Here is a 44,561-nt window from a genome sequence, read left to right on the forward strand (position 1 = left end):
TTATATATAAGTTTACAGCTTTTAGTTTAAGTTCTTTGCTATATTTTTTGTATTTTTTAGACATAGAAAACCCCCTTAGAGTATACGCTTTTTAGACCTATTATAATGGCCTTTTATTTGAATGTCTACTATAAGGGGATTATACTAATTTTGAGATAGCCTAGTTTTTGATATAAATAAGTTTTATTATTTTATAAAAAATTTATATAAAAATAAAAAATTATAATTATATATAAAGTTTGATAAAGTAAAGATGAATTACTATAGATTTAAATTATATTATTTTTTATTATTTTTATACCTTTCTTAGTTATAGATGAACCCTTTCTTCCTTTACCAGAAATTAAGTATCCGTTGTGTGTCAAATATTCGAGCATATTTCTTACTTCGTATTCTGTGACATTATATTCCATAAATTTCATTAGTTTTGTCCTCCCCATTGGCTTCATGTACAATGATTTTAGAATAGAAATACATATGTTTTTGTCATATTGACTCAAATCATTGAATATAGACACATTACTTGACATATAATTATTATTTAATTTTGAAGATATGTTTTGAGGTAAATCATTTATTGTAAGATAATTGGAACCCATGTAGGCCATATATTCAATACAATTTCTCAATTCCCTAATATTACCCATCCAAGTATATGAATTTAAAGCTTCTAAAAGACTTTTATCTAGTTTGATATTTTTATAGGGAAATTCTTTTAAAAATGATTCTAAAAGAATAGGTATATCTTCTAATCTATATCTAAGTGGAGGCAAATCTAAGGTGAACATGCTTATTCTGTAAAATAAATCCATCCTAAATTTGTTTTCTGTAATTAATTTTTCTAAATCTTTATTTGTAGCAGCTAATATTCTCACATCAATTGGAATGATACTTGTACCACCAATTTTTCTGATTTCTTTTTCTTGTAAGACTCTCAAAAGTTTAACCTGTAAATTATGTGGCATATCTCCTATCTCATCTAGAAATATAGTGCCAGTATGAGCCAATTCAAATAATCCTTTTTTTCCACCCTTTTTTGCACCAGTAAAGGAGCCATCTTCATATCCAAATAGTTCACTTTCAAGTAGTTCACTTGGTAGTGAAGCGCAATTTATTGCTACAAAAGGTTTATTTTTTCTATTTGAATGATTATGTATTGATTGAGTAAAGGCTTCTTTACCTGTACCTGTTTCACCTGTTATTAATATAGGATTATCTGTAAGAGCCATCTTTTTTGCTTTTTTAATACAGTCTTTTATAACAACAGTATTTCCAATAATATTATTAAATTTATATTTAGCTACGTAACCTCTTTTAACAGAATCACTTCTTATTTTTTGTTCTAATATTTCTATATTGTTTACATCTTTTAATGTAATTAAGCAACCCTCTATATTTTTATAAAGATAAAACGGTTTTTTAGAAAGTATGAATTTTTTATCTATTTCATCTATGTATATAATCATATTATCTATATTTAAATTCTTTGTAATTTTATCTAAGAAACTCCTTGGTAGATATTCCATTAAGGATGGTGATTTTATAAGTTTTTCATCTAGTTCTAACATACTAAGTAAAGATTTATTTACAAAAGTAACTTTGTTAAAGGTATTGAAAAATATTAGACCATCACCTATTTCATCAATGGTCATGTATAGTATAGTTTTTAATTTAGATATATTATCTAAGGATGTATTCAAGAAGTCATGGCTTAATGTCTCTTTGGACAATCTGTATAGTTTTTCTATAAATTTTTCATTTTTTAGCTTTAGTACTACTAGTAATGACATATATGTATCTAATGAAATTTTTCTCCAACCTAGGTCGACTATATTTTTTATGTATTTTGGTATGAATCTAATTTGTCCTGGTGTTATAGCTGTATCTAAGTCATATACTTCATCACAATCTGGATATGTTGGTACAAAATCTATATGATTTATTCCAATTTTATATAGATAAGTGGCCATCTCAAATGCTGAAGTTTTATTGGTGGTCATAAGTAATGATTTTGTACCTGGAGGGAGTTGCATCATTTTTTCATATCCAAGTTTTGAAAGTGCTTTCGTTCCGTGAATAATTTCAATGTCTTCTTTAAAATGTTTTATTAAAAAATTACTAGTTAAAGGTGACAAAGAAAGTACTACATCTCCTTCTAAATTTTCTTTTATGCCATCAAGTATATTTTGTGTTTCTATGATTATTTCATCTCCAAAAAAGCTTATTAACTCCTCTTTGTAGTGGTCACTATTTAATTTATCATATGTTATAAGGATTAATTTTTTTTTGTCCATTTTATTTCTCCCAACAAAGTAATATTTATTTTTAAAGTATAAGATTAGTTATATTATACAACAAATAATAGAATAAATTTAGATATTTGATTAAATAATAGGTTTTTTTAGGTTTTTATCCTATAAAAACCTATTTAAAAATGAATTTTGTTAGATAACAAAAATCAGTTTTTTATATTGTGAAGTTTGTTTTAAATAAGTAATAAAAAAAGAATGTATTTATAAACTTGAGAAGTTAGTAATTATAAGTAATTTAATTATTGGAATAAATTTACAACAATAAATTAAACACAAAAACCTTATCATTAAAGTATTGGCATAAGTTTTGCTTATTAAATAGATATACTAATAAAATTCATTTAAACAGGAGGGAGAATTTATATGAAAAAATTGGAATCAACAACAGAAAAAGTAGAGGTAAAATGGTATGGGTATGTATCATTGATATTGGGTGCATTATTCTTTTCAGGAATATTTAAAGATGCACCAGGTGCATTAAAAGTTTTGGACTTTAATAATGTATTGGGTTCTTTTGGAACACTAGGAACAATCAATGATGGTGTAGGTACATTAGCTGCAAACTTTAGAGGAGATGGAGGTACTGGTCCTCGAGATGGGTGGTTATACGCATTGACACTAATACCATCAGTTATGTTTGCTCTTGGAATAGTTAGAGTTATAGACCATTTAGATGGAATGAAGGCAGCTCAAAAACTTCTTAGCCCACTATTAAAACCATTATTAGGATTACCTGGATTTGCAGGGTTAACTTTAATAGCTAGCTTACAATCTACAGATGCTGCGGCATCTATGACTAAAGAACTTAAAGATGATGGATATATAGATGAAAAACAAAAGGCAGTATTTTGTGCATTTCAATTTTCAGGTGCGTCTGCAATAACAAATTTCTTTGCTTCTGGAGCAGCACTATTTCCATTTATAGGAGATGTACCAATATTTATACCACTTGCTTTAATCTTAATTATGAAATTTGTTGGGGCAAACTTACTTAGATTATATTTAAACAAATTTGACAAGGGGGAAGCTTAATATGAATGAGGTAGCAAAAAAAGAAGAAAAAGTTAAAAAAGGAAATGTGATAGATGCATTTATTGGAGGGGCTAGAAATGGATTTCAAATAAGTACAAATTCAATGGCTCCAAATGTTATATTTGGTTTTGCTATAATTTCTGTATTCAATTTAACTGGTCTTTTGGATATAATAGGGACAATATTCACACCTGTAATGAGTTTATTTGGACTTCCAGGTGTTGCAGCAACGGCTATAATGACAATATTTATATCAATGGGAGGAGCATCTGGGGTAATAGCAGGTTTGTTTACAGCAGGTCAGATAAGCCAAGCACATGTTGCAATTCTCTTACCAATGTTATTGCTTTCAGGAGCTCAGATACAATTTATGGGCAGACTTTTAGGAACGGCTGAATTAAAGACAAAGTACTATCCGCACATGTTTGTGATAGCAACGTTAAATGGTTGCATTGCAATGCTTATAATGAATTATTTCATAGTATAGGTAATTATAATAAAAATTTAATATAAATTGAAGGTTTAAATTTTAAGGAGGAATTATATTATGCAGACTAACAAAGGTTATATTGAGTATGTACATAAAGTGTATGATTATCTACACACTATACCAGAAAAAGGATTTGAAGAATACAAGACATCAGAATTTGTTTTAAAAGAGCTTGAAAAAATGGGATTTGAAAATATTAATAAAGGTATTGCAGGAACTGGTATTATAGTAACTATAGATTCTAAAGAAGAAGGACCTGTATTTGCTATAAGAGCAGATATGGATGCGTTGGAATTTATAATAGATGGAAAAAAGAAAATGATACATGCTTGTGGTCATGATGGTCACACTTCTATGCTTTTAACAGCTGCAAAGTTAATAAAAGATAGAAACCTAGTAAAGAGAGGAAAATTAAAAATACTTTTTCAACCAGGGGAAGAAAAGTTATATGGAGCATTAAGAGTAATTGATTCTGGGTTATTAGATGATGTAGAAGAAATGGTAGGTATGCATTTAAGACCTGGACAAGATTGTAGGCTGGGAAAGGCTATACCTGCAATGTATCATTGTGCTAGTTGTATAATGGAATTTGCGATTAAAGGTACTACTTGTCATGGTTCTAAACCGCATTTGGGAGTAAATGCAGTAGATGCTGTTTGTTTAGCAGTAAATTCGATAAATGCAATAAGAGTAAATCCAGCTGTGCCAAATTCTATAAAAGTAACAAATATATCCGTTAAAGGAGAAACATATAATAATATACCAGATGAAGCATTTATGGCTTTAGATATAAGAGCTGAAAGTAATGATATAATAGAAGAATTAAAAGAAAAAGCCATCCATGCTGTAAAAACTGCTGTAAGTTCTATAAATGCAGAAGCTATATTGCTTTCAAAGGATGGAGTACCAGCAGCAGAGTTTGATGAAGGGCTTGTGAAATTGGCTGAAGAAACTATAAAAGATGTATTGGGAACAGATGCGTCGATAGGTATATTTAAAAATTCTGGAGGAGAAGATTTCCACTATTATACACAAAAATTAAAATGTAAAACTACATATATTGGATTGGGAGCTGATGCTACACCAGGATTCCATAACCCAAATGTAACATTTGATACAAAGGCATTAGAATATGGAGTAGATATATGGTGTAGATTGGTTGAAAAGAGATTAGGATAATGTCCAAACGATTAGCTTCACATTTAAAATTTTAGAAACTATAGAAAAAGATTGCCCATGTTAGTTGAAATATAATTAATATGAGCAATCTTGTTTTGATATAATGAAGTTATTTTTACAATATTGAAAAAAACTACAACAATAAAAACAAATATATTTTAAATCTATTGGACAAAAAAGTGCTATTATTATAGTATGTAGAGTTGTAAAATAATACTAAATTATACATAGCTATAGATTTAATAATTATAAAATCTATATTTTTAGGAGGGGAAAAATGAGTAAATATAATTTTGACAGAGTGATAGATAGAGTGGGAACAGATTGTGTTAAATGGGATTTTAGAACTAATTGTTCACCAAAAGCACAAAAATATGGTTTACCTTTTTGGATTGCAGATATGGATTTTGAATGTGCAGAACCAATAATAGAAGCGTTACATAAAAAAGTTAATCACAAAATATTTGGGTATAGTTCCAATGATAGTGAGAAATACTTTGATTCAGTTTGTGGTTGGTATAAAAGGAGATTTAACTGGGAAATAAATAGAGAAGATATTGTTTTTAGTCCAGGGGTCGTACCAGCGGTGGCTATTTTAGTAAGAATATTAACTGATTCTAATGAAGGTGTAATAGTTCAAAAACCAGTATATTACCCATTTGAAGCTAAGATAAAAAGTAATAATAGAGAAGTTGTAAACAATCCTCTAATATATGAAAATGGGACTTATAGAATGGATTATGATGATTTGGAAGAAAAGGCTAAGTGTAGTAACAATAAAGTACTTATACTTTGTAGCCCTCACAATCCTGTTGGGAGAGTTTGGAGAGAAGAAGAATTAAAAAAGGTTGTAGAAATATGTAAAAAATACAATTTATGGATAATAGCTGATGAGATACATTCTGATTTAATTAGAAAAGGATTTAAACATACTCCTTTGCAAGCCTTATGTCCAGAGTATAAAGATAAAATAATTACATGTATAGCCCCAAGTAAAACGTTTAATTTGGCTGGAATGCAATTGTCTAATATAATAGTTAATAATAATGAATTAAGAAATAAATATCAAGAAGAAGTTACAGCTGTTGGAGTTGGAACCTCACCAAATCCTTTTGCTATTGTATCTACAATAGCAGCATATAATGAGAGTGAAGATTGGCTTAATGAATTGAATGAATATTTAGATAACAACATAAAATTTATTGATGAATACTTAAAAGAAAATTTACCAAAAGTAAAACTTGTTTATCCAGAAGGAACATATCTAGCATGGTTAGATTTTACTGCTTATGGATTAAATGAAGTAGAACTTGAAGATTTAATGTTTAAAAAAGCTAATGTATTGTTTGATGAGGGTTATATATTTGGAAAAGAAGGAATAGGATTTGAAAGAATAAATGTAGCATGTCCACAGTCTTTATTAAAAGAATGTATGGATAGATTAAAGGCTACGTTTGAAAATTTATAAAGTATAGGTAAAAGTTCTAAAGTGTGTAAAAATAAAAAAATAATAAACTTGACAAATTTTAACTAATCACTTATCATACTATTATGAATAAATAGAAAACATAAGAGAGCTAAATTTTATTGAATTAAACTCTTAAAGACTTTGAAAGGAAGAGTAGTTATAGAATGTAATTAAAGCGAGTTGGTGATGGTGTGAGACCAATATGAAGTCTATAATGAAGAACATCCTGGAGTTGCTAACCGAAATTTTAAAAGAGTAGGCTTAGTCGGAACCAAACCGTTATCATATTGGGATGTATCGAGTAATATCTGTACATTATGAGCTGGGTTTGAATTTATTTCAGACTAATCAGGGTGGTACCGCGGAAAAGCAACCTTTCGTCCCTTTTATATAGGGATGAAGGGTTTTTTTTATGGAAAAATATATAAATATAGGGAGTGAATAATATGAGCACAATAATACCAAAGGATTATAAAAGTAGTTTGAATGTAATTGATACACAAATAGCTATAAAAAAATTAAAAGATTTTTTTGAAATGAGACTAAGTAATGAATTAAATCTTATAAGAGTTTCTTCTCCGTTATTTGTATTACCAGAAACAGGTGCAAATGATAATTTAAATGGAGAAAAGGCTGTAAGTTTTGATATACCATTTATGAATAAAAATGCAGAAATTGTTCAATCACTTGCAAAATGGAAACGATTAGCTCTTAAAAAATACGGCTTTAAAGTTGGCAGTGGTTTATATACAGATATGAATGCAATAAGAAAAAATGAAGAATTGGATAATATACATTCCCTTTATGTAGACCAGTGGGATTGGGAATTGGTTATAGATAAAAGTAGCAGAAATGAAAAGACTTTAAAAGATATTGTAAAAAGGCTATATGGAGTATTTAAAGATACTGAAATTTTTGTATGTAGTATGTATAAAGGTATAAAAGAAATCTTACCAGAAGAAATAACTTTTATAACATCACAAGAGTTAGAAGATATGTATCCTGAATTATCGCCAAAGGAAAGAGAAGACAAAGTTGTAAAAGACAAGAAGGCAGTATTTATAACTCAAATAGGAAAGACACTAATATCAGGAGAAAAACATGATGGAAGAAGCCCTGATTATGATGACTGGGAATTGAATGGAGATATATTATTTTATAATCCTGTTTTAGATTCAGCGTTAGAATTATCTTCAATGGGAATTAGAGTTGATGAAGAATCTCTTGATAGACAATTGAAACTTGCTGGATGTGAAGAGAGAAAAGAGTTTGACTATCATAAGATGCTTTTAAATGGTGAGCTTCCATATACAATTGGTGGAGGAATTGGTCAATCAAGAATATGTATGTATTTCTTGCAAAAGGCTCATATAGGAGAAGTACAGGTTGGAGTATGGCCACAAGATATGATTAAAAATTGTAGCAGTGCAGGAATTGAATTATTATAATTTAAATGTAAACTAATTAATAAAATTTATATCTAATATATTCATCAAATTAATTATATCGGTTATAATGTAGAATAACCTATAATTATAAGAGGTGATAAATATGGAATTTCTAAAAAGAGTCATTAATATAATTTTAGATTTTTTAAAAAAAATTTTGGTGAGATTTAAAAATGCTAAATTTGGTTTGCTTTTTATATTTGATTTACTTAAACTACCTGATTTTATGACAGATAAACGAATCAATATAGTCGATAAAATAAAAGTAGTTTCCGTATTAATTTTTACTATATCGTACTTTGTATCTGGAGTTGATATAGTACCTGAAATGATTGCTGGTGCATTTGGTTTTGTAGATGATGCTATAGTATTAATTTGGAGTATAGGTACTGTGAATGAAGAAATTAATAAGTATAGAATTATTGCAAAAAAGGATAAACATTCAAATATAATTGAAAATGTAGAATTTTCTATAAAAGATGAAGAAGAATAACAATTTATATGTGTTATTCTTTTTTTTATTAACAAAAAATGGTTAAATTGTTGACGGAGAGGTAAAACTCTATTATCATAATAAGTGGATATCCAATATTTAGCTAAGTATTCAATGTACAAGGATGCTTAATTTAAAAAAGTTATGGAGGGTAAATGTTATGAAGAAAAAAATAGGTTTAGTGCCCAAGCTAATCATCGGTATCATAGTCGGTATTTTAATCGGAAGTTATGCACCAGAAATAATTGTACAAATATTAGTAACAGTTAGTACTCTATTCTCAGCATTCCTAAAATTTGTTATACCATTTATAATTATAGGTTTTGTAACAGCAGGTATAGCTGATTTAGCAACAGGCGCAGGAAAGTTATTGGGAATAACTACAGGAATCGCATATGGTTCTACTTTAATAGCAGGATTATTGTCATTTGTAGTATCTACATTAATCTTCCCAAATTTTATTGATGCAAGTGTTGCAAGTCAAATTGGAGACCCAGAAGCAGGAATGTTAGCTCCAATCTTCACAATTCCATTAGAGCCTATGGTAGATGTAACAGCAGCAATCGTATTTGCATTTGTAATGGGACTTGGAATATCAGCTTTAAGAAATCATGGTAAAGGAGAAACTTTATTTAATTTCTTCCAAGAATTCCAAGAAATCGTAACGAAAACGTTGTCAACAGTAATTATACCTTTATTACCTTTATATATAGCAGGAACTTTTGCAAATATAACTATAGCAGGGGAAGTATGGACAATATTAGGGGTATTCTGGAAAGTATATTTAGTAGTAATCCCTTTACATTTTGTATATATGGCATGTCAATTTACAGCAGCAGGAATGTTTTCAGGAAAAAATCCAGTAAGAATGTTAAAAAATCAAGTACCTGGATATTTAACAGCTATAGGTACTCAATCTTCAGCAGCAACTATACCAGTTAATGTTGGTTGTGCAGAAAAAAACGGAGTAAGTAAGCAAATAAGAGAATTTGTTGTACCTCTTTGTGCAACAATACATTTATCAGGTAGTATGATATCAATAACAGGATTTACAACAGCAGTTTTAATGATGAATGGTATGCCACATGGAATAGGCGTATTATTCCCTTATATTGCAATGTTAGGTATAGCAATGGTTGCAGCACCAGGAGCACCAGGTGGAGCTATAATGAGTGCACTTCCTTTCTTACCAATGGTTGGAATACCATCAGATGGTGGTCTTGCAAGTTTAATGATAGCTTTATACTTAACTCAAGACAGTTTTGGTACAGCATGTAACGTATCAGGAGATAATGCAATAGCAGTAGTTGTAGATAAAATAAATGATGGAATTAGTAAAAAAGGAAACAAAGAAAAGCAAAGTGCTTAGTCTGTAAATATATGAAAATGAGGCCGTCTTAAAATACAGATAGGCCTCTTTTTCATTATTGAAATAATGATGAAAATATATTTGATTTCATACAAAAAAGAGTGCCTTAGAACTAAAAAGTTCATTTTGAGACACTCCCATTTTTTATATTGTACAAATTACAAAATAAAGTAATTTTTTTATTTAAAAATTGATTTAAGAGATGATATTAATAATTTATTTTCATTAGGTTTTAATATACATACCCTAAAAAAATATTCATCTAGACCTTCAAAAGAATAACAATCTCTTATTATTCTTCTTTGAGGAATTAGTTTCTCACGAAGAGATTTAGCAGTCAATTCCTTTGTCTTAATTTTGCACAATATAAAATTACCTTTAGTATCATACACATTTAAACTTTTTATATTTTTAAGTTCTTTAAGTAAATAGTTTCTTTCAGTATTCATTAAAGAAATAGTGCTTGATATGAAATTTAAATCACTAAACATGATTTCACCCATCTTAGAAGCAATTATATTTATATTCCATAAATCCAGATTTTTATTTATTTCATTTTTAACATTAGTATCAGATATAATACCATATCCAAGTCTTATACCAGGTGTTGAAAAAAACTTTGATGTACCCCTTATAACGAATAAATTAGAATAATCATCGACTACTTGAGTACAGGAGTACGTATCTGTATCAGTAAACTCTACATAAGTTTCATCAATCATCAAAAATGAGTTTGTATTTTTTAAAATTTCTCTCATTTCTGCGTTAGTAAATGCAAATCCAGTTGGATTACTAGGATTACAGATTATTACCAAATCATAATCTTTAGCGTTGATAGTTTCTATAAGATTTTCTAAATTTATATGAAAATTATCTTCTTCTTTGGCAAAGTATTTGTCGATAGAACAATTAATTTTAGATAGTTCTTTTTCATACTCTGAATAAACTGGAGAAAGTAAAAGAGCCTGTTTAGGGTTAATTGTATGTATAAATGATGAAATTAATTCTGTAGCTCCACTGCCAAGGACTATATTATCTATAGAACATTTGCAGTAATTGGATATAGAAGTTTTTAAGTCTATGTAATCGGGGTCGGGATACATAGATATCATATCTATATTGTTTACAATGTATTGTTTGGCTAAATTTGATGTACCAAAAGGATTTATATTTGAGCTAAAATCCATAAATTCCTCTTTTGAAAAGCCATACTTACTAGATAAACTATATAAATTAGCTCCATGATTCGTGCTCATAAAAGTACCTCCAAAAATAAAATTATATAATTGATAAAAATAACTGATTAATATATGTACATATAGATTATAATACAAAGGAATCTTTAATCCAAATTTTTAATGGAAAAACAAAAAAGTATGGATAAGCTGTTAATTTAGGTTTAAAAATGATGAAAAAGATTTTAATTGACATTTTGGTATGCTATAATATATAGGTTAATAGAAGGAAAGCAGGAGGATACAAAATGTACAAAGTTACAGGAAAAATGTTGACAGAAGAACAAATAAAAGAAAAAGTTTATGAATTAGGCAAAAAAATAGAAGAAGACTTTAAAGGTGAAGATTTACTAGTGGTAGGTATACTTAAAGGAGCTAGTGTATTTGTTTCAGATTTAATAAGATGTATAGATTTGGATGTAAATATAGATTTTATGAGTGTTACAAGTTATGGAAATTCAACAGAGTCTTCTGGTACAGTTAAAATATTAAAAGATTTAGATGTAGATATTGAAGGAAAAAATGTGTTGATTGTAGAGGACATAATAGATTCTGGTTTAACATTAAGTAATCTAGTTGCAGCTTTAAAAACTAGAAATCCAAAATCTTTAAAACTATGTACTCTACTTGACAAACCTCAAAGAAGAAAGGCTAATATACCTGTAGACTATGTTGGATTTGTTATTGAAGATAAATTTATTGTTGGTTATGGAATAGATTATGCTGAGAAGTATAGAAATTTACCTTATATAGGTATAGTTGAAGATGTAGAATAGACTTAAATGTGAATTAAAAGCGCTAATCTCTAAGAGAGTTAGTGCTTTTTAATTAAGTATATAAAATCTTAGTAAAGGAGACATCTATATGGATATTCAATTAAGTATATTATTATTTTTCCAAAATTTAAGAAATCCAATTTTGAACTTTATATTTCTTGTATTCACAATAAGCACAGAAGCACCATTATTAATATTAATTACAACAATCATTTATTGGTGTATAAATAAAAAATGTGGACAAAAAATACTGTTTGCTATAATTGGAAATTTTGTTGTAAATTTAGGCATCAAAGAATTTGTAAAAGCTCCTAGACCAATAGGAATAAAAGGTCTTGAGTCATTGAGAGTTTCTACTGCTGGTGGCTACTCTTTTCCAAGTGCTCATACTCAAACTGCAACTACATTTTGGGTTAGTATCATGACTATATTTAAAAAGAGATATATCCATTTAATAGGAGCAGTGATGGTTTTAGGAGTTGGATTGTCTAGGTTGTATTTAGCAGTTCATTGGCCTATAGATGTGATAGCTGGATGGGTACTAGGCATATTTTTTACAGTGATATTTGTAAAAATATTTGACTATATTGATGATAATAAAAATTATATTTTTCTTGTAGCTTTACTTATACCATTTGTAATAGTAGCTATATTTTTAAATAGCCCCGAATATTTTGAAAAATTTGGTATTATAGTAGGGTTTGTATTTGGATATATAGTTGAGGATAAATTTGTTAAATTTAATACAGATAATAATAACAAAAAAATTAACTTTAGCAGTAAAAATAAGAAGAGTAAAAATATAATTTTTTCAAGAATATGTAGGTTTTTGATTGGGATAGCAACAATAGGAATATTATACATTGGCATTAAGTTGTTTATTTCAATGTTAATAGTCACTTTAAATATAAGTGACTCTAATATGAGTATAATTTTTATGAATTTTATTAAGAATACAGTAGTTGTTTTTTATGGAGTAGCAGGAGCTCCTGCATTATTTAAACTTTTAAAATTAAATTGATTTGAGTTATATGTTAAATAGTTTAAATTAAAAAAATTAAGGGTAGAAAAGAGTGATTATTTGAAGAAAGTAGTAGTAATAGGTGGTGGACCAGCAGGGATGATAGCTGCATCAACTGCATGTGAAAGAGGATTTGATGTAACATTAATTGAGAAAAATCATAAATTAGGCAAAAAACTTGCAATAACAGGAAAAGGTAGATGTAACATCACCAACGCTTGTGATATAGAGGGATTAATAGAAAATGTTCCCACAAATGGAAAATTTTTATATAGTGCTTTTTATACTTTTACCAATGATGATGTAATAAATATGTTTAATAATCTTGGAGTAAAAACTAAAACAGAAAGAGGAAAAAGAGTCTTTCCGGAAAGTGATAAAGCATTTGATGTTGTAAAGGCTCTTGAAAAGCAACTCAAAAATAAAAAAGTAAATATATTATTAAATTCGAGAGTAGAAAAAATAATATCTAAAAACAATAAAATTGAAAAAGTAGTTCTAAACAATAAGAAAGAAATCAAGTGTGACTCAGTTATAGTAGCAACTGGTGGATTAAGTTATCCTCTTACTGGTTCTACTGGTGATGGATATAAATTTGCAATCTCACAAGGACACACAATTGTAGATACAAAACCATCTTTAATTGGCATAGAAGTCCAAGAAAGTTTTACAAAAGATTTAGAAAAATTATCATTAAGAAATGTTGAGATAAGAGTGTTTAATAGCAGAAAAAAGAAAGTTTATAGTGATTTTGGAGAACTTGAATTTACTAAATTCGGTTTAGATGGACCTATAATAAAGTCTGCAAGTTGTAGAATGAAAGACACAAGTAAAGAAAATTACACTATATTGTTAGATTTAAAACCTGCACTAGATGAAGAAAAATTGGATAAAAGAGTTCAAAAAGATTTTCAGAAGTATACAAATAAAAAATTTGAAAAAGCATTGGATGACTTGCTTCCCAAAAAACTTATACCTGTAATAATAAATTTGAGTGAAATTAATCCAGATACAGTTGTTCATCAAATTTCTAGAGAACAGAGAAAAAACTTAGTCCATTTATTAAAAAATTTAAAGTTTACAGTAAAGAGATACAGACCCATTGATGAAGCTATAATAACTTCTGGTGGTGTAAAAGTAAATGAAATAAACTCGAGTACAATGGAATCAAAATTAGTAGAAGGTTTATTTTTTGCTGGAGAAGTAATAGATATAGATGCATATACAGGAGGATTCAATTTGCAAATAGCTTTTTCTACTGGATATTTGGCAGGTTTTAATTGCTAAAAATTACCTGAATTAAAAATGTTTAAAATCACATAATATTATCAGCAACACAAAATAAATTAAACAGAAGGAAGGTAATCAACATGGCAAGTAACAATAACAACAACAGAACAGTAGTACCAGGAGCAAAAGAAGCTTTAAACCAAATGAAATTAGAAATAGCTAATGAACTTGGTATGAGTAATTATCAACAAGTTGATAAAGGAAACCTTACTGCAAGAGAAAATGGTTATGTAGGTGGATACATGACTAAAAAATTAGTTGAAATGGCTGAACAACAAATGGCTGGAAAAAGCAACAGATAGTTAATAAATAATTATTTATAACTATTGGCTATTAGTTTAGCTAGAGCTATCTCAAATATAGAAAGTAATTTCTAAATTGAGATAGCTTTTTTTTATTAAATTTTAGATAAGTACATTTTTGTGTAATAAATTTTAGAAATTTGGATAAAATAATACAAATGAATATGTTACATAAGGAGTGATGTTAAATGAGTAGTGTAAATTTTGAGGATTTAAAAAACAAATTTATTAATAGTGACCTGGATGAAAAAATAAGAATATACACAACAACAGAAGGATTATCAGTAGAACAATTTAAAGAGTTATTAAAATATTATCCAATACAACATTTATCTAAATTAGAAAAAGCACTTGGATAATATTACTTATTCTAAAAATTAAAAAGGCAATTTATTTAATATTAAAATAGTTTTTATTAAATAAATTGCCTTTTTATAATAAATTTAGATTATCATGCTTTTGATATATAATTATAGATTCTCTCATTTCCAAGTTCAATAGACCCAGTATTAATAAGAGTAACGATTCCTTCTATATCTCTAGAAGTTAAGTATTTATATGGAATTAATAAATTATAGCCAGTATTACTTAGTAAATTTTTTAATTGGGTTACTTGAGATATATTCAAACACTTTACAGTTTTATTAGATTTTTTTCTTAAGTTAGATAAATTTTCATTTTGAATCTTTATTAAAGTTTCGATATAGCCTATATAAGATGTTTTAAAGTCAGATTCATTGACTATTTTTTCATCAAGTATACTACTGATAAAATCTTGGGATAATATATTATTTACAAATTTATCTGCTGTCAATTTTCCAGATATTATACCTTTTTGATATTTTCTAAGAATTTTTTTAGTATAGCAGTATATTTTATTTCTTGTTTCTAAATCAAGTTCTTCTATTTGCACAAGACCACTTCCTTCTAATTATAAAATATTTATTAAAAAATCTATACTTAAGCAATAAAGTTTCAATAAATTATTTACAATAAATACTAAATTATAAAATATTTGTTATTTTTTATTATTACCAAGTATAAAAAATATTATAATTGTAAAACTTACAAATATATGTAAAATATTTAGGAGTGGTGAAAATGTTAAATGGGATAATAAAACTTTTTTATTCTGAAATTGTAAAAACGAAGATTAATAATTTAGATTCAAGTGCCTATTCTTTAAGAGATGAATGTAAAGAAATTAGAAATATAACTTTAAAGATAGATAGTGTATTTTTTAAACTTTTAAAGTTAGTTTTTGGTTCAATATTGCTTATGGCAGCATTTAATTTAAATATGGTTTTAGGTATAGGAGTGTTTTTAATCGGTGTAGTTTATATACTATATAAGAGAAATATGGAAGAACAAGTAAAAGAGCATATAAATAATGTGAAAAATAATATCGACATCTCTAAAATTACTTTTATGGATGAAAAAGGGAGAACAGGTCTAAATGCACTGATTACATTACTGCTTATAGGATTATTGACAGGATTTAACTGGATATTAGTTGCTAGTTTTGTCGTTGTTTTTGTTTTTACTATAAAGAATGTATGTTAAAATACTAATAAATAGTTTAATATATAGGGGGAGAAATTGAGTATGACTAATGGCAGTTATAAAATGAAGAATTTAGTGGAGATATCCGCTATGGTGACTGAATCTACAGATTTTTTTAATATAAAAGATGATATAATAGAAAAAATGTTAGAGGTTGTTCACCCCACAAAGGCATGTGTGAATCTATTTTATAAAAATGATTCTAAATATGCCTACTTAGTATGTTCACAAACCTTAGAATATGTACCTCAAATTTTTCCAATCAATAGTCTTAAAGGTGCAAAAATTGATTTTGACACATATCCAGAATATATACATGAAGCTGTAAATGAAAAAAAGATAATATATGTAAAAAATGTATTTGAAGATTCTAGAGCAGAAGGTGAACGAGATTTAGCAAAATCTGAAGGTTATATTGGGAGAATAGTTTTTCCTTTTATAATAAATAATGTAGTTGTTGGATTTATGACTTGCTTTTTAAAAGAGGAGGATTATTTAACAGAACAAGATATAGATTTTATATCATCTGTTGCATCACTCCTAAGTTTATCAATAGAAATAACTAATAAAAATAATAATGTACAAATTTTAATTGATAAGTTAAGAGGTTCAATAAGTGCCATAAATGAAGCTACTAAAAAATTATACCTTAATAAGAGTATTGATGGCTTTTTAGAAAATTTAAGTAAACAAGCATGCAATATTACTAATAGTAAAGAAGCTTTAATAATTATAAATGGTCATCATAATAAGGATACTATAGTTAGTTGTTATAATGTTGAGCAAAAAAAGAAAACAAATTTATATCCTATGATTGATACATTTTTAAAGAAGGAATCATTAGGAGGATATCTAAATAACTTAAAACCATGTTCAAAAAAGGGAATAAACTTGGAAAGTTATATATATTACAAACTTCAGGATAAAAATGAAACTATAGGATGTATAGTTTGTGCAAACAGCAAAAACTATACCAGTGATGATTTAAATATTCTTAGTATATTGTCCAAGCAAGTTTCTGTTGGGATGCAGTTATATGAACACAATGAAAAAGAAGTAAAACACAAAGTTCTTGAAAATGAGTTAAACATATTAAATAAACAACAACAGCTTATTATGGATAAGGGTAAAATGGATTGTAATGATGAGAAAGAACTTTATTTTTATCATAAACCAGCAAGGGTAGTAGGTGGAGATTTTTATTATGCTACAAAAGTAGATGATGAACATATAGTTTATATTGTTGCTGATGTAATGGGACATGGAATGGTATCAAATTATGTTGTTGCAATGATAAAAGGTGCTTTTAAAGTATTATGCAATCAATATAGTACACCAAGAGAAATAATGACAAATTTAAATAGTATGTTGTATGATGAATTTGATAAAATGGGAGTATTTACAACGTGCTTGATAGGTATTATAGACACTAAAGAAAATATGATTACAGTATCTAATGCAGGTCACTATAGTCCAGTAGTTGTAAAGAAGGATGGGACGATAGAAAGTAATTTGAACTGCAAAAAAGGTATACCTATTGGAATAATGGAAGATGCTACTTATGAAAATAATACTCTTTCAATGGAAGATTATGCAATGGTATGTATGTATACTGATGGAATTTTAGAGATAAAGAACAAATCAAAAGAAGAATATGGTATAAACAGATTAGAAAACTTTTTAAAAGAAAACTTTAGATTAAATCAGCAGTTAATAGTAGAAAATCTAAAGTTAGATTTAAAGAACTTTTCATCAAAAGATAATTATGATGATGATATTTTAATAGTTATGTTAAAGGATAGGTAGATTTATTATGGATTCAAATGATAAAAAAGAACTTAAAAGTCCAGAGATTATGATAATAAATGGAAGTCCAAGAAGTAATAAAAATTGCAGTTTTATAGCAACTGAAATAAAAGCTATGCTAGAAGAGCGTGGATTAAGTTGTAAAATATTTAATATATACGATATGGATATTGAATATTGCACTGCATGTGGGTTTTGTGAAAAAACAGGGTATTGTAAGTTTAATGATGATATGAAACCATTATATAAAATGTTTGATGGGTCAAAAGGGACTATAGTAATAAGCCCTGTGCATTTTGATTCAATATCAGCTAAATTAAAGACTGTTGTTGATAGAACACAAGCTATATATGCAAGTAAATATGTATTAAATAAGCCTTCAATTGATAGAAATAAGAAACGTATAGGTATGTATATTGCAGTAGGAGGTAGTAAATCCTATGATTCACAGTTTAAAGGAGGTCAGATTGTTATGGACTTTTTCTTTAAGAGTATAAATACTAAACTTTTACACAATATATATTTAAATAATACAGATAATATACCTTATATGGATAATCAAGAATTTAAAGATATAATATATAAAAATTTAAAAATATATATTGATTCAATATAATTTGATTTTGTAGGTAATATTATGTATAATTGTATTGCAATAATTTAAAATAATTAGAAGGAGGGAATTTCAATGAAATTACCAATAGCATTATCTAATAAACATGTTCATTTAAGTCAAGCTGATATAGACGTATTATTTGGGGCAGGTCATGAGTTAACTAAATTTAAACCATTGTCTCAACCAGGACAATATGCCTGTGAAGAAAAAGTGGATTTAGTAGGACCAAAAGGAACTTTAAAAGGAGTTAGAGTATTAGGACCAGCTAGAGCTCATACTCAAGTTGAAATATCTTTAGCAGATGGTTTCCCATTAGGAGTAAAAGCACCAATAAAAGAATCTGGTGATATAGCTGGGACTCCAGGTGTTAAATTAGTAGGGCCTGCTGGAGAAGTTGAAATGAAAGAAGGAGTTATAGTTGCTTCTAGACATATACATATGAGCAATGAAGATGCTGCTAAATTTGGTGTAACTGATAAGCAAATAGTAAAAGTTAAAACATCTGGACCAAGAGCATTAGTATTTGAAAATGTATTAGTAAGAGCTAGTGATAGCTTTAATCTAGAAATGCATGTTGACATGGAAGAAGGAAATGCAGCAGGTGTTAAAAATGGAGATTTAGTAGAATTAATAGTTGATTAATATTATAAATGAAATTTATGCTAGTGGATATTCTATTTGCTAGCATATTTTTTAAATGTAATAAATTTCTATATGATAAATTTAATCTATTAGATTAATTTATAAAATAAAGGGGTATTATGAAAAATATAATAAAAACTTACAAAAATATGATGTAATATGGTAAAATTATATATATATAAATTTACATATAATAAAGATAACTATTCTATTTTTTATATCAATATATACAAATAGATAAAAAAGTTTGAAAAATCTAACTTAATTTATTATATATTGTATACAAAATTATGAAAAAAACTTAACATATTTAATTTTAAAAAAAATCTACTTAAATATGTAATTAATTTACAATTTTCAAAGGAATTTTATCTAATCTGTAGTATTATATTAGAAGATAGAGTATTTGCGCGACTATATGTGTGTTTATATTTTTGTTGTGTAAATTATATGTAAATATAAAAAAATAGACTTGTTATAAACAAGTACAATTGTAGCTATCAAGGAGGATACATATTATGGCTAAGTTTATGAAAACACTTGATGGAAATACAGCTGCAGCTCACGTTGCTTATGCGTTTACAGATGTAGCAGCTATATATCCAATCACACCATCTTCAACTATGGCTGAAGTAGTTGATGAGTGGGCATCACAAGGAAGAAAAAATATATTTGGACAAACAGTTAATGTTGTTGAAATGCAATCAGAAGCAGGAGCATCAGGAGCATTCCATGGTTCTTTACAAGGAGGAGCTTTAACTTCTACTTTTACAGCATCTCAAGGTTTATTATTAATGATACCTAACATGTATAAAGTTGCAGGAGAGTTATTACCAGGAGTATTCCATGTAAGTGCTCGTGCTTTAGCATCTCAAGCTTTATCAATATTTGGTGACCATCAAGACGTTATGGCTGCTAGACAAACTGGATGTGTATTATTAGCTTCTGGTTCAGTTCAAGAAGTAGCTGATATAGCACCTGTTGCGCATTTAGCTGCAATAGAAGGTAGATTACCATTTATACATTTCTTTGATGGATTCAGAACTTCACATGAAATACAAAAAGTAGAATTATTAGAAAATGAAGATTATGCAAGTTTATTAAACTTTGAAGCAGTTCAAGCATTTAGAGATAATGCTTTATCTCCAAATCATCCAGTTGCTCGTGGTACTGCTCAAAACCCAGATATATATTTCCAAACTAGAGAAGCTTCTAATAAATACTATCAAAATATAGTAGGTATAGTTGAAAAATATATGGAAAAAATGAGTAATTTAACAGGTAGAAAACATAGTTTATTTGATTACTATGGAGCAGAAGATGCTAAATATGTATTAGTTGCTATGGGTTCTGTAACAGAAACAATAGAAGAAACTATAGATTACTTAAATTCTAAGGGAGAAAAATATGGTTTAGTTAAAGTTCATTTATATAGACCATTCTCAATGAAACATTTCTTAGATGTTATGCCATCTACTGTTGAAAGAATATGTGTACTTGATAGAACTAAAGAACCAGGTTCAACTGGTGAACCATTATACTTAGATGTACGTGATGTATTCTATGGAAAAGAAAATGCTCCTATGATAATAGGTGGAAGATACGGATTAGGTTCAAAAGACACTACTCCTTCAGATATAAAAACTGTTTTTGATAACTTAGTTTCAGAACAACCTAAAAATGGATTTACAGTAAGTATAGTTGATGATGTAACTAACACTTCTTTAACTCCATCTGAACCAATTAAAATAGCTTCTAAAGGAACTATAAGATGTAAGTTCTGGGGATTAGGTTCTGACGGTACTGTTGGAGCTAACAAACAAGCTATCAAGATAATCGGTGACCACACTGAAAAATATGCTCAAGCTTACTTTGATTATGATTCTAAAAAATCTGGTGGTATAACTATGTCTCACTTAAGATTTGGTGATACTCCAATAAGAGCAACTTATTTAATAGATGAAGCTGACTATATTGCCTGTCATAAACAATCATATGTTTATCAATATGATTTATTAAAAGGTCTTAAAAAAGGTGGTACATTTGTACTTAACACTATATGGGACCAAGCAGGACTTGAAGAAAACTTACCAGCTCATATGAAACAATATATAGCTAAAAATGATATAAAATTCTATACAGTTAATGCTGTTAAACTAGGACAAGAAATAGGTCTTGGAAATAGAATAAACATGATAATGCAATCTGCATTCTTTAAATTAGCTGAAATAATACCAGAAGAAGATGCTGTTAAATACTTAAAAGATTCTATAGTTAAAGCTTATGGTAAAAAAGGTGAAAAAATAGTTAATATGAACTATGCTGCTGTTGATGCAGGAATAAATGCTTTAGTTAAAGTTGAAGTTCCAGCTTCTTGGGCAAATGCTGTTGATGCAGATAAAAATGAAGTTAAAGAACCAGAATTTATAAAAAATATACTAAGACCAATGACTGCACAAGAAGGAAACAACTTACCAGTAAGTACATTCAATGGTATAGAAGATGGAACATTCCCTTGTGGTACTGCAGCTTATGAAAAACGTGGTATAGCTGTTGATGTTCCTGAATGGATAATAGATAACTGTATCCAATGTAACCAATGTTCTTTTATATGTCCTCATGCATGTATAAGACCAGTATTAGTTACTGAAGATGAATTAGCTAATGCTCCAGAAGGATTTGAAGCTAAAAAAGCATTAGGTAAAGGATTAGAAGGATTAAAATATAGAATTCAAGTTAGTCCACTTGACTGTACAGGATGTGGAAACTGTGCTGACATATGTCCAGCTAAAGAAAAAGCTTTAGTTATGAAGCCAATAGATACTCAACTTGATACAGAGTTAGATAATTGGGCATTTGCAGTAAATCCTGATGAAGTAGCTCCAAAAGGTGATGTTATGCCAGCAAACACTGTTAAAGGAAGTCAATTTAGACAGCCATTAATGGAATTCTCAGGAGCATGTGCTGGATGTGGAGAAACTGCATATATTAAAGTAGTTACACAATTATATGGAGATAGAATGATGATAGCTAATGCTACTGGATGTTCTTCTATATGGGGAGCTTCTGCACCTTCAATTCCTTATACTTGTAACCATGAAGGTAAAGGTCCATCTTGGGCAAACTCTTTATTTGAAGATAATGCTGAATATGGATTTGGTATGTACACAGCTGTTAAGCAAATAAGAAATAAAATAGTAGATGCTATGACAGAGTTAGTTTCTATGGATATCTGTGAAGACGCTAAAGCAGTGTTTACAGAGTGGTTAGATTCTAGAAATGATGGAGAAGCTTCTAAAGTAGCAAGTGCTAAAGTTGTTGAATTATTAGAAAAACCATCTTGTGATTGCACAGATGCAAAAGCTAAAGAGTTAGTAGAAGCTATAAAGGATAGAAAAGATTATCTAGTTAAGAGATCTCAATGGATACTAGGTGGAGACGGTTGGGCATATGATATCGGTTATGGTGGATTAGACCATGTTCTTGCATCTGGTGAAAATGTAAATGTACTTGTATTTGATACAGAAGTATATTCAAATACAGGAGGTCAAGCTTCTAAAGCTACTCCAGCTGCTGCTATGGCTAAGTTTGCTGCAGCAGGTAAAAAATCTAGAAAGAAAGATTTAGGAATGATGGCTATGACATATGGAAACGTATATGTAGCTCAAGTTGCTATGGGTGCTGATAAAAACCAATTTATCAAAGCCGTTCTAGAAGCTGAAAAACATGATGGACCATCTTTAATAATAGCTTATGCTCCATGTATAAACCATGGATTAAAAGAGGGTATGGGAAGAACTGTAGCTAATGAAGCACAAGCTGTTGCTTGCGGATACTGGCATTTATATAGATTCAATCCAGAAGCAAAAGCTGAAGGTAAAAACCCATTCACTTTAGATTCTAAAGAACCAACTGCAAGCTTCAGAGATTTCATACTTGCACAAGTAAGATACTCTGCTATAGCTAAACAATTCCCAGAAGAAGCTGATGGATTATTTGCTAAAGCTGAAGCTGATGCTAAAGAAAGATATGAAGGATACAAAAAATTAGCTGAATAATATTAAAAGTATTATGATGCTTATATAAAATTGATAAAAAGAGAGTGTCTCAAAGTGAGCTTTTTAGTTCATGAGGCACTCTTTTCGTATTAAATGAAATATATTTTAATCATTTCAACAATGAAAAAGAGACTTATCTCTATTTTGAGACAGCCTCATTCTTTATGAAGATATTAAGGTTTTGTTTTTACCTGTTAAGTATCTTTTTTACTTGACCTAGGTATTTTCACTTGGGATAAAGAAGAAAAAAACGTAAATTAAAAGCATTAATTTTAATTTTAGAAAGAAGTTTAGTAACACCTAAAGGAAGTTTTGATTTTTTTATAAGTGATTTTTAAAGGATATACTATTAAATAATATTTATAGTACGTATACTTGGATTTAATAATTTTGAATATAGATACAAAAGAGTATCTCATTTGTGATTTTTTTATCATTTAGAGATACTCTTTTGATATGTATGGAAAAAGAGTATTTTATCCTACAAAAATTTGTGTCCAATAAATTGAACCACCACTTTTTTGTGCTACTCCAACACCTATTTTACTGAAATTTGGATTCATTATATTTTTTCTGTGACCTTCAGAATTCATCCATGCGTTTACAACTTCTTTTGGAGTCTTTTGACCCATAGCTATATTTTCACCAGCTGTTTTATAGCTTATCCCAAACTTTTTCAACATATCAAATGGAGAACCATAAGTTGGAGAATTGTGTGAAAAGTAATTGTTATCAATCATATCTTGAGATTTCTTTGTAGCAACATTTGATATAGAAGAATCAAGAGTAAGAGGATTTAATCCAGCTTTAGATCTTTCTATATTTACTAAATCAACAACTTCTTTTTGGTAAGCTGAAAAATTTTCATTTGTAGAGCCTGAATTATTGTTGTCATCAGGTTTATTAGACTCTGGCTTATTGTTATCAGGCTTAAGTTCTGGTTTTACAGAACAATTTGGTTTTGCAGAAAATTTGTACTTAGTATTACTGTATACTAAACTTTTATTACTTATATTTACATTGTTTTCAAGTGATGAAGCACTTGCAGTAACAGCACTGGAAGCTGTTGCTAAGGTTAACACTCCTAAAGCTAATATAGTTTTTAATTTTGTTGGTATATTTTTTCTCATTATCAAACACCTCTCAGTCTAAAAATTCTAAAAATGTTACTAAATTGTAACCTTTAGTGTAGGGGGTACCCGTGAATCTATACTAACATAAGATCAAGCATTTTTTTACTGTAAAGATATGTAAAAAATATATACATGGAATAAATAGGTATATTTCAGGGTATTTGTTAATTTGTATAAAAACCTGTGTAGTATGGAATTAGTTCTTTACAGCAAATAATATTTTTATAGTAATTCTATAATGTGAATTTATAGTTATGATAAATTTTTTTATATAGTTAGTGAAATTTACTCAATAGATACTTTAACATTAGTAACAAATTATAATTATTCAAATCTTTAAGAAATAATAAAGGGCTGTTTCAAAATAGAGATAAGTCTCCTTTTCATTGTTAAAATGATGAAAATATATTTAATTTCATACAAAAAAGAGTGCCTCATAAACTAAAAAGTTCATTTTGAGATACTCCCTTTTATATAATAAATTCTAATTTGTTTTAGGTTAATACATTAGTAACCCTAATGTAATTACAATGATTTCTGCTATTAATGAGCCAACTGCAACTACAATAAAAGTTTCTTTAAATCCAGTTTTATGTGTTAACTTAGATAAGCTTAAGAATGTAAGAAAAACACCACTTTGTGGAACCATAGGTAGTATATTTGAAGCTATTGTAGCAACACGGTGAATTAACTCTGGATTAAGACCAGTACTTAAATAATAATCTGCAAAATTTGGCATTACTATTCCTAATGCACCAGAAGATGAGCCTGTTATTGCTGACATTGTTGAAGTCAAAACAGTAAGACTTATAAGTGGACTACCTGGTATTGACATTATAAGTTTGCTGAATACATTAAAACCTGGTGCAGCCATTATCACTGCCCCAAATGCAACAGCAGAAGATGTTGCAAATATAGGACCTATAGAACCACTAGCACCTATACTCAATGTCTGTATCTTAGATGATAAAAATTTACGGAATAAAAAGGCAGATAAAAGAATTGCAACTATTAAAGCTATGTAAATTACATTTTTTTTCATAAATTCTGAGCCAAAAGTACTTCCAGTTATAGCTATAATTACAAGTGCTAATAGAGGAAAAATACTTGCAAGAAACCCTGGTAATTCTCTATCTAAAGATTCTTCTTCTAATTCTGAAGTATAAGTTGCATAAGTTTCACCTTTTCTAATGCTTTTATTTAAAGCATATTTCATGTATACAAGTCCAAATACGGCACAACCTATACTACCTGCGATACTTGGTATAGTCGCTGCAGTAAGAGAAGTATTTAGATATTGAATAGGGATAACATTTTGAATGGCTGGTGTTCCAGGCATTATAGTCATAGTAATTGTTGCAATACCAAGCCAAAGAGGTATCTGAATAAGGTTCCAAGAAATATCAAGTTTTTTAAATAGAGTTCTTGCAAGTGGAATGACTGCAAACATAACTACAAATAAACTTATACCACCATATGTTAATATAAAACTTACTATAAATATAGCAACTAAAACTATATAAGGATGTTTAGAGCCAAATTTATTTAAAATAAAATCAGCTATGGATACAGTAGCTCCACTTTCTTCCATAAACTTAGCAAGTATTGAACCTAATAAGAATATTGCAAAATAGCTCATTATATAGTTTCCAAGTGCACCCATGTAATTGTTTTTGTCAGCACCTAGCATTGATGTTACAACATCCATTTTATTTAATAGAACAACTATTAAAGTTGCTATTGGAGCAGCTATAGTTATATGAATTTCTTTAACTGAAAAATATATAATAGCTATGATACCAATAATTATACCAATTGGTGCGATAATACTCATAAATATCCCTCCTTATTAGAAGGACCTGAAGAATAATTTCTTCAAGCCCTAAATATAATAACTATTGTGCAGTATATCCTCCATCTAGTAGACAAGCTTGTCCTGTAATACCCTTAGCCTTATCACTTGCTAAGAACATAGCATAGTCTGCAATTTCTTGGACATCTAATAGACGTTTTTGTGGCACAAGTGGGTATAAAACCTCTTCTAAGACATTTTCTAATGGTATATTACGAGTTTTTGCAAGGTCATTAAACTGACCTCTGACAAGTGGAGTATCTACATATCCAGGGCATAAAGCATTAACTGTTATACCAGAATCAGCAGCTTCAAGAGCAGCAACCTTTGTTAGTCCTATAAGCCCATGTTTTGCTGAGTTATAAGCAGCTTTACCAGCAAATCCTATTACACCATTGATTGAAGCCATATTTATTATACGACCAAAGCCTTGTTTTTTCATTATAGGGAATGCTTTTTTAGTAGCTATAAAAGGTGCTGTTAGCATTATTTTTATCATAAATTCAAATTTGTCAGTTGGGAAATTTTCTATCATAGAAACGTGTTGAAGTCCAGCATTATTTATTAATATATCTAATCTACCATACTTTTCAACCGTTTTGTCTATAGCATGGTTAATTTCTTCTTCTTTAGTTACATCACACTTTACATTCATGCAATCATAACCTTCTTTTTGTAACTCTGTTGTAGCTATATCTAAGGCTTCTTGATTTATATCAGAGAACATTACTTTAGCACCAATTTTTAAGAATGATTCAGCTATTTTCTTACCTATTCCACTTGCAGCTCCTGTTACAAATACAACTTTGTCTTTAATCATTTTCATTTACTCCAATTTTATTTTTATATTAATATTTTAAGTAATACAAATTTACATCTAATACATTTTTATTTTCTAGTTTTAATTATTTTAAACAACTGATATGTTTCCATTTAATGAATCTGATAATATTAAAGGTGCTTCAGTAGCAGAAATAACATCATCCAATGAGAAAGCAGGATTTATTTCTTTAAGTAAAATTCCATCTGATGTTACTTCCATAACTCCCATTTCAGTAACTATCAAATCTACAGCATTTGTTGCAGTAAGTGGGAGAGTACAATTGTTTAATATTTTTGCTGAACCTTTTGAAGTATGTTCCATTGCCACAATAACTTTTTTAGCTCCAGTTACTAGGTCCATAGCTCCACCCATACCTGGAACCATCTTACCTGGAATCATATAATTTGCTATGTTGCCATATTTGTCAACTTGAAGTGCACCAAGGACAGTTATGTCAACATGACCTCCTCTGATTATTCCGAAAGAAGTAGCACTATCAAAGAAACATCCTCCAGGAAGTATATTAACTGGTTGACCACCTGCATTTACAATAGTTTCATCACTTGAATTTCCATCTTCAGCTGGCCCTAAACCTAAAAAACCATTTTCAGATTGTAAGATAACGTTTACATCATCTGGAATATAATTTGCTACTTTGGTTGGCAGACCTATGCCAAGGTTTACAACGGCTCCATCTTTTAATTCCTTAGACACTCTGTTTGCAATATATTCTTGCATTTCTAATTTATCCATTATAAATTACCTCCTTCAACGATGTAATTCACAAAAATACCTGGTGTAGTAACTTCATTTGGGTCAATATCACCAATTTCAACTATTTCGTCTGCTTCAACTATTGTAATCTTGGCAGCTGAAGCCATTAAATTATTAAAATTGTTCATAGAACCCTTATAAACTAGGTTACCAGCTTTATCAACCTTTGATGCAAATAGAAGAGCAACATCCGCATGAATTGGTTTTTCAAGAAGGTATTCTTTATCATCAACAACAATCTTTTGCTTTCCTTCTTCAACAAGAGTACCAATACCAGTAGGTGTTAGTATCCCTCCCAAACCATAACCAGCTGCACGGATTTGTTCAGCAAGAGTACCTTGAGGAACTAATTCAACATCTGTTTCATTGTTGTTCATTTGTCTTCCAGTTTCTTTATTTAATCCTATGTGAGAAGCAATTATCTTTTTGAATTGCTTATTTACAACCATCTTTCCAACACCTTTGTCAATAAAGCCAGTATCATTACAAATTAGTGTCAAATCTTTTGTATTTTTACTGCATAAATAATCAATTAAATTTTCTGGTGAACCATTGGCCATGAATCCACCAACCATTATTGTATCTCCATCTTTTACTTGAGATAGAGCTTCATCAATACTAACTATTTTATTCATATTTCCTCCTATCGTGAAACTACCATTGATATTCCTTGACCACCACCAATACAAAGTGTTGCAAGGCCAGTTTCAGCTTTACGTTTTTGCATTTCATAAATTAGGGTAACAAGTACTCTAGCACCACTTGCCCCTATTGGATGTCCTAATGCTATTGCACCACCATTGACATTTAACTTTGATGAATCTATTTGAAGTTCATTTTTAACAACTAGTGCTTGAGCAGCAAATGCTTCATTTGCTTCTATTAAGTCTATATCATTGATATTAAGTCCAGCTTTTTCTAATGCTTTTCTAGTTGCAGGAATTGGACCAGTACCCATTAGTTCAGGCTCAACACCAGCTGATGCATATGATTTTATTTTAGCAAGTGGTATAATTCCTAGTTCGTCTGCTTTTTGTTGGCTCATTAGTATCAACATAGCTGCCCCATCATTAATACCTGATGCATTTCCAGCTGTCACAGTTCCATCTTTTTTGAATGCAGGTTTAAGTTTAGATAAGCCTTCAAATGTCATACCTAATTTAGGATATTCATCTGTATCAATAGTTTCCATTTTTCCACGGCGTATTAAAACATCTACTGGAACGATTTCCTCTTTAAAACGATTAGCTTTTATAGCTTTCTCAGCTTTAGTTTGACTTTCTAGTGCTAGTTTATCTTGCATTTCTCTAGTAAATTCAAATTTAGTGGCAATATTTTCTGCAGTTATTCCCATGTGATATTGATTGAAAGCATCAATAAGACCATCTGTTAGCATACTATCTACCATGGTTATGTCGCCCATTTTACTACCAAAGCGAGCAGTTGGAACGATATAAGGAGCTTGGCTCATATTTTCTGTACCACCTGCAATGACTATATCATTTTCACCAGATGTGATTGATTGAGCAGCTAGCTGAACACTTTTAAGCCCTGAGCCACACAGTTTATTTACTGTATAACTTGGGACAGAATTTGGTATACCTGCATTTATAGCAATTTGTCTAGCAACATTCTGTCCAAGTCCTGCTTGAAGTACATTTCCAATTATTACTTCATCTATTTCAGATAAATTAAGTCCTACACGTGATATCGCTTCTTTAACGGTGATAGTCCCAAGTTGGACAGCAGAAGTATTTTTAAATACTCCTCCAAAACTTCCTATAGGAGTTCTTACTGCTGATACGATTACTACATCTCTCATGTCTAATAGTTACCTTTCTTGAATGATAATTAAAAATTTTCTGAAGAAAACGATTAGGGAACACTATAATAAATTACTTTTAATACAAGCTTGTTTTTAAGTATTTCAATTATTTTTATTCCTAATGCTTTAGGTTTTCCTGTTTCTAATTATAGATTACTGCGAAAAAAGCGTTTTGTCTAAGTCTAATTTTTTATATAGTGTATAAGAAAAATTTATAGGATAAAAATTTGGAGTATTTTTAAAAAAATATTTTGTTAAAATATTAATGAAATTATGTTGATTTTCCTATAAAATATTATTATAAGAAAAAATATAATCTAAAATATACTTTTGGGGAAGGGGGTTTAAAATGGACATAAAACAGTTGAAATATTTTGTTGAAATAGTGAAATCTGGATTTAATCTATCAATAGCATCTAAGACACTTCATATATCTCAACCAGCACTAAGTCAAATTATAAAAAATTTTGAAGAGAGTGAAGATGTATATTTATTTGAGAGGTATAAAGGCAGGTTAAATGGGTTAACACCAGCAGGAGAAAGATTTTATGCAAATGCAGAGCATATTATAGATGAATACAAAAATATGATGGAAGATTTAAGAGAAGATTCAGTTCAGTTTAAAGGAAAAGTTAGAATAGGAATCCCACCACTTATACTTGGAATAGCTTTTTCAGATGTAGTAGCACAGTTAGTTGCAAATAATCCTGATATAGAATTTGATATAGTAGAGAAGGGAGCGTATGATTTAAGTAGAATGCTTATCTTACAGGAATTAGATTATGCAGTCCTATTACATCCACATAAAATTGATAAAAGTGTGGTGACTGAACATATTCTTCAAGAAGATGAACTTACGGCATTCTTAAATGTGAATCATCCACTTGCTAAAAAAGATAAGATAGATTGGAATGATTTAAATGAGCAGTTACTTGCAATATTTAACCCTACTTTTATGATACATCATAAGCTAATGCAAAAGTTTACTGATGAAAATGTCAAGTTAAAAAGGTATATTATGTCTGGTTCATGGGATTTTTTATTGCTATCAACTACAAATTCTGATTTTATAACCATTTTACCATCACCAGTCCATGATTTTTTTGAAAATAGTAAAATTATAGAAAAACCATTTAATCATCCTATTACATGGAAAGTTGTACTATGCAGGCCTAAAAAAGAACGTTATAGCCATGTGGACCAACATGTATTTAAATTTATTATAGATTTTTTTAGTAAAAAGAATTCTTAAGAATGTTATTAAAATAACAAAGAAAATAAATTTATTTTAATTATAATAAACTATTAGTTTTTATTTACATATTTGATAATAATAATAGATTTTACATAACATGCTAGATTAGTATTAAAAATTATAATATACAAAATGTATTTTTTTAAAAACGAAAAATAAAAACAGTGAGTATCTATAGATATGCACTGTTTTTATTTTCTATATAAGATTTATTAAGTATTACTAGAAAACTTTTTGCTTATTATAGTAAAACTCATAACTGTTAAAAATATAAGTAGACCTGGAAATACAGCTAAATATAACTTGTCAAAAATATGTCTTTGAGCATCTTGAAGCATATTACCCCATGATGCAAGAGGTAATTGTATTCCAAGACCTAAAAAACTAAGAGCAGATTCAGTTAAGATAGCATTAGCAATATTTAATGAGCCAGCAACTACAATAGTCTCTTTTAAGTTTAAAACTATGTGTCTTAATAGTATATTTCTAGTTTTAATACCAGTAGCTTTAGCAGCTAGACAGTACTCATTTTCCTTTATTTTTAAGGTTTCTCCACGTACAATTCTTGAAACTTCCATCCAGCTCAAAAATCCAATAATTAGTATAATAGTTGAAACTTTAGGTGTCAGATAAGTATTTAATACAATTAAAACTAAGAAGCTTGGGATACTCATAAGCATATCTACTAGTCTCATCAAGAACTGGTCTAGTCTACCACCAATGTAGCCACTAATAACACCTACAGCAGTACCAAATACTACAGAAATAAGCATTGATAAAATACCAACACTAAGTGAAATTCTCCCACCATAAAGAGCTCTAGAGAAGTAATCTCTCCCAAGTTCATCTGTACCAAAAATATGTTTCAAACTAGGTTCTTGAAGTTTAGAAGTAGTGTCAATTGCATTAGAGTCTATATTTAATATAAAAGAGGCTATAATTAGTAATACTATTACACTAAGAGTAATACATGCAAAAGCAAAGGATTTGTCTTTTTTTAACTCTTTTAAGATATTTGTAAACACAATTAGAATCCTCCCTTGCTAGATTTAATTTTAGGGTCAATTAATAAGTATAGTATATCAGCAACTAAATTACCTAAAATTAAAAAGAGTGCTGATAACATAGTTATTGCCATAATTACAGTATAATCTCTTGAAAAAATTGAATCAATCATTAATCTGCCCATACCTGGCCAAGAGAAAACGACTTCTGTGACGAATGCACCAGTAACTAATTTTTGTATACTCATACCAAGAATTGTAACCAATGATGTCAATGAATTTTTCAAGACATGTTTAAATAGTATGACTTTTTCTGATAATCCTTTTGCTCTTGCTGTAACAACATACTGTTTTTTTAATTGCTCACTTACACTAGCTTCTACATAATTTGTAAAAATAGCAGTATTATATAATCCAAGAGTTATTACAGGTAAGACTAAATGTTTTACTAAATCTCCAAGACTATCATTTCCAATAGTATGCATACCTCCTGATGGAAAAATGTTAAATTTAACTGAAAAAATTGAAATGAGTATCATACCTATCCAAAAAGAAGGAATAGAAACACCTATATAATTAAACATAGATGATATTTTACTAGTTATTGAATTTTTATTTACAGCTAAAAATATTCCAAGAGGTATAGCTACTAATATTGAAAATGCTAAAGAAGTTCCCATAAGAATAAATGTATTTCCCATTTTTTCCATAATTTGTTCTGTAACAGGCATATGGTTTATATAAGAAACACCTAGATTTCCACTTAAAGTATTTTTTAACCAGCTCAAGTATCTTATGTGTACTGGTTTATCAAGACCCATGTTAACTCTTATATTTTCAATATCTTGCGCAGACATTAAAGGGTTTATATATGCATCTGCTGGGTCACCAGGAGCTAATTCTAAAAGTCCAAATGATAATATAGATATTAAGATTAACATAGGTATTAAAACTTTTACTCTATTCAATATTAATTTTAACATAGATAAATTCTCCTAATTAAAGGAGATGTCTCATTTTAAAATAATAAAACAATATTATTTTTAGACATCTCCTTTTCTAATTAATAATATAAAATTTTACAACAATTATTCTATATATAATTTAGACCAGTCTTCAAATAATATTGCAGGAGATGGCTTAGCATCTTTTATTCCCTTTAGATTTTTTTGAGCTGTCATTAAATTCTGTTCATAATCTATAGTGTAAATAGGTGCATCTTTAGATATATCTTGTTGTATTTGTTTGTATATTTCTTTACGTTTTTCTTTGTCTAATTCAGTAAATCCTTTTTCCCATAAAGCATCTATCTCAGCATTAGAATATTTAGTTTGGTTACAATATTGACCAGTTTCAAACATACCTCTATATGGGTTTGGTTCTAATCCCCAAGCATAACCATTTACATACATATCACATTCAGTGCTATTACTAAATAATATATTAAAGAAAGCTTTACTTTCATAAGGAACTATTTCAGCTTCTATACCAATTTTTTTCAACTCTTGTTGAGCGACTAAAGCATAGTTTTTATGTCCAAATCTACCTGTGTTATAACCTATTTTTAATTTATCAATTTTAACACCACTTTTAGCCAATAAGTCTTTAGCTTTATCTGTATCTTGGTCATATCCTTCAACACCTTCTTCTGTATAGAAGTCTGCTTCTGGAACTAATATAGACTTGGCAGGTACAGAACCTTCTTTTCCATATGCTGATTCTATCATTTCATTTCTATTTAAGGCATATGATAAGGCTTGTCTTACTTCTTTATTAGCCATGTTTGCTATATTTTGGTTAAATACAATATAGTTTAATCTTTCTTCACTATAAGTATAAGTTTGTAAGTTAGAATTTGATTTTGCTTTTTCATATCCTTCAGCAGATGTCTTCATAAGTGAAATTTCACCATTATTTAAAGCTGCTTCTTGAGATGCTTCATTAGGTATTATTTTTAGTGCTATAGAGTCTGCCTTAGGTTCTCCACCAAAATAATCCGTATTTTTTTCAAATACTATGCTTTCACCTTTTTTCCATTCTTTGAATTTGAATGCACCAGAACCAACTGGATTATTGTTTTTTTCTGACTTAGCTATGTTTGATTCTCCTTCAAATACATGTTTAGGTATTGGAGAAATCTTAGAGATACCATACAAGAAGGATTCACTTGCAGTTGGTAAAGTAATTTTAACTGTTAAATCATCAATTTTTTCTACTTTAACTGGCTTTTCACCAACTAATAGGTATTGTCTTGATGGTGAATTTTGTTTTTCATCTAAAACTGTATTAAATGTAAATAAAATATCTTCAGCAGTTATTGGTTTTCCATCATGCCACTTCAAGTCAGGTTTTAATTTTATAGTTAACTCCTTGCTATCTTTAAAATCTACTTTTTCTGCTAAATAATTTACTAAATTACCTTTTTCATAAGTATAAAGAGGAGCATAAACTATATTTGATGCAAGAGAATCTTCTTTAACATTTGCAAAAGCTCCATTTATTATATCAGGGTCACTTGCCATAGGAATTACAACCGTTCCGCCAGATTTACCTCCACTAGACTTGTCTTTATCATTAGAACTACAAGCTGTGAATGTAAGCATTAATGCTGAAACTAAGATTAATGATGCCAATTTTTTAAATTTCATATTCTTATAAAACCTCCATAAAATAATATTTGACGCACATTTTTCATTGTATAATAATAATCATTATTAAATCAATATATATAGAAATTAACTATTATACTATTTTAATTAATAGAAAAAAATAATAAAATGTAAGAAAATGTTGTAATTTAAATTTTTATAAAATACAATCAAAAAGTGTATGTTATTTTAAGCAATTTTGCTGAGAGGAGAAAATAATGAATAAAACACTAATTGAGATTAAAGATTTAAAAGTTTATTTTCATACAGATAAAGGGATTGTAAAGAGTGTAAATGGAGTAAGTTTTAATATAAATGAAGGTGAGACTATTGGAATAGTTGGAGAATCAGGATGTGGTAAATCTGTAACAGCTATGTCTTTGATGAAGTTACTTCCAACATCAAAAATAGAAGGTGGAGAAATAATATTTCAAGGTAAAGACATTTTAAAGATGAATGAAAATGAACTTATGGGAATAAGAGGAAATGAAATATCAATGATTTTTCAAGAGCCAATGACATCTCTAAATCCAGCATTTACAGTTGGAAATCAAATCATTGAAGGTATTATGCTACATCAAGATTTATCAAAAGAAGAAGCTAAAAAAAAAGTAATAGATATGATAAAATTGGTAGAAATACCAAGAGCTGAAGAAATATACAATTCATATCCACATGAGTTATCAGGTGGTATGAGACAGAGAATAATGATAGCTATGGCCTTATCATGTAATCCCAAATTACTTATAGCTGATGAACCAACAACAGCTTTAGATGTTACAATTCAAGCTCAGGTTCTAGATATAATGAAAAATATAAAAGAAAAATTAAACACATCTATAATGATGATTACACATGATTTGGGAGTTATTGCAGAAATGTGTGACAAAGTAATAGTAATGTATGCAGGCAAAATTATAGAAGTAGCAGAGGTTGTTGAATTATTTAAAAATCCAAAACATCCTTATACTATTGGGCTTTTAAAGTCAAAGCCTACTCTTGGAGAAAACAAAGAAAAAAGATTGTATTCAATTCCAGGGCAAGTACCAAATCCAATTGGAATACCAGATTCATGTTACTTTAGTGATAGATGTGAAAAAGTATGTGATAAATGTAGAACTCAGACACCTCCTTTAATAGAATTGAATAATGGTCATAGTATAGCATGTTGGTTATATAAAAAGGAGGAGATATAAGTGAAAAAAGAAGAAAGTTTATTAAAAGTAGAAGGTCTTAAAAAGTATTTTGAGGTTAAATCTGGATTATTTAATAAAGAAGTTAAATGTGTAAAAGCAGTAGATGGAGTTTCTTTTGATTTAAAAAAAGGAGAAACTTTGGCTATAGTTGGAGAATCAGGATGTGGAAAATCAACTGCAGGAAGAACAATTCTTAGATTAATTGAAAAAACTGAAGGTAAGGTTGAATTCAATGGTATAGATATATATAATTTAGAGAAGGAACAACTTAGAAAATTAAGACCAAAAATGCAAATGATATTTCAAGACCCATATAGCTCATTAAATCCAAGATTAAATGTAGAGCAAATAATATCTGAGGCAGTTATAGAACATAATTTAGTACCCAAAAATGAGATAAAAGATAATATATTAAATGTTGTAGAAAATTGTGGTCTTTCTAAGTATCATTTAAATAGAAAACCAGGCGAATTTTCTGGAGGTCAAAGACAGAGAATAGGCATAGCAAGAGCATTAGCATTAAATCCAGAATTTATAGTTTGTGATGAACCTGTTTCTGCACTAGATGTTTCTATTCAATCTCAAATTATAAATTTACTTATGGATTTACAGGATAAATATAAACTTTCATATTTATTTATATCTCATGATTTGAGTGTAGTAAATCATATTGCACATAGAGTTTGTGTTATGTATCTAGGTTCTATAATAGAAATTGCAACGAAAGAAGAACTTTACTTAAATTCTCAACATCCATATACAAAAGCACTTATGAGTGCAGTGCCAGTACAAGACCCTACACTTAAGAAAAATAGAATTATATTAAAAGGAGATATACCATCTCCAACTAATCCACCAAGTGGATGTAAGTTTCATACAAGATGCCCTTATTGCAAAGAAATATGTAAAATAGAAGTTCCAGTTTTAAAAGAAATATCAAGAAGTCATTTTGTTGCTTGCCATCTAGTATAAACAGATTTAGTTAATAAAATATACTTTAAGTGAAAAAAATATATAAATTTATGCTTTAATATATTTTGAAATATTAGTAAATTTGAGGTATTAGCAAGGTAAATATACTAATACCTCAAGTTTTTATCCAAGTAAAATTTAAAATAAATTATTTATTCATCTAAAAGGGCAATGTCTAAAGGACTTTTATTGTTTATATAGTTTTTAGGAGATACACCATAGTATTTTTTAAATGCCCTTACAAAACTAGAATAGTCATTGAATCCACATTTACTACAAACTTCACTCATAAGATGACCATTAATTATTAGTGATTTTGCCAAAATTAATCTTTTTTGAACTATATAATTGTGTATGGATATTCCAGTATGAGATTTAAATTTTCTCATAAGATAGTACTTACTTATAAAAAATTCAGATGATATACTATCTATTGAAAGATTATTATCTATATTTGAATTTATATAGTTTAATATTTTCTTAATAGTTTCATCATAAAAAGCATCTTCTGTTGATTCTATATTTTCATTTTTTAGGAAAATTTTGTTTAAGAATATCATAAGCTGTATAAATAATGTATTTCTCAATATTTTATTTCCAAATTCATTGTTAGATTCAGTAATATTTATTTGTTCAATAAAAATCTTGATAGATTCAATATCATGTATATTTAAACGCAATCTATTACATTTATTTTCTGTAGCTATTTTAAAACATTTTTCTAAGTCGCTAGTAGTATCACTATTTTTTTTCATAAATTCTGGACTAATCCATATTGCAATTCTTTCATAAAATACATTTGAATCTATAACTGGTTTATGAATTTCATTATTACTAATAAAAAGTATATCCCAAGGCTTTAGTTTATAAGGAATTCCTTCAACAAAATAAGTTACATTTCCAGTTATAAATATAATTATCTTATTAAAATCGTGATTATGGTATTCAAATTTTATATCTTTTTTGTCTCTAATATTAAATATTTTAAAATTATCATTTAAGTACCCGATTTTATTATTCATAGTTTTTATAGAATACCTTTCTTGAGTTATATTATAGAAAATTATAGAGCATTTTTTGCAATATTTCAAGCATTTTTAGCCATTCACATAGTAAAAAATTCTTAATATAATATTATATGTAGTGTAATTTTAGCAGAAAGAGTTTAAAGGGAGGAAAGCATTTATGAAATTAAATGATATTATACAGGGGTTGGATATAATCAATGTCAAAGGCGAATTAAATATAGATATTAATAATGTACAATATGATTCAAGAAAGGTTACAGAAGGTACATTATTTATATGTATAAAAGGGTTTGTATCAGATGGTCACAAGTATATAAATGATGCCATAGAAAAGGGAGCAAGAGCCTTTATTGTTGAAGAAGATGTAGAAATAAAAGGATATACATTTATAAAGGTGAAAGATACAAGGAAAGATATGGCAAAAATAGCTGATAATTTTTACAATCATCCATCTCATAAATTTAATGTTATAGGAGTTACAGGTACTAATGGAAAAACTAGTATAACTACTATATTAAATGAGATATTAACTTTAAATAAAAATAAAGTTGGTCTTATAGGGACTATAAAAATTTTTGATGGAGAAAAAGACATTGTTTCTAATTCAACAACTCCAGAAAGTATAGATTTACAATATCATTTTAATAAGATGTTAGATAATGGATGTGATTACTGTGCAATGGAAGTTTCATCACACTCATTGGCATTAAATAGAGTTGATGAAACAGACTTTAAACTAGGCATATTTACAAACTTAACGCCAGACCATTTAGATTTTCATAAAGATTTAGAGGATTATAGAAAAGCCAAAGAGAAATTGTTTTTTAAGACTACTATGGCAAATATAATAAATATAGATGATGAAGGTGGAAAAAAGATATACAAAAATATAAAAGACATAAGTGTACCTTGTTACACTTATGGTGTTGATACTAAAGCTGATTTTATGGCTAGAGATATAAAATCAGATTCAGATGGAGTATCTTACAGATTAATAACACCTTCATATGAAGAAGTTATATTTATACCAGTTCCAGGGATGTTTACAGTGTATAATACTTTAGCAGTTATAGCTGCTTGTTATGTACTTGGTATACCTAAGCCAGTATATAAAGAAGGTCTTAGGCTTTCTAATGGAGTATCAGGAAGATTTGAAACAGTTCCAAATAATAAAGGTATAAGTGTAATTGTAGACTATGCTCATACTCCTGATGCACTTGAAAATGTATTGAAAACAACTCAACAATTTGCAGAAGGGAAAATTATTTCTGTATTTGGATGTGGTGGAGATAGAGATACTGAAAAAAGACCTTTAATGGGAGCTATTGGACAAAAATATTCTGATTTATGTATTATAACTTCTGATAATCCAAGAACTGAAGAACCAGAAGCAATAATAGAAGATATTCTTGAAGGAATTGATAAGAAAAAAGAAAATTATTATGTTGTTGTTGATAGAAAACAGGCTATAGCAAAAGCTATAAGTATGGCAAAAAAAGATGATGTTGTGATTATAACAGGTAAAGGACATGAAACTTATCAAATTATAGGTAAAGTTAAACATCATTTTGATGATAAAGAAATTGCAAATGAATATTTAAGTAAAATGTAGTATGAAAATTCAATAAAAGGTACCATCTAAGAATGTAATATCAAATTTTATTTTGATATTACATTTTTATTTTCTATATGGAAATTATTGTAAAATTGATAGTACGATAATGTAAATTCTAATATCCATACTAATTAATTTATTATTGTAATAACGTTTATAATTTTGTATAATTACAGTAAATATGGAAAAATAAGTATCATTATAAAATGCTTACAATAATTGACATAAGATAATAATTCTATACATATAGGTTCTAGAAAGGCAGGAAGTATAATGTTAAGTGATGCAAAAAATAATAGGCATGGTTTGTCCATAATTGCTGTCATAAGTATCTTAGTAATTACAATTTCCTGTTTGATTTATGGTTCAAGGTTAAATAAGACATTAGGTGAAGAAACGAATCAATATCTTTCAGAAATAGCAAATCAAAGCGTCAGTGTACTAAAAAAACTAATAATGATATTAATGTATATTCTGTACCAGTTTATAAAAATAATGAGGTTAAAGGAGTTATATTTGCTAGACCAATGCCAATAGAAGAATATGAAAAATTAATATTAGATAATTATAATGTTAAAGGCAAAGAAAAAAATTAAATAATTTTATAAAATATAGCACAAAAATTTATAAAAAATGAACCTTGTTAATCAATGCTCACTTTTTTTATATAAAAATATACTATTATAAAAACATAAATCATTATTAGAATATTACATAGTATACCTTTTTATCCATTTGAATGTTTTGGGGGTAAACGTATTTGGGATTGTAGCAAAATACTTTCGATAGTAACAATAGTAATTTCTATAGGTGTGCTATACATGTTTTAAAAAATGAAAAGATAATTTATAAATTTAAATTTTATATATGTATAAGTAATTTTATTATATCAAAGAGAGAGCTTTTTATTATAATTTATACAAATCATTTGAAATAACTCTCCTTTTGATATAAATTTTATACAATTATTATAAGATAATATTACATTATTGTAACCTTAATCTTTTACTTATAATACTTACAATAGTTAAAGTGTATACAATTAATCATTTTAAACATTAAATCTAAATAATATTACATCTCCATCTTTAACTATGTATTCTTTACCTTCCAGTTTAACTAATCCTTTTTCTTTAGCAGCAGCCATAGTACCATGCTCAACTAAATCATCAAAAGCTATTGTTTCAGCTCTGATAAATCCTCTTTCTATATCAGAATGTATCTTTCCTCCTGCTTGAGGTGCCTTACTTCCAACTTTTATAGTCCATGCTCTAACTTCTTTTGGACCAGCAGTTAAGAATGAAATTAAACCAAGTAAAGCATAAGATGATTTTATAAGTTTATCAAGCCCTGACTGTTCAAGACCTAATGTCTCTAAAAATTCTTTCTTTTCTTCAGCAGAATCAAGTTCAGAAATTTCTGCCTCTATTTGTGCACATACAACAACAACTTCAGCATCTTCTGTTTCTGCAAATGCTTTAACTTGTTGAACATATTTATTATTTTCTCCATTATCAGCTAAATCATCTTCTGATACATTTGAAGCATATATTACAGGCTTAGATGTAAGCAAATCCAATGAATTTACGAATACTTGTTCATCTTCTGTAAATTGCATAGTTCTTACACACTTACTTTCTTCTAAAGTAGACATAATTGATTTTAATAAATCAAGTTCAGAAGCTAAAGTTTTATCAGCTTTAGCAGCCTTTTGAGTTTTATGAATTCTTCTTTCAAGAATCTCTATATCAGAAAAAATTAATTCTAAGTTTATAGTTTCTATATCACGAAGTGGGTCTACAGAACCATCTACATGTACAACATTTTCATCTTCAAAGCATCTAACAACATGCACTATTGCATCAACTTCTCTTATATGTGATAAAAATTTATTTCCTAATCCTTCTCCTTTAGAAGCACCTCTAACTAAACCAGCTATGTCACAAAATTCTATAGCAGTAGGAACTATTTTTTCAGAATTATATAATTCTTGTAGTTTGTTTAGTCTTTCATCTGGAACAGATACAACTCCGACATTTGGGTCTATTGTACAAAAAGGGTAATTTGCAGATTCTGCACCTGCTTGAGTTATTGCGTTAAATAGTGTGCTTTTACCTACATTTGGTAAACCAACTATACCTAATTTCATATTAATCGTCCTCTCTCTTATTCTTTTTTATATTCTTTATATAACCTTAAACAATCAATCTATAGGATTGCAAAATTGTTTTAATTATAGACATACATATTGATTATACATCATATACATCAAGCTTGTAAACTAGACTTTAAAGCATATTTATTTAAATAATCTTTATATTTAATTTAAATAAAAATATTGCTTTTAGAAAATAATAAAAAGGATATAATTAAATAGAAGGTTTTTATATGTGAGTATATGCAATTAAAAAATAAATAAATTTCAATTTAAAAATTGATGTTTAAATAAAAATAGGAGGTACATATGGTTAATACTAAAAAAATAATAAATTTAGGTAATAATATTGATCTTACTTTGATAAAAACAGAAAAATTTAAATCCAATCTCATAAGCTTATATGTTCAGAGATTACTGGATGAAAAAGAAACTACAAAAAATGCTTTAATACCATCAATAATAGCAAGTGGAAGTGAGAAATATCCTAGTGCTAGAGCAATATCAAATAAATTAGATGATTTATATGGTTCATCTATGGGAGCTGATGCTATAAAACGTGGAGAACGTCAAGTATTGAGTTTTAAAATAATTAACATAAGTGAAAAATATTTAGATGAGAGTATATTTGAAGAAGTAGTAGAATTTTTTAATGAAGTAATAAATAACACTCTTGTTGTAGATGGTGGATTTAAAGAAGAATATTTAAATATTGAAAAAGAAAATTTAAGAGAGAAGATACAATCAATAATAAATGATAAAAAAGAGTATGCACAAGATAAATGTATTGAGGCTATGTGTAAAGGTGAAAGGTATAGTGTAAGTGAATTTGGTTATGAAGATGAAATAGATAGTATAACTGCAAAAGATTTATATGAACATTACAAAAATATACTTAAAACATCACCAATAAATATAGTTGTAGAAGGTAATTTTGATGAAGATAAAGTTGTAGATATAATTAGTAGGAATCTAAAGTTTGAAAGAGAAGATATTATAGATATACCAAGAGCAGATTTTATAAAAAATGTAGATGAAGTAAAAGTTATAGATGAACAAATGGAAATAACTCAAGGTAAGTTAGTCATGGGTTATAGAGCAAATGTGGATTATGCAGATACAGATAGATATTATGCTCTTGTAGTTGGAAGCAATGTCTTAGGTGGTGGACCACACTCCAAATTATTTGTGAATGTAAGAGAAAAAGAAAGTTTATGTTACTATATATTCTCTTCAATAGAGAAGTATAAGAGTATCATGTTTATATCATCTGGTATAGAAACTAAAGATTATGATAAAGCTGTGGAATTGATAAAAAAACAAGTAGAAAGTGTAAAAGCAGGTGATATATCTGATGAAGAATTAGAAAATAGCAAACTTGCTTTAGTTAATTCTATGAAATCTATAACTGATAATATAGGTGGTATGTCTGATTTTTCTTTCTCTCAGTCTATGGCAAAGACAAATTCTGAAGTAGAAGATATAATATCTAGTATAGAAAAAGTTAATAAAAAGGATATAGTTGAAGCTATAAAAGATATAGAACTTGATACTATATACTTCTTGAGAAATTAATGGAGGATATGTCTATGGAAAAAATAGTTAATGATATATTGAGAGAAGAAGTTTATTATGAGAAATTGAAAAATGGATTAGATGTATATTTTATGCCTAAGAAAGGGTTTACTAAAAAATATGCTATTCTGGCTACTAATTATGGTTCAAATGATTTAGAATTTGTTCCAATTGGAGAAGATAAAAGAATTAGAGTGAATGAAGGAATTGCACATTTTCTAGAGCATAAGATGTTTGAGCAACCTGATGGAAGAGATGCCTTTGATAAATTTTCTAAATTAGGAGTAAACGCAAATGCGTTTACTAATTTTACGATGACAGCATACTTATTTTCTGCTACCGAAAATTTTTATGAGAGTCTGGAGCATCTAATTGATTATGTTCAAACACCTTATTTTACAGATGAAAATGTTGAAAAGGAAAAAGGTATAATAGCACAAGAAATAAAAATGTACAATGATGACCCTGATTGGAATGTATATTTTAATTGCTTGAAGGCAATGTATGTAAATTATCCTACTAGAATTGATATAGCAGGTACGGTAGATAGTATATATAAGATAACTAAAGAAGAACTATATAAATGCTATAACACTTTCTATAATCCAGGGAATATGGCCTTATTTGTTGTTGGTGACCTAGATGTAGAAAAAGTTATAGATATAACTAAAAAATCAAACAATTATGATATAGATAAACTTTCTAAGAGTATAGAGAGGTTTTATCCAAAAGAACCAGAAAGTGTAAAAGAAAAAGAAGTTATAGAAAAATTCCCTATATCTATGCCTATGTTTAACATAGGTTTTAAAGATAGTAATGTTGGTTTAAAAGGGAAAGAACTTTTACGTAAAGAAATTGTAACTGACATACTTGTAGGTATGCTATTTAAAAAAGGAAGTAAACTTTATGAAGATTTGTATATGCAAGGATTAATAAATGAAAATTTTGGAGCTGGATTTTCGTCTCAAGTGGATTATGCTTTTAGTATAATAGCTGGAGATTCTAAAGAACCTAAAAAAGTAAAAGAGATAATTCTTGAGTATATAGAAAAATCAAAACAAGAAGGATTATCAAAAGAGGAATTTGAGAGAACTAAAAAGAAAAAAATAGGGTCATTTATTAAGTGTTTTGATTCTATAAATTTTATAGGAAATAGTTTTATATCTTATGTATTTAAGGATATAAATATATTGGATTATTTAGATGTTATTAAAGATGTTACTTTTGAGGAAGTTGAAGAAAGATTAAAAGAACACTTCAAAGAAGAGTATTGTGTTATTTCTATTGTAGAACCTAAATAAAAATTTGATAATCATAAGAATAACAGTTAAATGCTAGACTGTGCATTTGAATGTTTATTCTAGTGAAACAAGAAATAGATTTGTAAAATATATATAAATTAAGTTGAAAAATTTAAGAAGCATAAATACAAATATATAAGAGATTGGTGTATACATACATCAATCTTTTTGATTTCAAAGAATTTTACGTAGTTAGATTGGTATAATATATTATAGTGTTTATAGAATAAATTTTAATATTTTTTGTAGAATTAACATTAATATGTTATCATAATTTAGTATAATTACAATTAATTGTAATTATA

The 44,561-nt window shown here is 28.2% G+C and carries 38 protein-coding genes and 1 other annotated feature; of the genes, 24 read left to right on the forward strand and 14 right to left on the reverse strand.

What is annotated here, in order from left to right; genetic code table 11:
• Positions 1 to 269 precede the first annotated feature (269 nt).
• Positions 270 to 2,294, reverse strand: a complete 2,025-nt coding sequence (locus KGF39_RS10400; protein WP_227822256.1) for a sigma 54-interacting transcriptional regulator — start codon at positions 2,292 to 2,294, stop codon at positions 270 to 272.
• A 381-nt stretch (positions 2,295 to 2,675) separates the two neighbouring features.
• Here KGF39_RS10400 and KGF39_RS10405 point away from each other — a divergent pair, with 381 nt between their 5' ends.
• The 7 genes from KGF39_RS10405 to KGF39_RS10435 all read left to right on the forward strand — a co-directional run bounded on the left by KGF39_RS10405 (position 2,676) and on the right by KGF39_RS10435 (position 9,791).
• Positions 2,676 to 3,344, forward strand: coding sequence for a nucleoside recognition domain-containing protein (locus KGF39_RS10405; protein WP_054274671.1), 669 nt, complete (start codon positions 2,676 to 2,678; stop codon positions 3,342 to 3,344).
• Between the two features lies 1 nt (position 3,345).
• Positions 3,346 to 3,831, forward strand: a complete 486-nt coding sequence (locus tag KGF39_RS10410; RefSeq protein WP_227822257.1) for a YjiG family protein — start codon at positions 3,346 to 3,348, stop codon at positions 3,829 to 3,831.
• Positions 3,832 to 3,891: 60 nt separating this feature from the next.
• Positions 3,892 to 5,013: a M20 peptidase aminoacylase family protein gene (locus tag KGF39_RS10415; protein ID WP_227822258.1), complete on the forward strand. Its 1,122-nt coding sequence runs from the start codon at positions 3,892 to 3,894 to the stop codon at positions 5,011 to 5,013.
• 277 nt (positions 5,014 to 5,290) lie between these two features.
• Positions 5,291 to 6,481 (forward strand): MalY/PatB family protein, encoded by a 1,191-nt coding sequence (locus KGF39_RS10420; RefSeq protein WP_227822259.1) that lies wholly within the window; start codon positions 5,291 to 5,293, stop codon positions 6,479 to 6,481.
• A 132-nt stretch (positions 6,482 to 6,613) separates the two neighbouring features.
• Positions 6,614 to 6,869, forward strand: a binding site (T-box leader).
• 58 nt (positions 6,870 to 6,927) lie between these two features.
• Positions 6,928 to 7,929, forward strand: a complete 1,002-nt coding sequence (gene asnA / locus KGF39_RS10425) for an aspartate--ammonia ligase (RefSeq protein WP_227822260.1) — start codon at positions 6,928 to 6,930, stop codon at positions 7,927 to 7,929.
• A gap of 103 nt (positions 7,930 to 8,032) precedes the next feature.
• Positions 8,033 to 8,422 carry a DUF1232 domain-containing protein gene (locus KGF39_RS10430; RefSeq protein ID WP_227822261.1) on the forward strand — a complete coding sequence of 130 codons (390 nt, stop codon included), beginning with the start codon at positions 8,033 to 8,035 and terminating at the stop codon, positions 8,420 to 8,422.
• A gap of 160 nt (positions 8,423 to 8,582) precedes the next feature.
• Positions 8,583 to 9,791 carry a dicarboxylate/amino acid:cation symporter gene (locus tag KGF39_RS10435; RefSeq protein WP_054274665.1) on the forward strand — a complete coding sequence of 403 codons (1,209 nt, stop codon included), beginning with the start codon at positions 8,583 to 8,585 and terminating at the stop codon, positions 9,789 to 9,791.
• Between the two features lie 179 nt (positions 9,792 to 9,970).
• Here the strand turns inward: KGF39_RS10435 and KGF39_RS10440 are convergent, their stop codons facing one another.
• The gene (locus KGF39_RS10440; protein WP_227822262.1) at positions 9,971 to 11,047 is read right to left on the reverse strand and encodes an aminotransferase class I/II-fold pyridoxal phosphate-dependent enzyme; all 1,077 of its coding nucleotides are present in this window, start codon (positions 11,045 to 11,047) and stop codon (positions 9,971 to 9,973) included.
• Between the two features lie 227 nt (positions 11,048 to 11,274).
• On the opposite strand from KGF39_RS10440, the gene hpt reads away from it, so the two are divergent.
• The 5 genes from hpt (at position 11,275) to KGF39_RS10465 (ending at position 14,774) form a co-directional block, all read left to right on the forward strand.
• Positions 11,275 to 11,802: a hypoxanthine phosphoribosyltransferase gene (gene hpt / locus KGF39_RS10445; protein ID WP_003416006.1), complete on the forward strand. Its 528-nt coding sequence runs from the start codon at positions 11,275 to 11,277 to the stop codon at positions 11,800 to 11,802.
• 88 nt (positions 11,803 to 11,890) lie between these two features.
• Entirely contained in the window at positions 11,891 to 12,823 is a 933-nt protein-coding gene (locus tag KGF39_RS10450; RefSeq protein ID WP_227822263.1) for a phosphatase PAP2 family protein, read from the forward strand.
• Between the two features lie 60 nt (positions 12,824 to 12,883).
• A complete protein-coding gene (locus tag KGF39_RS10455; RefSeq protein WP_227822264.1) occupies positions 12,884 to 14,110 on the forward strand; it encodes an NAD(P)/FAD-dependent oxidoreductase in 1,227 nt (408 codons plus the stop codon).
• Positions 14,111 to 14,193: 83 nt separating this feature from the next.
• A complete protein-coding gene (locus KGF39_RS10460) occupies positions 14,194 to 14,415 on the forward strand; it encodes an alpha/beta-type small acid-soluble spore protein (protein WP_003416009.1) in 222 nt (73 codons plus the stop codon).
• A 188-nt stretch (positions 14,416 to 14,603) separates the two neighbouring features.
• The gene (locus KGF39_RS10465) at positions 14,604 to 14,774 is read left to right on the forward strand and encodes a hypothetical protein (RefSeq protein ID WP_003416012.1); all 171 of its coding nucleotides are present in this window, start codon (positions 14,604 to 14,606) and stop codon (positions 14,772 to 14,774) included.
• Positions 14,775 to 14,866: 92 nt separating this feature from the next.
• Here the strand turns inward: KGF39_RS10465 and KGF39_RS10470 are convergent, their stop codons facing one another.
• The gene (locus KGF39_RS10470; protein ID WP_227822265.1) at positions 14,867 to 15,328 is read right to left on the reverse strand and encodes a hypothetical protein; all 462 of its coding nucleotides are present in this window, start codon (positions 15,326 to 15,328) and stop codon (positions 14,867 to 14,869) included.
• A 188-nt stretch (positions 15,329 to 15,516) separates the two neighbouring features.
• Here KGF39_RS10470 and KGF39_RS10475 point away from each other — a divergent pair, with 188 nt between their 5' ends.
• The 5 genes from KGF39_RS10475 (at position 15,517) to nifJ (ending at position 23,100) form a co-directional block, all read left to right on the forward strand.
• A complete protein-coding gene (locus KGF39_RS10475; protein WP_054274659.1) occupies positions 15,517 to 15,978 on the forward strand; it encodes a hypothetical protein in 462 nt (153 codons plus the stop codon).
• A 42-nt stretch (positions 15,979 to 16,020) separates the two neighbouring features.
• The gene (locus tag KGF39_RS10480; RefSeq protein WP_199856109.1) at positions 16,021 to 17,784 is read left to right on the forward strand and encodes a GAF domain-containing SpoIIE family protein phosphatase; all 1,764 of its coding nucleotides are present in this window, start codon (positions 16,021 to 16,023) and stop codon (positions 17,782 to 17,784) included.
• 7 nt (positions 17,785 to 17,791) lie between these two features.
• Entirely contained in the window at positions 17,792 to 18,400 is a 609-nt protein-coding gene (locus tag KGF39_RS10485) for a flavodoxin family protein (RefSeq protein WP_227822266.1), read from the forward strand.
• Between the two features lie 72 nt (positions 18,401 to 18,472).
• The gene (gene pduL / locus KGF39_RS10490) at positions 18,473 to 19,042 is read left to right on the forward strand and encodes a phosphate propanoyltransferase (RefSeq protein ID WP_003416023.1); all 570 of its coding nucleotides are present in this window, start codon (positions 18,473 to 18,475) and stop codon (positions 19,040 to 19,042) included.
• A gap of 518 nt (positions 19,043 to 19,560) precedes the next feature.
• Entirely contained in the window at positions 19,561 to 23,100 is a 3,540-nt protein-coding gene (gene nifJ / locus KGF39_RS10495) for a pyruvate:ferredoxin (flavodoxin) oxidoreductase (RefSeq protein WP_227822267.1), read from the forward strand.
• Between the two features lie 476 nt (positions 23,101 to 23,576).
• Here nifJ and KGF39_RS10500 read toward each other — a convergent pair whose 3' ends face one another.
• The 6 genes from KGF39_RS10500 to KGF39_RS10525 form a co-directional block, all read right to left on the reverse strand.
• On the reverse strand, positions 23,577 to 24,230 hold the full coding sequence (locus KGF39_RS10500; protein WP_227822268.1) for a CAP domain-containing protein: 654 nt from the start codon (positions 24,228 to 24,230) through the stop codon (positions 23,577 to 23,579).
• A 502-nt stretch (positions 24,231 to 24,732) separates the two neighbouring features.
• Positions 24,733 to 26,067: a GntP family permease gene (locus KGF39_RS10505; RefSeq protein ID WP_227822269.1), complete on the reverse strand. Its 1,335-nt coding sequence runs from the start codon at positions 26,065 to 26,067 to the stop codon at positions 24,733 to 24,735.
• Between the two features lie 61 nt (positions 26,068 to 26,128).
• The gene (locus tag KGF39_RS10510) at positions 26,129 to 26,905 is read right to left on the reverse strand and encodes a 3-hydroxybutyrate dehydrogenase (RefSeq protein WP_227822270.1); all 777 of its coding nucleotides are present in this window, start codon (positions 26,903 to 26,905) and stop codon (positions 26,129 to 26,131) included.
• Between the two features lie 90 nt (positions 26,906 to 26,995).
• Positions 26,996 to 27,661: a 3-oxoacid CoA-transferase subunit B gene (locus KGF39_RS10515; RefSeq protein WP_227822271.1), complete on the reverse strand. Its 666-nt coding sequence runs from the start codon at positions 27,659 to 27,661 to the stop codon at positions 26,996 to 26,998.
• Entirely contained in the window at positions 27,661 to 28,317 is a 657-nt protein-coding gene (locus KGF39_RS10520) for a CoA transferase subunit A (RefSeq protein WP_227822272.1), read from the reverse strand. Before KGF39_RS10520 ends, KGF39_RS10515 begins: the two co-directional genes overlap by 1 nt.
• 8 nt (positions 28,318 to 28,325) lie before the next feature.
• Positions 28,326 to 29,504, reverse strand: coding sequence for an acetyl-CoA C-acetyltransferase (locus KGF39_RS10525; protein ID WP_227822273.1), 1,179 nt, complete (start codon positions 29,502 to 29,504; stop codon positions 28,326 to 28,328).
• 352 nt (positions 29,505 to 29,856) lie between these two features.
• On the opposite strand from KGF39_RS10525, the gene KGF39_RS10530 reads away from it, so the two are divergent.
• Complete coding sequence (locus KGF39_RS10530) at positions 29,857 to 30,759, forward strand: LysR family transcriptional regulator (RefSeq protein WP_227822274.1); 903 nt, start codon at positions 29,857 to 29,859, stop codon at positions 30,757 to 30,759.
• 215 nt (positions 30,760 to 30,974) lie between these two features.
• Here KGF39_RS10530 and KGF39_RS10535 read toward each other — a convergent pair whose 3' ends face one another.
• The 3 genes from KGF39_RS10535 to KGF39_RS10545 form a co-directional block, all read right to left on the reverse strand.
• Positions 30,975 to 31,787 (reverse strand): ABC transporter permease, encoded by an 813-nt coding sequence (locus tag KGF39_RS10535; protein WP_054274646.1) that lies wholly within the window; start codon positions 31,785 to 31,787, stop codon positions 30,975 to 30,977.
• 2 nt (positions 31,788 to 31,789) lie between these two features.
• Complete coding sequence (locus KGF39_RS10540) at positions 31,790 to 32,749, reverse strand: ABC transporter permease (protein WP_227822275.1); 960 nt, start codon at positions 32,747 to 32,749, stop codon at positions 31,790 to 31,792.
• A 105-nt stretch (positions 32,750 to 32,854) separates the two neighbouring features.
• Positions 32,855 to 34,414, reverse strand: coding sequence for an ABC transporter substrate-binding protein (locus KGF39_RS10545; protein ID WP_227822276.1), 1,560 nt, complete (start codon positions 34,412 to 34,414; stop codon positions 32,855 to 32,857).
• Between the two features lie 218 nt (positions 34,415 to 34,632).
• On the opposite strand from KGF39_RS10545, the gene KGF39_RS10550 reads away from it, so the two are divergent.
• Together KGF39_RS10550 and KGF39_RS10555 are read left to right on the forward strand one after the other, a co-directional pair.
• Complete coding sequence (locus KGF39_RS10550) at positions 34,633 to 35,610, forward strand: ABC transporter ATP-binding protein (RefSeq protein WP_227822277.1); 978 nt, start codon at positions 34,633 to 34,635, stop codon at positions 35,608 to 35,610.
• Positions 35,611 to 36,582, forward strand: a complete 972-nt coding sequence (locus tag KGF39_RS10555; RefSeq protein WP_107595500.1) for a dipeptide ABC transporter ATP-binding protein — start codon at positions 35,611 to 35,613, stop codon at positions 36,580 to 36,582.
• 152 nt (positions 36,583 to 36,734) lie between these two features.
• On the opposite strand, the gene KGF39_RS10560 is transcribed toward KGF39_RS10555, so the two are convergent.
• Positions 36,735 to 37,604, reverse strand: coding sequence for an AraC family transcriptional regulator (locus tag KGF39_RS10560; RefSeq protein ID WP_227822278.1), 870 nt, complete (start codon positions 37,602 to 37,604; stop codon positions 36,735 to 36,737).
• A gap of 163 nt (positions 37,605 to 37,767) precedes the next feature.
• Here KGF39_RS10560 and KGF39_RS10565 point away from each other — a divergent pair, with 163 nt between their 5' ends.
• Positions 37,768 to 39,222 (forward strand): UDP-N-acetylmuramoyl-L-alanyl-D-glutamate--2,6-diaminopimelate ligase, encoded by a 1,455-nt coding sequence (locus tag KGF39_RS10565; protein ID WP_227822279.1) that lies wholly within the window; start codon positions 37,768 to 37,770, stop codon positions 39,220 to 39,222.
• Between the two features lie 276 nt (positions 39,223 to 39,498).
• A complete protein-coding gene (locus tag KGF39_RS10570; RefSeq protein WP_227822280.1) occupies positions 39,499 to 39,762 on the forward strand; it encodes a hypothetical protein in 264 nt (87 codons plus the stop codon).
• A 514-nt stretch (positions 39,763 to 40,276) separates the two neighbouring features.
• Here the strand turns inward: KGF39_RS10570 and ychF are convergent.
• The gene (ychF, locus tag KGF39_RS10575) at positions 40,277 to 41,374 is read right to left on the reverse strand and encodes a redox-regulated ATPase YchF (protein ID WP_054274638.1); all 1,098 of its coding nucleotides are present in this window, start codon (positions 41,372 to 41,374) and stop codon (positions 40,277 to 40,279) included.
• Between the two features lie 315 nt (positions 41,375 to 41,689).
• Here ychF and yfmF point away from each other — a divergent pair, with 315 nt between their 5' ends.
• Positions 41,690 to 42,955: an EF-P 5-aminopentanol modification-associated protein YfmF gene (gene yfmF, locus KGF39_RS10580; protein WP_227822281.1), complete on the forward strand. Its 1,266-nt coding sequence runs from the start codon at positions 41,690 to 41,692 to the stop codon at positions 42,953 to 42,955.
• Positions 42,956 to 42,969: 14 nt separating this feature from the next.
• Positions 42,970 to 44,256, forward strand: a complete 1,287-nt coding sequence (gene yfmH / locus KGF39_RS10585) for an EF-P 5-aminopentanol modification-associated protein YfmH (protein WP_054274636.1) — start codon at positions 42,970 to 42,972, stop codon at positions 44,254 to 44,256.
• The last annotated feature ends 305 nt before the right edge of the window (positions 44,257 to 44,561 follow it).

It is taken from the genome of Clostridioides sp. ZZV14-6345 (assembly GCF_020657775.1).
Lineage (GTDB): Bacteria > Bacillota > Clostridia > Peptostreptococcales > Peptostreptococcaceae > Clostridioides > Clostridioides difficile_D.

Coding starts and splice junctions, on each gene's coding strand:
- KGF39_RS10400 (WP_227822256.1), bottom strand. CDS start 2,294: ATGGACAAAAAAAAATTAATCCTTATAACATATGATAAATTAAATAGT.
- KGF39_RS10405 (WP_054274671.1), top strand. CDS start 2,676: ATGAAAAAATTGGAATCAACAACAGAAAAAGTAGAGGTAAAATGGTAT.
- KGF39_RS10410 (WP_227822257.1), top strand. CDS start 3,346: ATGAATGAGGTAGCAAAAAAAGAAGAAAAAGTTAAAAAAGGAAATGTG.
- KGF39_RS10415 (WP_227822258.1), top strand. CDS start 3,892: ATGCAGACTAACAAAGGTTATATTGAGTATGTACATAAAGTGTATGAT.
- KGF39_RS10420 (WP_227822259.1), top strand. CDS start 5,291: ATGAGTAAATATAATTTTGACAGAGTGATAGATAGAGTGGGAACAGAT.
- asnA (WP_227822260.1), top strand. CDS start 6,928: ATGAGCACAATAATACCAAAGGATTATAAAAGTAGTTTGAATGTAATT.
- KGF39_RS10430 (WP_227822261.1), top strand. CDS start 8,033: ATGGAATTTCTAAAAAGAGTCATTAATATAATTTTAGATTTTTTAAAA.
- KGF39_RS10435 (WP_054274665.1), top strand. CDS start 8,583: ATGAAGAAAAAAATAGGTTTAGTGCCCAAGCTAATCATCGGTATCATA.
- KGF39_RS10440 (WP_227822262.1), bottom strand. CDS start 11,047: ATGAGCACGAATCATGGAGCTAATTTATATAGTTTATCTAGTAAGTAT.
- hpt (WP_003416006.1), top strand. CDS start 11,275: ATGTACAAAGTTACAGGAAAAATGTTGACAGAAGAACAAATAAAAGAA.
- KGF39_RS10450 (WP_227822263.1), top strand. CDS start 11,891: ATGGATATTCAATTAAGTATATTATTATTTTTCCAAAATTTAAGAAAT.
- KGF39_RS10460 (WP_003416009.1), top strand. CDS start 14,194: ATGGCAAGTAACAATAACAACAACAGAACAGTAGTACCAGGAGCAAAA.
- KGF39_RS10465 (WP_003416012.1), top strand. CDS start 14,604: ATGAGTAGTGTAAATTTTGAGGATTTAAAAAACAAATTTATTAATAGT.
- KGF39_RS10475 (WP_054274659.1), top strand. CDS start 15,517: ATGTTAAATGGGATAATAAAACTTTTTTATTCTGAAATTGTAAAAACG.
- KGF39_RS10480 (WP_199856109.1), top strand. CDS start 16,021: ATGACTAATGGCAGTTATAAAATGAAGAATTTAGTGGAGATATCCGCT.
- KGF39_RS10485 (WP_227822266.1), top strand. CDS start 17,792: ATGGATTCAAATGATAAAAAAGAACTTAAAAGTCCAGAGATTATGATA.
- pduL (WP_003416023.1), top strand. CDS start 18,473: ATGAAATTACCAATAGCATTATCTAATAAACATGTTCATTTAAGTCAA.
- nifJ (WP_227822267.1), top strand. CDS start 19,561: ATGGCTAAGTTTATGAAAACACTTGATGGAAATACAGCTGCAGCTCAC.
- KGF39_RS10500 (WP_227822268.1), bottom strand. CDS start 24,230: ATGAGAAAAAATATACCAACAAAATTAAAAACTATATTAGCTTTAGGA.
- KGF39_RS10505 (WP_227822269.1), bottom strand. CDS start 26,067: ATGAGTATTATCGCACCAATTGGTATAATTATTGGTATCATAGCTATT.
- KGF39_RS10510 (WP_227822270.1), bottom strand. CDS start 26,905: ATGATTAAAGACAAAGTTGTATTTGTAACAGGAGCTGCAAGTGGAATA.
- KGF39_RS10515 (WP_227822271.1), bottom strand. CDS start 27,661: ATGGATAAATTAGAAATGCAAGAATATATTGCAAACAGAGTGTCTAAG.
- KGF39_RS10520 (WP_227822272.1), bottom strand. CDS start 28,317: ATGAATAAAATAGTTAGTATTGATGAAGCTCTATCTCAAGTAAAAGAT.
- KGF39_RS10525 (WP_227822273.1), bottom strand. CDS start 29,504: ATGAGAGATGTAGTAATCGTATCAGCAGTAAGAACTCCTATAGGAAGT.
- KGF39_RS10530 (WP_227822274.1), top strand. CDS start 29,857: ATGGACATAAAACAGTTGAAATATTTTGTTGAAATAGTGAAATCTGGA.
- KGF39_RS10540 (WP_227822275.1), bottom strand. CDS start 32,749: ATGTTAAAATTAATATTGAATAGAGTAAAAGTTTTAATACCTATGTTA.
- KGF39_RS10545 (WP_227822276.1), bottom strand. CDS start 34,414: ATGAAATTTAAAAAATTGGCATCATTAATCTTAGTTTCAGCATTAATG.
- KGF39_RS10550 (WP_227822277.1), top strand. CDS start 34,633: ATGAATAAAACACTAATTGAGATTAAAGATTTAAAAGTTTATTTTCAT.
- KGF39_RS10560 (WP_227822278.1), bottom strand. CDS start 37,604: ATGAATAATAAAATCGGGTACTTAAATGATAATTTTAAAATATTTAAT.
- KGF39_RS10565 (WP_227822279.1), top strand. CDS start 37,768: ATGAAATTAAATGATATTATACAGGGGTTGGATATAATCAATGTCAAA.
- KGF39_RS10570 (WP_227822280.1), top strand. CDS start 39,499: ATGTTAAGTGATGCAAAAAATAATAGGCATGGTTTGTCCATAATTGCT.
- ychF (WP_054274638.1), bottom strand. CDS start 41,374: ATGAAATTAGGTATAGTTGGTTTACCAAATGTAGGTAAAAGCACACTA.
- yfmF (WP_227822281.1), top strand. CDS start 41,690: ATGGTTAATACTAAAAAAATAATAAATTTAGGTAATAATATTGATCTT.
- yfmH (WP_054274636.1), top strand. CDS start 42,970: ATGGAAAAAATAGTTAATGATATATTGAGAGAAGAAGTTTATTATGAG.